Genomic DNA, 56,822 nt, shown 5'->3' on the forward strand with positions numbered 1-56,822 from the left:
CCTGCCCCTGAACCTCGACGGCAGCGAAAGCCCGCGCAGCCAGGCGAGCCGCGCCTTCGCCCGCAACATCGCGGATCTGGGCCGCCCGATCCTCTTCTGGGACGAACGCTGGTCGACGCAGGCGGTCACCCGCACCCTCCTCGAAGCCGACGCCAGCCGCGCCCGCCGCGACGAACTGGTCGACAAACTGGCCGCCAGCTACATCCTGCAAGGCGCGATCGACGGACTGATGGCGGGATTCTAGGAATGTGCGTTGAAGGCGGGTTTGGGCGGGAGTGGCATTTCCAGAAAACGGCCGAGACTGTTGAAAAAGTCGTTGGGTTGACGGCGGTGCTTGGCAGTGGAGCGACGATCGCCGATGCAATCGAGGGCTGTATTATCCAGTCATGCTTGCCGGTCTGGTGAGCAGACGGAGGTTCTGGGCCGATGCCGCCATCAAGAACTCCTCTGCCGCTCCGCTGAGCCCTTTCAACTTCAACCTTCGGATGCCCATGGTACGTTTGAGATGGCCGAAGAGCCGCTCGATACGCCTTCGCAATCGTCGGGATCGGGCATAGTCATCGGTCTGCGCGAGGGCCTGGGCGCGATCCCGCGCCTCCTGATCGAACGAACGGGTCAGCGTCCGCCGTGTCCCTGTAGTGCATTGCTCGCGAACGGGACAGGCTTTGCAGTCGCTGCCTTTCGGACGGTAGAAATGCACGCGATGCGCTCGATCGTCGCCACGATATGTCAGCGATCTTCCTCCGGGACAGGTGAAGCTGTCGTTCTGGGGGTCATAGGTGAAGTCATCCCGGCTGAAGATGCCCGGCACCTGGCGCTGGCGGTCGATGACCGGGATATGCGGCACAATCTCGCGATCGAACAGCCAAGCAAGCAGCAGGCCACTGCCATAGGCCTTGTCGGCGGCAATGCGTTTGGGCGTGATACCGAGACGCTGACCGACGCGCTCCACCATGACCCGCGTCGTCGCCACCTCCGCCGCGAAGCGTGCCGGACTGGCCTCGACATCGAGGATGCAGCCGGTCTCGGTGTCGATCATGGAGTTGGTGGCGTAGGCAAACCGGGCGCGGCCATGCTTTGACGACCACGCACTTTGTGGGTCGATCGGCGACACATGCTTGGGCGTGGATGGCTCCGGCTCATCCGGTGGCGTCGGCAGCGCCGCATCGAGGGCGGCGAGATATTCGCGCACCGCGCGGCTGCTGCGGTACTGGCCGCGCAGGGTATCGGGCGCTTCGCTCCCCGGCAGCTTATGCTCATAGTTGGCGTCGGCTTCGACCATGCTGGCGTCCACGGCGGTGTCGTGGCCGATCACGAGCCCCGCCTCGACACAGCGGCGGACGACCTCATCGAACAGCAACCGGTGCAACTCTCCGTCGCGGAAGCGGCCATAGCGGTTCTTGCTGAAGGTCGAATGGTCCGGCACGCGACCGTCCAGATCAAGGCGGCAGTACCAGCGATAGGCAAGGTTGAGATGCACTTCCTCGCATAGCCTGCGCTCGGACCGGATGCCGAAAAGATAGCCCACCAGCAGCATCCGCATCATCAGTTCGGGATCGATCGATGGTCGCCCCATCGCGCTGTAGCTGCTGGCGAGATGTTCGCGCACGAAGCCGAAATCCAGAACCGTATCAATCCGCCGCAGCAGATGATCCGCTGGCACATGATCGTTCAGCCGAAACTCGTAAAACAGCCGATCCTGCCCATCCAGCTTACCCATCATCGCCGCATCTCCCGACTACACTCGCGATGGAATCACTCCCCCAGCCGCAACTCAAGCGACTTTTTCAACAGTCTCGGCCCTTAAGCCGACAGGCAATTTTAGCGGCAGAACACTAAATGGGTGGATGCGAAAACCATCATGGCCAACCCGAATAAGCGATAAGGCCAGCGGCCTCCTCGCGGAATATAGGTTTCCAAGTCGCGAAGTTCTTCAAAATATCGTTCCGATGCACCGTTGCGTAATGCTAGCAGCCGCTCAGAATGGCGGCGCGCTGTGTGGGTTGAAAATCATTGCGGCACAACGAGGAGCGCGGTCGAGGCAACAATCAAGATAATCTGAAAAACTATTGGCATTCACTGCCCTGGCCGCCGCCGTTTTGCAATCTATCCCATACCGTCTCGCAAAGCCTGCATCGACCTGTCTCCGCGCAAGATATGGCGGCCAGCCGATCGGGCGCGCCTGCACTCGCCCCCAGGCAAGCGCAATGGGGCTTGCATCAGGCCACTTGCCATTTATTAAATCACGATTTAATAAATCCGCATGACGCGTCAGCCGCCCATTCAGACAATCCGGCCGCGGGGGCGCCCGCCGAGGGACCGCCTCGACCCCTCGCGGGACATTTCCCAGGCCGCGCTCGGGGTCTTCGCCTCCAAGGGCTATGAGGGTGCCACGCTCAAGGAGATAGCCGATGAGGCAGGGGTGGACCCTTCACTCATCTCTTACCAGTTCGGTTCCAAGCTCAATCTCTGGAAGGCCGTGATCGAAGGCCTCGGCCGGGAGTTGCAGAACCTTCTCGCGGACCTTGACGTTCCGGCACCTGACCACGATCCCGAAAGCTCGGTGCGATCCGCATTGAGCGAGATCACAAGATTCATGTGTGAGAACACGCAGATTCCGCATTTTGCCGCGCGCGACGTCTTTCGCGACGACGAGCGCACCGAATGGGTGAACGAAAATCTCTTCACGCCACTGGTCGAACATCTGGGCAGCCGTTTGGAGAAGGTGTGGGCGCGTGGCCGCTTACGGCCTGGCCCGCTCAACATGTTGATCCTCCAGTTCGGCTACGGCATGGCCATCAACATCGTTCGCCGCGAGCAACTGATCCGCTCCATGCCGGAACTGGCGGACGACGAGACTTTTCGTCGCGAACTGACCGCCATGCTGATCGGATCGGTCTTTCGCGATGGCTAACCGCGCGTCCGCTTCGGGAAGCCCAAACGCCGGCCATGTGTTCAAGCCGCACGAGCGGCCGTTCATGCCGGGTTCACCGGCAACTCCCGATCACCCCGCCGCGCGCAAGGTCGCCTATCTGCTGATCGGGCTGTATCTCGCTGTGGTCGGAGGACTTCAGAACGGACTTCTCATCGCGAACCTGACCTTCGTCCAGAGCAATCTCGCGCTGACGCCCGTCGAGGGAGGATGGGTAACGGTCGCGTTCAATCTGACCAACGCCTGCATGAGCATGCTGCTGTTCAAGGCGCGGCAGGAATTCGGCATACAGCGGTTCGTGCGGGTGGCAATGTCGGCGTTGCTGTTCGCCAATTTCGTGCAGTTGTTCGACGCCGGCTATCATGTCGAACTGCTCTCGCGCGGAATCGCCGGAATCGCCGGAAGCTGCATCAGCACGCTGGCTACCTTCTATCTCATTCAGGGAATGCCGGCCAAGGCGAAGATCGTGGCGGTTCTGATCGGCATCGGGCTCGGACAGATCGCGATCCCCCTGGCACGCGCGATCTCTCCCGCACTGCTTGCATCGGGGGACATCGATCACCTTTTCCAATTACAGTTCGGTCTTTCACTTGTCGCCGTGGGCCTGGTCAATATCCTTCACCTGCCGCCTGGCGAAACGGTGCGCTCGTTCGAAAAGCTGGATCTCATATCCTTCCCGCTGCTCACATCGGGGATCGGCCTGCTATGCGCCTTTCTCGTGCAGGGCCGCATCATCTGGTGGGACAAGCCCTGGCTGGGCGCCGCGCTGGCCGGCGCGATCCTGTTGATTGGACTGGCCTTCCTGATCGAGCATAACCGCGCCAACCCCATGTTGCACACTCGATGGATGACAAGTGGGAACATCCTCGCCTTCGCGCTGACCGGGGCGATGGTTCGTGTCCTGCTGTCCGAACAGAATTTCGGAGCAACCGGCCTTCTCTCGACGGTGGGCATGGTGAACGACCAGCTCGTGACCTATTACTGGATACTGACCCTGGCGGCCTTTCTCGGCTCAACGGTGTCCATCGTGCGGCTCGACCCGACCGATCTCACGCGTCCGATCATGGTCGCGATGGGCATTATCGCGGTCGCCGCCTTGCTCGATACGCGGTCCGGTGTACTGACCCGTCCGGCCAATCTGTACTGGACCCAGGCGCTGCTGGCCTTTGCGTCGGTCTATGTCATGGCGTCGCTGATGATGCAGGGCATTTTGCGCGCGTTGTCGCGCGGACCGGACTATATTATCAGCTTCATAGCCGTATTCGGCCTCTCGCAGACGATCGGCGGTCTCGCCGGCGTGGCCGCGCTTTCGGCCTTCCATACCATTCGCGTCAAGGCGCATCTGATGACGATGGGTCAAAGCCTGTCGCTATCCGACCCGGCGGTCGCACAGGCGATCGGACAACTTGCAGCCGGACAAAGCGCCACGCTGGGCGATGCGGCCCTGAGGCAGGCGACAGGGGCATCGCGACTGGTGCAGCAGGTGAACCAGCAGGCGGCGATCATGGCGTTCAACGATGTCTTCTTCGTCATCGGCTGCCTCGCAGGTGCCGCGTTCGCGATCACATTCGCCCGCTGGGCCTACCTGCGGCGCAAAGGCATCAACCCGCTGGCCGATGAGATGGCAGCCCTCCAGACAATGATGAGCCGCAATGCATGAATACAGAGATTAAAAGCGATCCAGGCAAGCAGCAGGTACCGGCCGCAACCGGCACTGCCAGTCAACCGACCGATCCCGAGTTCACCGACGCAGAGCAGCAGGGTAGCGGGTGGGCGCCTAACCGGTCACGCCGCGCCATCATCATCTTTGGCCTTGTCATCCTGGCCGGTGTGCTGACCGTCCTCTATGCCTGGGGCCTGCCGCCTTTCCGGTCCGGCAACGTGACCACGGACAATGCCTATGTGCGCGGGCAGACCACGATCATCAGTCCACAGGTCACGGGATATGTCACGGCCGTGAATGTCCGTGACTTCGCCGACGTGCGTAAAGGCGCCGTGCTGGTCACGATCGACGACCGCATCTATCGGGCCCGCGTGGCGCAGGGGGCAGCCAACATCGCCGCACAGACCGCAACGCTCGACAACGCCTTGCAGAACCAGCGATCGGGCGAGGCGCAGGTCCGGTTGCAGGATGCCGCCGTCGCCAATGCCCGGGCGCAGCTGGTCCGGGCGCGGGCGGACATGGCGCGCGTGGACGACCTTGTCAGTGAGGGATCGGTGTCGCGGCGCGAGCGGGACCAGACGCTGGCTGCCTTGCGCCAGGCGGAGACCGCCGTGCAGCAGGCGCAGGCGCAGCGCGCGATCGCTGTCGAACAGGTCCGCTCGGTCGATGTTGGACGCGGCGGCCTGCGCGCGCAGGTCGACAATGCCTCGGCAGCGCGCGATCTCGCGCGGGTCGACCTGGACAACACGATCATCAGAGCGCCGCGCGACGGCCGGCTGAGCGAGGTGGCGGTCCGCGTCGGCCAGCTTGTGTCTCCGGGCACGCAGCTCATGTATCTCGTCCCGACCGAACATTGGGTGGTCGCCAATTTCAAGGAAGCGCAGACCGCGGACATTCGGGTTGGCCAGAAGGCCACGTTGCAGGTCGATGCTTTCAAAGGCGCCAGTCTCACCGGGGTGGTTGAGCGGGTCTCGCCGGCGGCCGGCAGCGAATTCAGTGTGATCCGCCCCGATACGGGGGCCGGCAATTTCGTGAAGGTGCCCCAGCGCATCGCGGTGCGCATCCGTATCGATCCGAACCAGGAGCTTGCCAGGCGGCTCGGCCCAGGCATGTCGGTCGTTGCGACCGTCCACACGAGGAAGCAGTGATGCGGAACTGCCTCTTCAGGACAGTCGCGGCCGTCGCGCTTGCGGTGGGCCTCGCCGGCTGTGTTCCAAGCATTCCGGCACCACCCGACACCTCCGCAGTCGCTGCGCCGGAGAGTTGGCGCACCAAATTCACGGGCGGCGCGATAGCAGATGGCGAATGGTGGCAGGCATTTGGCGATCCCACGCTGGTGGCGTTGGTGGAGCAAGCGAGAGAAAACAACGCCGACATCGCGATTGCCCTCGCGAGGGTGCAGGAAGCTCGTGCCCAGGAGCGGGCGTCCCGCGCGCTGCTCTTGCCCGCTCTCAACGCCTCGATACCGGCCAGTCACGGCCGCTCGTTGACGGCGCTTGGCACGGCGGTGGAGACGACGGTTGCGCAGCCGCAGTTCCAGGCCAGCTACGAACTGGACCTTTTCGGCCGCAATCGCGCGCAGATCGATGCGGCGGCGGCCAATGCGCTGGCCAGCGACGCCGCCAGGCAGGCGACAGTCCTGTCGGTAACCTCGGCCACAGCTACCGGCTATGTCACATTGCTGGCGCTGGACGAACGGCTGCGCGTGCTGCGCGAGACCCTGACCTCCCGTGAAGCCGCGCTACGCATAGCCCGCAGCCGGGCAGACGCAGGCTATACATCCGATCTCGAACTGAGGCAGGCGGAAGCGGAGTACCACGCCACGCAGCAGCAGATCCCCGTGGTCGAGACCGCTCTCGCCCGGCAAGAAAACGCCCTGTCGTTGCTGACTGGAAATACGCCGGGTGACATAATGCGTGGTGGCCGGTTTGCGGCGCTTCGCCATCCAGCCGTTCCGGCACTGGTTCCGTCCGAGCTCACCGGTCGTCGGCCTGATATCGTGCAGGCGGAATATGCGCTGGCCGCCACGGATGCCCGGCTCCGGGCCGCGCAGCGGCAATTTCTCCCTCAAGTGCAGCTGAGCGCTACTGTGGGCGAGATCATCGGTTCGTCGCTGCGCGACAATGTCGATTTCTGGTCGATCGGCGGGTCGGTGCTGGCCCCGATCTTCGCGGGCGGGCGCCTCAGGGGACAGTTCGACGCGGCGGTCGCGCAGCGCGATCAGGCGGCCTTCGCCTATCAGCGGGCGGTCCTCCGCGCCTTTCGTGAGGTGGAGGACCAACTCGCGGTGATTACGCGGCTCGATGATCAGGAGAAGGCATTATCCGGCCAGCGTGACGCTGTGGCCAGCAGCCTGCGTCATGCAACCAACCGCTATCGCGTGGGATACTCCACCTATCTGGAACAGGTGGACGCACAGCGCGCCTTGCTATCGGTCGATCTGGCATTGATCCAGTTGCGCAACGATCGGCTGACGGCGCTGATAGCCCTGTATCAGGCCGTGGGCGGCTCACCTCGGCCGTGAAGGCGCTCGACCATCATAGCTGAGACTGTTCCTCCGGGAACGAGACTGGATCAGGCGAAGATGCGGAAGCCAAAGGAAATCTGTCAGTAAAACGGCCGATAAACGCCACGAAATGCCTGCGATCACAATCTAGAGGAATATCTTGTAGCCTATATCGACGGCTGCGGCTTGCGCGACGATCGCAAGGGGCCGCTGTTCCGCACGATCGCGCGCGGCACTATCCTCCAGCCCTTGCGCGGCTATTTTGCAACGTGGGGATGCGGGTATCGTCATGCTACGGGATGTCCGGCGAATGACGGCCGAGCCATTGTTCCTCAACCCGCGCGAGGTAGCCCTTTTGCAGCGGTGTGGTCTTCTGCCTTTGGATTCTCGATAAGGACCGCCATCTTTCCGCGATCTGGAAGGGTCCGTTCTCCATGCAGCCTTTCAGGCGACGACCTGATGAACGCCCAGTTCGGCCAGAAGACGAGTCCGCTTTTCGGCTACGGCCAGCTCGGTATGTAATCCTGGCATGGACTGATCATTATCGAGATCGAGCGAGATTCGCCCTTCTGTAAGTACCAGAATTCGGTCGGCCAGCACCAGGGCCTCATCCACATCGTGAGTGACGAGAATGACGGCGGGCTCATGCGCGCGGCACAGGCTCCGCAGCAATTCGTGCATCTTCAGCCGGGTCAGGGCGTCCAATGCCCCGAACGGCTCATCCAGCAATAGCAGATCCGGTTCGCGCACCATCGCCCGGGCAAGACCTACGCGCTGCGCCTCCCCGCCCGACAGTGTGAGGGGCCAAGACCTCTCGCGGCCAACGAGCCCGACTTCCTCGAGAGCTTCGCGCGCTCGGGTTTTCACGTTCGGCCCGCGCAGGCCCAGACAAACATTGGTCAAGACGCGCAGCCAAGGTTGCAGTCGCGGCTCCTGGAAGACGATCGAACGCCGGCTTGCGACTTGCAGTTCTCCATCGGCGTCTCCATCGAACCCACACAGGATACGCAGCAGGGTGCTCTTACCGGAACCGCTGCGGCCAAGCAGCGCGACGAACTCTCCCGCGCGGACGTCCAGATCGATGCCGGTCAGCACCGCACGACCGTCGAAACCGCGTTTCAGATTGCGTATCCGCACAGCCAGCGGATCAGCCATAAGCGCGGGGCGCCGATCGATTGGTAAAGATTGAATCGTCATACGCCGTTAAAACCCTTGCGCCAGGACAGCACTGTCCGCTCGATCAAGCGGATGCCTTGGTCTCCGACAAAGCCAAGCAAGCCGTAGATCACCAGACCGAGCACGATATAATCCGTGCGATTCCAGGATTGCGCCTGATTGATGAGATAGCCGAGCCCGCGATCCGCGTTGATCTGTTCGGAAAAGAATAGCAGCAACCAAGCGGCGCCCAGTGCCCAGCGAAGCCCCACCAGAAAGCCAGGCACTGCTCCCGGCAGGATCACGCGGCAAACTAGCCCCCAGCGATTGAGCCCGAAAGCTTGCCCGGCTTCGACCAGCTTCTGATCCACCCCGCGGATCGCCGCGAAGCTGTTCATATAGACGGGGAACGTCACGCCGATCACGATCAGCGCAATCTTTGCCGGCTCCCCGATTCCCATCCAGACGATTATCAGCGGAAGCAGTGCGATCACCGGCACCATACGAACCATGTTCATGGATGAATCGACGAGATGTTCCCCGGCGCGCGAAAGGCCAGCAAACAGGGCGAGCATCAAGCCGATCCCCACGCCAAGTGCCAGACCCCAGGCGACCCGCTGAAGCGATGCGAGGAAATGAAGCTGGAGATCACCCGACGTCCATAATGCGTCCGCCGCTTGCGCCACGGCCAAGGGCGAGGCAAGCGAGCGGGTATCGACGAGATGCAGTGTCGTTACGGCTTGCCAGGCGATCAGCAAGACAACCGGCCCGGCGATACGGAGCAGCCAGGAGGGTGCCCATCCTCGCCCCCTCCTGGCGTCGGGAAGTGAAACAGTTTCCAGGGCAATGGGCTGACGCACCGCCCGCGCGGATGCTGGCGTTTCCTCCGTCTCGTCAGTCGTGGACGCGACGGTGGCCGTCTGCACGATCAGAACGCTCATCCAATCGCCTCCTCTATTGCCTGGTTGAATTCCCGGTTGATACCGCCATCGAAAAGATCGGCGGCAATTGGTCCCGGTGGCAGCGCGCCCGCGCCGGACAGAAGCTTGGCCTGCCGCTCCAGATGCGTCCGCAGTTCGGCGGTAACGGTCTTGAAATATGGCCGGATCCCGACGCGCTTCAGCAGTGCTTGCGCGCCAGCTTCATCCTGATGTTGCACCCCGCGAAAATATTCCTCGCGCCAGATGTCGGGATGGGCCTTGAGCCATTCACCGGCGCGGGCGCCGCGTGCCACGAAATCAACCAGCGCGCTTCGTATCGTGGGATGCGCGAGCGAGCGACGCGCGGCCAGAATTACGTTGTACCCGCCATCCGGTGCGTCCAGCACTACTGCATCGGGCTGCTGGGCAAGGTAGCCTGGAATCATCGGGCCGCCGAGAACGGCCGCGTCCGCCGCTTCGGATTGAAGTGCGCGCATAAGCGCCACGAGCGGCACGTCGATGGGCGTGATGTCCGCTTGGCTTAGACCCGCATGTTCGAGCGCGAGAAGGAGGTAACCATGGAGCGCGGTCGATTTGGTGAACGCGATCCGTTTGCCCTTGAGGTCGGCTAAGGTCCGAATGCCGGTGTCTGGACGCGCGATGATCTGAAGATAGCTGTTGGGCGCTGTCGAGCCGGCCGCGATGATCACTACGTCGGCTCCGGCGGCCGACGCGAACAGGGCTGGCGTATCGCCCATGGTGCCCACGTCCAGCGCATCGGAAAGGAAGGCTGCATTCATGTTCGGACCGTCGGTGAACGTCATCCACTGGAAGGGTAGCGGCGGCCCTTCGACCTCGCCGGCCAGCTCGAAAGGAAGCTGCAAACTCTTGCTCTGGTCGCCGATGCGGAGCGTGCTACTGCCGCCATCACCGACCCCTGCACGACAGGCTGCCAGCATCAGCGGCGCGCCCATTAGCAGGGCGGAAAAAGAGCGGCGGTCGATCGCGAAAGGGGAACGAGCGTGTCGCACGAAGCAGCTATCCTCTTGACTGGTGGCAAGGACGGCCGGAAGCGGATTTGCTCCCGGCCGTTGCTGAGCGTCAGAGCGCGAGGAATTCCTTACCCGCGACCAGCTCTGATGGCTTGCCGTCAGGGCCGACCGGAATATCGCCCTCCAACGTCACGCGGTAGAGAACGCGATTACCGTTATCGAGGTGATCGAGATCTGAAGGCGCCAAGTGGGCCGTACTGCGGTTGTCCCAGAAGGCGATGCTTCCGGGTTCCCAGCGGAAACGTACCGTATATTGCGATTTGGTGATCTCGTCCCAGAACAGGTCCAGAACGCGTTCGCTCTGCTTGGGGCTGAGGCCGATGATCTCACGCGCGAAACGTGTGAAGGTCGGGCTGACATAGAGTGCCTTTTCGCCGGTTTCGGGGTGGACGCGCACCAGTGGATGGATCGCGATCAACGGATTGCTCGCGATCTTGCGGCCCCAATCGCTGTCAGGCGCGCCTAAAGGCGCGAAGCTATGCTTGGCGCGCAGGCTTTCGGCGAAGAGCTTCAGTTCCTCGGGCAGGTTTTCATAGGCCGCCACCAGATTTGTCCACTGCGTGTCGCCGCCATAGGCCGGTACTTCCTCGGCCCGCAGGATCGATGCGAAGGGGGGATTAATCACCGCAGTCACATCGGTGTGCCATCCATTATCGTAAGTCACCTTGCGCTTGCCGAACTTCGCTTCGTAACGACGGCTGTCGATCGGGAAGATTTCGGGGAAGCCTTGGGGCGGAGCATCTTCATGGGGATGCGCCGGAGTCAGTTTCCCGAAGCGCCGGGCAAAGGCGATCTGCTGCGCATGGTTGATGTGCTGCTCGCGGAAGAAAATCACCTTGTGGGTCAGCAGGGCCTGACGGATCGCCGCGACTGTTTCATCGTCGAGTTCCTGCCGAAGATCCACCCCGGATATGTCCGCGCCGATATAGCCGGCTACGGGTGAGATGGTCAGCTTGCTTGCGCCGGCGGATTGCGCAAGCGATGCGGGACGTTCCTTGGTAAGCGTGGTCATCGTTCTTCTCCTGTCAGACTATCGTGGTGGTTATTGCCCCCTGGCCCGGACGGGCGGACAGGAGGCGATCCAGGAAAGGCAGCTAGCGGTCATTCCGCTGCCTCAGCCCGAATGGCGTGATGGGGGTGTGTCGGATAAGGCAGGCCCAGATGCTCGCGCAGCGTGGTGCCGGCATAGGATTTACGAAATCGGCCCCGGCGCTGGAGTTCGGGAACGACATGACCGACGAAATCATCCAACCCACCGGGAAGGTAAGGCGGCATGATGTTGAAGCCGTCCGCACCATAGCCATCAAACCAGGCCTCCAGCCGGTCCACGATCGATGCCGCCGTCCCGTGGATCGTCCAGTGGCCCCGGGCGCCGGCCACGCGCAGATGGAGTTCGCGCGCGGTCAAGCCTTCGCGCCGGGCAAGCTCCAGCAGCAAAGCGGGCCGGCTCGCTCGGCCATCCACTTCCAGCCAGTCGGGAAGCGGCTCGTCGATGGGATGCTCGAGCAGTTCGGGCCTGTTGAACACCGACGCGAGAAAACGCAGAGCGACTTCCGGCAGGATCAGGCTTTGCAATTCTTCGTACTTCTCCAGCGCTTCCGCCTCGGTCGCGCCGACCACCGGGAATACGCCAGGCATGATCCTCAGATCCTCCGCCCTGCGGCCGAACGCCGGGAGGCGGCCCTTGATGTCGGCGTAGAAGGCTTGCGCGGATTCCAGTGTCTGGTGGGCCGTGAAGATCACTTCGGCCGTGCGGGCGGCGAGTGCGCGACCAGGTTCGGACGATCCCGCCTGCACGACCACCGGATGTCCCTGGGTCGAGCGCGGGACGTTGAGCGGCCCCGCCACCGAGAAATGCGCACCGCGATGGTTCAGAGGATGAATGCGGGCCGGATCGAAGAACACGCCGCTTGCCTTGTCCCGCGGGAAGGCATCGTCCTGCCAACTCTGCCACAGCCCTTTGGTGACATCGGCGAATTCCTCGGCCCTCGCATAACGCGCCTCGGGTTCGGGATGATGGTCCAGATTGAAATTTTGCGCTTCTTGACGAAGGGCGGACGTCACGAGATTCCACCCGGCGCGCCCGCCGCTTAATAAGTCGAGCGAGGCGAACAGGCGGGCCAGCAAATAGGGCTCGTAATAAGTCGTCGTCGCGGTCGCCACGAGACCGATATGCGATGTCCGCGAAGCGATGGCCGACAGGAGCGTGATCGGCTCGAACGTTGCGACCTGCGATACGAAACGACTGGCGGCAGGATCTTCTTGGTCCACCATGCTGCCTTGGCTGTCCGCCAGGAAGACCATGTCGAAGCCCGCGTCTTCCGCCGTCCGGGCGATCGCAACATAATGTTCCAGATCGGCGCCCGCATCCGCCTTCGCTCCCGGATGCCGCCATGCTGCGACATGGTGCCCCGTCGCCATCAGGAACGCGCCGAGCCGGATCTGATCGCTTCTCTGTGTCATGCTTGCATGTCCCTCCTTCAGAACCGATAGCGCGCGGTGGCGCCGAAGGTGCGCGGGTCGCCGACCGAACCGATCAAGCGGCCGCCCGCGTCCTGGATGCTTTTGCTATAGAAAGTGAGCTTGTTGAGTATGTTACGGCCCCAGACGGAGAGCTCCCATCCGCTGTCGCCCTGCTTGATGCCGATATGACCGTTGAGCAGGCCAAAACCGGCCACGCGTGAATATCGAGAGTTATTGTAGGTGCTGAAATAGCCCGACCGGTAGTTGTAGTCGGCGCCCGCAAAGGCTGTGAGCTTGTCGGTGATGGGCGTCTCATACGTCCCGCCGATCGACGCGGCATAGCGTGGGGCTGCTGGCAATTGCTGGCCACTGAGATCGCACACGGTCGGCTGGCCCGGCGCGCGAAGCTCGAACGGGCACTGAGCAGTCTTGTAACTGACATACTTCGCTGGATTGTACGTTCCCGATGCCGTCAGCATCAGACCGTCCGTCGGAGTTACCGCCAAATCCAGTTCGATGCCCTTGGAGCGGACCTTGCCGACATTGGCGATATAGAGCCGGGCCGGAGTAACGCTCTGATCCAGAATGTTGCTCTGGTAATCGCTCACATTGGTCAGGAAGAACGCGACGTTAGCCGTGACGCGTCGGTTGAACAGCTGGCTTTTCAGGCCGATCTCGAAGCTGTTCACCTTTTCAGGTTTGACCACCGCAAGTTCGAGCAGCAATTCCCCGTTGGCTCCGCGCGGCAGGTTCGAGAAATTGAGTCCCCCCGATTTGGCCCCGCGCGAATAGGTCCCATAGATCAGTGCATCCGGGCCGATCTTCTGCGACAGGGTGGCGAGGCCCGACAGGCTTTTCCAGCTCTTCTCCAGCTCATAATAGGGAACGAGCGGAGTAAAGCTGTTACGCAGGGCGATCTGCGCGGCGTTCAGGCCGGAGATATCGATCCGGCTGCCCCGCACCTGCTCGTAATTGCCGCTCTTGCGTTCATAGGTGAAGCGCAGACCGCCCGTGAAGCTCAGGCCTTCGGTAATATGCCAGGTAGCCTGCCCGAAAGCCGCGTAGCTATCGGTGCGCGATGTCGACAGGAAGTCGCCCCAGGCCCCGTAAAGCGCCGCCTGCCGCTGGACCGGAGTCAGCCCGGATGTGCCCGGTGCGATGTTGTAGATGCCGGCGTCGCGACCATATTCGATCAGCGTATGGCTTGGGAGGCGCTGGCGGAAGTAGTACAGGCCAACTACGTAATCGAGCTTGTTGTTTCCGTTCGATGCCAGGCGAAGTTCCTGGCTCCACTGCTTCTGCCGGTCGTACGCGTTGCCTTCCAGATCGATGTTGAGAGCGCTGTTGTCACCATCGTTGCGCGGCGACCAGTTCCAGAAACGGTAAGACGAAATGGAGGTCAGCGTAGTGCTGCCGAAATCCTTGTCGATACGCAGCGACACGCCGCCTTGGTTCATCCGGATCGGACCGAGCCAGTCGGAATCGGTCCGGCGGGCGCCAGGATCGATGGCCGGCGGAGTATAGCCAAGCTCGGCCGCCCGCTCGAGATAGGGACGAACGATCGGCGCGCCATTATCGTATTGCGTAGCGTAGCCCAGAATGGTGCTGATGCAGCAACTGGTCCGCTGGCGCGCATAGTCTCCGATCAGGCGAAGTGTGAGCGTGTCCGATGGCTCCCACAGAAGCTGGCCCCGCAGCGTGTAGTTGTCGAGATCATGGACGCTCCGCTTCTGGAAGGTGTCGTCGATGAAGCCGGAGCGCGTCGTCACCTCGGCGGACAGACGTCCAGCCAAATTGTTTGTGATGGGACCTGAAATGGAACCGCGTGCCTGGAAGAAATTGTAATTGCCCACCGAAACATCCGCGGTACCCTCGGTCTTAAAACTGGGAGCCTTCGTGGTCACACTGATCGCACCGGCAGTGGTGTTGCGGCCAAACAGGGTGCCCTGTGGTCCGCGGAGTATCTCGATGCGATCTATGTCGACCAGGTTGAAACCCGCCTGCCCGACGCGCGAATAGTAGACGTCGTCGATGTAGAAACCCACGCCGTTGTCGAGGCCATTATTGGTGAAGGCAATGTTCGAGCCCAGGCCACGGATATTGATCGTCACATTGCGCGGGTTGAAAGTGTAGACCGTGAGACTCGGTACTTCCTGGTAGAACTGCTGAAGATTGAAGGCAGCCTTGGATTCCAGTTGCTCTCCGCCCAACACGTCGATCGCCACGGGCACGTCTTGCACATTTTCCGAACGACGCCGCGCGGTTACGAGAATCTCGCCCGCACTGGCGCTAGCGTCGTCCGCTGCGTTGACGGCGGTTTCGGCTCTTGCTTCGGAAATCGGATAGCCACAAGCGACGAGCGCGAAGGCCAGCACGGCGTGCAGTTCATCAAGATTACCAACCCCTGTTACGCTTCTGCGCATGCAAACCCCTTTGGCGGTTACGAAAGATCATGGATCCTCTCCGCTGGCGGGGGTCGAGGGGATAAGGGAGCTCCCGCACGATTGGGTCGCCCACCACTCACTTTGAGTGAACTTGATTACTCTACTAATTTGATAGTGATTTACCCAAGATAGTTTTTCTTGTGCAGTGCAAAACGGCTTTTCTGCACGCTAATCATCCGACGTTGACTGAACGCAACTCATTAAATAGGAATGATTTTATCAGAGATAGAAATCGATCGCAGCTATGGCGACCCGCCTCGTCGACCTGCCCGGCCATCGGCAGGAAGACGATTTCCAGGAGTGCCGGAAGGCTATCGAGCAGGTCCGTCGCGTTCTTCCGGTATCGGAGCGGTGGACCTGCCGTGTTCTGGTGCAGCATCGATCAACGCAGCGACGTCGTCCAAAGGATGATGCCGAAGAGCAGCGTCTAACGGCTGACATCGTCGCGCTGGCCAAGGAAACTGATGCTCCTTGCTCTAAGCGTCTGGAAATCCATCTGGCAGTCTATGTCTGTAAATGGGTTGCCGATCTGCTGGACGGAATGACCACTTTAGGTCGGAAACCCAGTCATCCCCTGGAGAGGCATCACACCCCCCTCACCCCTCAAACGCCGCGATAATGGGACAAGGCCCTTCTTCCGACGCCGCGCATTGATGCGCCAGCCGCCGCAGCGATTTCCGCGCCGCTTCCAGTTCCGCGATCTTCGCGTCCAGCGCCGCCAGCCTTTCCGCCGCCAGTGCCCGCGCCCGCGCGCGGTCCTGCCCGGCATCCAGCGTCAGCAATTCCCCGATCTGCTCCAGCGTGAAGCCCGCCGCCTGCGCGCCCCGGATGAATCTCAGCCGCCGCGCGTGCTCCGCGTCATATCGCCGCACCCCGCCCTGCCGCTCGGGCAGGTTCAGCAATCCGCGCCGCTGGTAGAAGCGCACCGTCTCGACTCCCACGCCGCCTTCCCGCGCCAGTCCCGAAATCGTCATCATGCCCTTGACTCCGTACCATGGTACGGACTCTATATGGGTTGCATCCGCAGCACCACAAGGATCAGGATGACATGACCGACAGCCCCGCGAAGAAGGCGACGCTCTACCGCATGGTGATGCCGAACCACGTCTGCCCCTATGGCATCAAGGCGCGCTGGCTGCTCCGTCGCCGGGGCTATGCGGTCGAGGATCGCTGGCTCACCACGCGGGAGGAGACCGACGCCTTCAAGGCGAAGCATGACGTCAGGACAACGCCGCAGGTCGTCATCGACGGCCGGCGGATCGGCGGTCATGACGACCTGCGCCGCTATTTCGGCCTCAAGGTCCGCGATCCCGACGCGACCAGCTATGTTCCCGTGCTCGCGGTCTTCGCGGTCGCCGCCTTGCTGGCGCTGTCCGTCAACAGGCTCACCGCCACGCCGCTGGTCGGCATCATGCTGCTGGAGCGGTTCGTCGCCATCGCGATGATGCTGCTCGCCATGCTGAAATTGCAGGATGTGGACCGCTTCGCCACCATGTTCCTGAATTACGACCTGCTCGCCCGCCGCCTGCCGCCCTATGGCCGGGCCTATCCCTTCCTGGAACTGGGCGCGGGCGCGCTGATGCTCGGCCATGCGCTGAACTGGCTGTCGATCCCGGTCGCGCTCTTCATCGGCGGCATCGGCGCGGTGTCGGTGTTCAAGGCGGTGTATATCGACCGGCGCGAGCTCAAATGCGCCTGCGTCGGCGGCGGCAGCAACGTCCCGCTGGGCTTCGTCTCGCTCACCGAGAATGTCATGATGGTGGCGATGGCGCTCTGGATGGCGCTCGGCCTCACCTAGCTGCCGCCGTCCCGCTCATAGACGTCGGGCAGGAAGCTCACCCCTTCCTTGGCCGGCACCGCGGTCAGATAGGTGAGGTAGACCGGCACCGCCTGCGGCAGCGGCCGATGCTGTTCCGGCTTGTCCGAATCCGTCGCCAGCGCCTTGCCGAAGAACCATTTGCCCAGCCTCGGCGCATCCTCCAGCCGGACGCAGCCATTGCTGAACTGCCGCGCGGGCTTGGCGAACAGGTCGCGCGAAGGCGTATCGTGCAGGTAGATGCCCAGGTCGTTGGGGAACATGAACTTCATCCGCCCCATGGAATTGCCCCGCCCCGGCAGTTCGCGCACGCGCAATTCCTGCCGCCCGTCCGCCACCGCCTGCCAGTCGATGCTGCTCTGCCTGAGCTTCTGCGGGTTGGCGCTCCAGTCCGACAGCGCCTCATAATTCATCTTCTGGAGCGAAGCGCCATCCAATATCTTCGGCGCGATCTTCCGTTCGACCAGATCGGACGGCACGTTCCAATAAGGGTTCAGCGTCGCATAGCGGATCATGCCCGCCATCATCGGCGTCTGGCTTTCCTTCGCGCCGACCACGACCTTCATCGTGCCGTCCAGCTTGCCCTCGCCATAATACCAGAGCCGCGCCGACGCCGCGTCCACCACCACATGCCGCACCCATGGGCCGGGCAGCAGCCGCGTCCGCTCCATGTTGAGCGCCAGCGCGCGCAGATAATATCGCGGCCCGCGATTGAGCGCCGTCACCGTCTGCGTGCCCGCGATGCCGTCGGGCGTCAGGCCATGGTCGCCCTGGAACGCCTTCACCTTCGCGGCCAGCGCCTTGTCATAGCTTCCGCCCGGCGTCAGCCCCAGCCGCTCGCGCAGCGCGGCCACGCCCGGCCCCTTCGCCCCGGCTTTGAGCTTGAGGCCCGTGGGCACCCCCACATCGGGCAGGTCCGCCCATGTCTTGGCATAGCCCGCCCGCGCCTTGCGCAACTGCATGTAGAAGGGGCTCATCCAGCCCGCCTTCTCCACATAATCCGCGAAGGAGGATGTCACCGCCGCCGCGCGCAATATGTCCACCGGGCCGGGGTCGCGCGGCTCCACTTCCGGATCGAGGTAGCGCATCTTCACCGCCTTGGACGGCTTGCGCATGTCGGCCACCAGCTTCGCGAAGCTCTTCGAGAGCGCCAGTTCCGCGCTCGCCAGCGCCCTGGGATCGCCGCTGGCGTTCGCGTCCCCGATCGCCTTGCGCAACCCCCTGGGGTCGTAGCTGCCGGGTTTCAGCCCATCGGCTTCCGCGCCGTCGATCAGGTCCAGCAAGGCGTCAGCCTGCGGCCCGATGGCGTTCTTTTCGACCCAGATCGGCCAGAAACCGCGCGGCCCGTAGAAATCGCGCAGCTTGCCACCCACCTGCGCGCGGATTTCCGCCGCCACGCTGGATCGCGCGGGCGCTTCTTGAACGGCGGCGTCCTGCGCATGGGCGACCGGCGCGGCGCCAAGGCCCGCCATCAGTCCGGCAATGAGGATGGAAGCAAGGGAAGGGGCGCGGCGGATGTGCCGCGCCCGGAAAGACTGGGTGATCAGCCGCGTTCTCCCCGCCGCGAAGGCACGGGCGGCGGCGGCGGCCGGCAAGGCGGACCCTGGATCGCGTTATAGATGCCATCGGCGGTGTAATAACCGTCGATGATGCCGTCTCCATCGCGGTCCGCCGCGACCGTCCCGGCGATCGCGCCCGGCCCCAGCGGCGGCGCTGGCGCGACGGGTTCATCCTTGGTGGAGGCGCAGGCGCTCAAAGCGAGCATCCCTGCGGCGGCCAGAGCCATTTGCCGTATATTCATAGCATCTCCCTGTGGCGTCCGCGCGGAACGGCGGATGCCCTGCACTACTCAACGCTGCGGAAACGCAGCCGCTTCCTAACGTGCATCAGGGAAAAAGGATTCCATTACCCATTCGCAATGACGGCGAACGGAGCCTTAACCAAGGCCAGCCGTTGAACCTCAGCGCGCCACCCACTCCGCCGAAGCGATCCCCTGCGCATAGAGCAGCACGGACAGGTCGCCATGCACCACCTCCGCGTCCGCCGCTTCCCGCGTCCGGGGCTTGGCATGATAGGCGACGCCCAGCCCCGCCCCCTCGATCATCGGAATGTCGTTCGCCCCGTCGCCGACCGCCAGCGTCAGCGCCCGGTCGATCCCGCCCGCGACCGCCGCTTCCAGTTCCGCCCGCTTGCGCGCCGCATCCACGATGGGCACCGTCACCGTACCCAGCAAAGCCCCGTCCGCGATCTCCAGCACATTGGCGACCGCGCTGTCGAAGCCGATCTCCTCCGCCACCGGCCCGGTGAAGCGCGTGAAGCCGCCCGACACCAGCAGCGTCCTGGCGCCCCGCGCCTTCATCGTCCGCACCAGCGCCTTGGCCCCGCCCATGATGACGACGCGCTCTTCCCGGCAACGGTCGATGGCCGCATCCTCCAGCCCCTTGAGCAGCGCGACCCGCTCATGCAGCGCGCCCGCGAAATCCAGTTCGCCCCGCATCGCCCGCTCGGTGATCTCGGCGATCTGCGCCTTGATCCCGGCATAGTCGGCCAGTTCGTCGATGCATTCGACGGTAATCATGGTCGAATCCATGTCCGCGATCAGCAGCTTCTTCTCCCGCCCCGCGACCGGCTGGACGATCACGTCCACCGCGCCCAGATCAGCGAGGACCGCCCGCGCCGCCACCGGATCGCCGCCGAAGAAGATGTCCGCCGCCTTGCCCTCGTCCAGCCACCTGCTATCCACCGGCGCGCAGCCCGCCGTCGCGAGCCGTCCCACGGCTTCCGCAATATCCTCCTGACTCAAGGACGCACTTGCCACTAAGGTCGCGACGAACATGAACACTCCCGATCCCGATCAGGGCGAATCCCGCCCCCGCGTCGCGCTTATTGCCGGGCCCACGGCCAGCGGCAAGAGCGCGCTTGCCATCGCGCTGGCGCAGGCGGCGAACGGCACCGTCATCAACGCCGACGCCAGCCAGGTCTATGCCGACCTGCAAATCCTCTCCGCCCGCCCCGATGCGGAGGAAATGGCGCAGGCGCCCCATCGCCTCTTCGGCCATATCGACGGCGGGGAAGCCTGCACCGCCGCTCGCTGGGCCGCGCAAGCCCGCGCGGAAATCGACCGCGCCCATGGCGAAGCGCGCCTCCCCATCCTCACCGGCGGCACGGGCCTCTATCTTCGCACCCTGCTCGACGGCATCGCCCCGGTGCCGGACATAGACCCCGCCATCCGCGAAGCCGTCCGCGCCCTCCCGGTGGCGGACGCTCACGCCGCCCTGACCCGCGAAGACCCGGAGGCCGCCGCCCGCCTCGCCCCCGCCGACACCAGCCGCGTCGCCCGCGCGCTGGAGGTCGTCCGCGCCACCGGCCAGCCCCTCGCGGAATGGCAGCGCCACAAGAGCGGCGGCATCGCCCACCGCATCGGCCTCTCCCCCCTCATCCTGCTTCCCCCGCGCGACTGGCTGATCGCCCGCTGCGACCTGCGCTTCGGACGGATGGTGGAGACCGGCGCGGCCGAGGAAGTGGAAGCCCTCCTCGCCCGCAACCTCTCCCCCGACCTCCCGGTCATGCGCGCCATCGGCGTCCGCGAAATCGCCGCATGGCTCGGCGGTGGGATCGACCGCGACACCATGCTGGAACGCGGCCGCATCGCCACCCGCCAATATGCCAAACGTCAGTACACCTGGTTCTCGCGCCAGCCGCCCGCTGACTGGACTCGCGAAACGAGACAGATTGATGCGGAATTAATTGCAAAACTGGTAAGAAAATTACAACAATGACTGTTGACTTGCCATTTTCTATCCAATAGAGGCACCCACCTTGCCTTTGCCGCCGGTGCGGCGCAAAGGCATGGCCTGCACGCAAGGGAAGGATTTCATCGTGGCCGAAAAGAGCGGCGCGGACATATTGGTCGAATGCCTCATTGATCTGGGCGTCGAAGTCGTCTTCGGCTATCCCGGCGGCGCGGTGCTGCCCATCTATGACGCGCTCTTCGACCATCCGAAGATCCGCCACGTCCTCGTCCGCCATGAACAGGGCGCGACCCATATGGCGGAAGGCTATGCGCGTTCCACCGGCAAGCCGGGCGTCGTGCTCGTCACCTCCGGCCCCGGCGCGACCAACGCCGTCACCGGCATCACCGACGCGCTGATGGATTCGATCCCGCTGGTCGTCATCACCGGTCAGGTCGCGACGCAGCTGATCGGCACCGACGCCTTTCAGGAAGCCGACACCATCGGCATCACGCGGCACTGTTCCAAGCATAATTATCTGGTGAAGGACCCCGGCAAGCTGGCGGGCGTCATTCATGAGGCGTTCCATATCGCCACCACCGGCCGCCCCGGCCCGGTCGTCGTCGACATTCCCAAGAATGTCCAGGTCGCGACCGCGCCCTATAAAAGGCCCGAGGCGCTCGAACATGCGAGCTACCGCCCGCAGGTCAAGGCGGACGCAAAGGCCATCGACAGCGCGGTCGAGATGCTGGCGGCGGCGGAGCGCCCCATCCTCTACACCGGCGGCGGCGTCATCAATTCCGGGCCGGAAGCCACGCGCCTGCTGCGCGAGCTGGCGGACATCACCGGCGCGCCCGTCACCTCGACGCTGATGGGCCTCGGCGCCTTTCCCGCTTCCTCGCCGGCATGGTTGGGGATGCTGGGGATGCATGGCACCTATGAAGCCAATTGGGCGATGAACCAGGCGGACCTGATCCTCTGCATCGGCGCGCGCTTCGACGACCGCGTGACCGGCCGCCTCGACGCCTTCGCGCCCCATTCGAAGAAGATCCACATCGACATCGACCGCAGCTCGATCAACAAGACGGTGGAGGTCGACCTCCCCATCGTCGCGGACGTGGGCAGCGCCATGGCCGACATGATCGCGCTCTGGAAGTCGCGCAACCACCGCAAGGCGGACCTGTCCGCATGGTGGAGCCGCATCGACGGCTGGCGCGAGAAGAAGAGCCTGTCCTATCCCGACAGCGCCGCCGAAATCATGCCGCAGGAAGCCATCGCGCAGCTCTACAAGGCGACCCGCGGCGCGAAGGACGTCATCATCACCACCGAAGTCGGCCAGCACCAGATGTGGGCCGCCCAGCATTTCGGTTTCGACGCGCCGAACAAATGGCTGACCTCCGGGGGTCTGGGCACCATGGGCTACGGCTTCCCCGCCGCCATCGGCGCGCAGGTCGGCAACCCCGACAGCCTCGTCATCTGCGTGGCGGGCGACGCCTCGGTCCAGATGAACATCCAGGAAATGGGCACGGCCAGCCAGTATCGCACGCCGGTCAAGCTCTTCATCCTTAACAATGAATATATGGGCATGGTCCGCCAGTGGCAGGAACTGACCTATGAAAGCCGCTATTCCAACAGCTATTCCGACAGCCTGCCCGACTTCGTGAAGCTGGCCGAAGCCTATGGCTGGACCGGCATTCGCATCGAAGGGCCGCAGGAACTGGAGGCGGGCATTGCCCGAATGATCGACACGCCCGGCCCGGTGATCGTGGACTGCCGCGTGGCGAAGCTGTCCAACTGCTTCCCGATGATCCCGTCGGGCGCGGCCCATACCGACATGCTGCTCGACCCCAGCCAGGTGGAAGGCACGCTGTCGGACGAGGCGAAGGCGCTGGTGTGACGCAACATCTCAGGCTCCGCATCCATGTGAACGAACCCTGGGATTTCGAACGATCCGCGGGCACGGCGGAGCTGACCGGCTGGACCGTGGATCATGCCGATCCGGAAAATGAGGAATGGGAAGTGCATCTGGACGAAGGGTTCGATTTCCACGATCGCCGCATCGCCCGCCTTCTCGCCGGGCCGCGCTATGTGGGCGAGCATCTGACGCGGATGTTCGACGCGGTGACGGGCTTCCCCGTCCGCCTCGCCTATCGCGGCGACGGGGCCTGGCACTACGCCTTCGCGGGCATGATCTCGCAGCGCCATGAGCGCAAGGAAGAAGAACCGGACAACGGGGCAGCCATTTGATGCATATCCAGGAAGAACTCTCCGAGCGGCACGTCCTGTCGCTCACGGTCGCGAACGAGGCGGGCATATTGGCGCGCATCGCGGGCCTGTTCACCGCGCGCGGCTATAATATCGACAGCCTGACCGTGGCGGACATCACGACCGACCATGCGATCAGCCGCATCACCATCGTCACCGTCGGCCCGCCCAAGGTGATCGACCAGATCATTGCGCAGCTCGAACGGCTGGTCCCGGTCCACAAGGTCACCGACCTGACCGAAGCCGGCCCCTTCGTGGAGCGCGAGCTGGCGCTGGTGAAGGTCGCCGGCACGGGCGAGGACCGCATCGAAGCGCTGCGCCTTGCCGACGTGTTCCGCGCCAAGGTGGTCGACACCACCATCGGCAGCTTCATCTTCGAGATTACCGGCACGACGGAAAAGATCGACAATTTCGTCGCCCTCATGCGCCAGATCGGTCTTGTCGAAGTCGGCCGCACCGGCGTCGTCGGCCTCACGCGCGGCAGGGACGCCGCCTGAACCCACCTCATCCCATCACCGCCCCCTCACCGGAGCGAGCAAGACAGAAAGAAGGAACTTCCATGAAGGTTTATTACGATCGCGACGCGGACATCGGCCTCATCAAGGGCAAGAAGGTCGCCATCCTCGGCTACGGTTCGCAGGGCCATGCCCATGCCCAGAACCTGCGCGATTCGGGCGTCGCCGAAGTCGCCATCGCGCTCCGCCCCGGTTCCGCCAGCGCCAAGAAGGCCGAAGGCGCGGGCTTCAAGGTGCTGCCCAACGCCGAAGCCGCCGCCTGGGCCGACGTCCTCATGATCCTTGCCCCCGACGAGTTCCAGGCGGACATCTACGCCGCCGACATCCACGCGAACCTGAAGCCCGGCGCGGCGCTCGCCTTCGCGCACGGCCTCAACGTCCATTTCGGCCTGATCGAGCCGCGCGCCGATGTCGACGTCATCATGATCGCGCCCAAGGGCCCCGGCCACACCGTGCGCGGCGAATATGTGAAGGGCGGCGGCGTGCCCTGCCTCATCGCCATCTATCAGGATGCGACCGGCAACGCGCATGACATCGCGCTTTCCTACGCCTCGGCCGTGGGCGGCGGCCGCAGCGGCATCATCGAAACCAATTTCAAGGAAGAGTGCGAAACCGACCTCTTCGGCGAACAGGCGGTGCTGTGCGGCGGCCTCACCCACCTCATCATGGCGGGTTTCGAAACGCTGACGGAAGCGGGCTACGCCCCCGAAATGGCCTATTTCGAATGTCTTCACGAAGTGAAGCTGATCGTCGACCTGATGTATGAAGGCGGCATCGCCAACATGCGCTATTCGATCAGCAACACCGCCGAATATGGCGACTATCACACCGGCCCGCGCGTCATCACCGACGAGACCAAGGCGGAGATGAAGCGCGTCCTCAACGACATCCAGCAGGGCAAGTTCGTCCAGCGCTTCATGACCGACATCAAGACCGGCTATCCGGAAATGAAGGCGAAGCGCAAGCTCCAGGCCCAGCACCCGATCGAAAAGACCGGCGAGCAGCTGCGCGCCATGATGCCGTGGATCGGCGCGAACAAGCTGGTGGACAAGGACAAGAACTAAGTCCTTGCGGGAACGATCCGTTTCCGCTTTCCGGACTGGACTTGCAGGGGGCGTCGCTTATTCTGGCGGCGCCCCTTGAACGTTCTGGAGAATTTGCGAAATGCGGACATATCTCATCCCCGCCGCCGCCCTGCTCGCGCTGGCGGGAGGCACCGTCGTCGTCGCGCAGCAGATGCCCGCCGCCGCGCCCGGCACAAAAGACGTGTCGAAGGTCACCGGCGGCCGATATGCGATCGACCCCGATCACACGCAGATCGTCTTCGCCTATGACCATATGGGCTTTACCAACAATGTGGGCGTCATCGCCCAGTCCACCGGCACGCTGACGCTCGACCCGAAAAACCCCGCCGCCGCGAAGGTTTCGGTCGAAGTCCCGATCGCCAATCTCAAGACCGGCATCGCCGAACTCGATACCCATCTCATGAAGCCGGAATTTTTCGACAGCGCGAAATTCCCCAAGGCGACCTTCGTGTCGACGGGCGTGAAGGTCGACGGCGACGATGCCGAAATCACCGGCAACCTCACCATCAAGGGCATTACCAAGCCAGTGACGCTGGACGCCGATTTCTACGGCGCGGGCATGCACCCGATGACCAAGAAGGAAAATGTCGGCTTCAACGCCACGGCCACGATCAAGCGCAGCGATTTCGGCATGGGCTATGCCGTGCCGATGGTCGGCGATGCGGTCGAACTGCGCATCGTCGCCGCCTTCGAGAAACAATAAGCGACAGGCGGGGCGGCGGTTTCCCGCAACCGCCGCCCCCACCCAGACGCGCCAAGGCGGGTTTTGGCCAAAGGCGGACATTCTTTTTCCCTTTTCCTCCTGTGGGAGAAGGATAGGGAGCCTCGTCTCACGAAGTGAGGTTAGGCGCAGTTGGATGAGGGGGGAGAGGCGAAGTGACCACGCCCTTCTGACACCGCATCCCCCGCCACCCACGCCCCTGCAAAAATCGACTGGACGCGGCCGCCCGAATAGGGTTATGCCCTCTCCCATGATGCAGCGTCGGCTTCTTTCCCTGCTACGACTTACACGCCCTTAGGCGTGACTTTCATGCTGCCCGCCATTTGCAGGACGCAGCAATCCGCCTAAGGGCATTTCCAACCACAAGTCATTCCACCGGATGCGCGGCAACGCGCCCGTATGCAGAAAAGTAGCTTTTCCGATGATGCTGACCAATCCTTCCGCGAAATACCGCCCCTTCCCGCAGGTCGATCTGCCCGACCGCCAGTGGCCCAGCCGCGTCATCACCGCGCCGCCGCGCTGGCTCTCCACCGATCTGCGCGACGGCAACCAGTCGCTGATCGACCCCATGAACGCGGAAAAGAAGAACCGTTTCTTCGACCTGCTGGTCAAGATCGGCGTCAAGGAGATCGAGGTCGGCTTTCCCGCGGCGGGCGCGACCGAATTCGACTTCATCCAGGATCTGGTCCGTTCGGGCCGCATCCCGGCCGACGTCACGCCGCAGGTGCTGACGCAGGCGCGCGAAGACCTGATCGCCACCACCTTCGAATCCCTGCGCGGCGCGGACAAGGCCATCGTGCATGTCTACAACGCCATTTCGCCCGCATGGCGGCGCATCGTCTTCGGCATGGAACAGTCGGAAATCAAGGGCATCGCTGTCCACGCGGCCAAGCTGCTGCGCGACAATGCGGCGAAGCAGCCCGACACCGACTGGCATTTCGAATATTCGCCGGAAACCTTCTCCACCGCTGAGCTGGATTTCAGCCTGGAATGTTGCGAGGCAGTGATCGACATTCTCCAGCCGACGCCGGAAAAGCCGCTGATCCTGAACCTGCCCGCCACGGTGGAGGCGGCGACCCCCAATGTCTATGCCGACCAGATCGAATGGTTCTGCCGTCATATCTCGCGCCGGGACAGCGTGGCGATCTCGCTCCACACCCATAATGACCGGGGCACCGGCGTGGCGGCCGCTGAACTGGGCATCATGGCGGGCGCGGATCGCGTCGAAGGCTGCATGTTCGGCAATGGCGAGCGCACCGGCAATTGCGACATCGTGACCGTCGCGCTCAACATGTATTCGCAGGGGATCAATCCCGGCCTCGACTTCTCCGACATCGATGAAGTCATCCAGACGGTCGAATATTGCAACCAGCTGCCGGTTCACCCGCGCCATCCCTATGGCGGCGAACTGGTCTTCACGGCCTTTTCCGGCAGCCATCAGGACGCGATCAAAAAGGGGTTCGCCGCGCAGGAAGCGCGCAACGACGAAATCTGGGACGTGCCCTATCTGCCCATCGATCCCGCCGATCTGGGCCGCAATTACGAAGCGGTCATCCGCGTCAATTCTCAGTCGGGCAAGGGCGGCGTCGCCTGGGTGCTGCAACAGGACAAGGGGCTGAAGCTGCCCAAGCGGATGCAGGCCGACTTCTCCCGCGTCGTGCAGGCGCTCGCCGACCAGAGCAGCCGTGAACTCAACGCCGCCGACATCTGGGCCGCGTTCGAGGCGCATTACCGCCTGTCGGGCGACCAGCCCTATCGCCTGATCGACTATCAGGAAGGCGGCGCGGCGGGCGACCGCATCTTTACCGGCAAGATCGCCTTTGAGGGCGGCGAACGCTCCATCTCCGGGCGCGGCAACGGCCTGCTCTCCTCCGTGCTGGCCGCGCTGCGCGACGAGTTCGGCGTCGATCTCGACATCGCCGACTATAGCGAGCACGCCATCGGCGCGGGCACCGACGTGGCGGCGGCCGCCTATGTCGAATGCCGCACGGGGGACGGCCGCACCGTCTTCGGCATCGGCACCGACACCGACGTCGCCACCGCCTCGGTCCAGGCCGTCCTCTCCGCCGCCAACAGCGTCGCGGCGGCCCGCGCCTGATCGTTACGAACACGAAACAAGATGGCGAAGGGCGGGTCCTCAAAACCCTTTCCCCTCGCCATCTCGTTCATGGTTTCACCCGCCGGCGCCTTGAGGCATCACCTGGCAACACCTGATCGCCTTGCCCGTTGCGGCAAAGCGAAAAATCCCCCAGTGGAACCAACATGACTCATCAGGTGCACATCATCGGCGGCGGCCTCGCGGGATCGGAGGCGGCCTGGCAACTGGCGCAGGCGGGCGTGAAGGTGCGCCTCTCCGAAATGCGCGGCTCAGGCGACATGACCCCGGCGCATCAGACGGATGGCCTTGCGGAGCTGGTCTGCTCGAACAGTTTCCGCTCCGACGATGCGGACAAGAATGCCGTGGGCCTGCTGCATCAGGAAATGCGGCGGCTGAACTCGCTCATCATGGCGCAGGCCGATCTGGCCAAGGTGCCCGCCGGATCGGCGCTGGCGGTGGATCGCGACATCTTCTCCCAAGGCGTCACCCGCGCCCTGGCCGAACATCCCCATGTCGAAATCGCGCGCGAGCGGATTGACGCGCTCCCAGCGGAAGGCATGACCATCATCGCCACCGGCCCGCTCACCGCGCCCGCCCTTGCCTCCAGCATCGGCGCTGCAGCAGGCATGGATCATCTCGCCTTCTTCGACGCCATCGCGCCGGTCGTCCATTTCGACAGCATCGACATGGACAAATGCTGGATGGCCAACCGCTGGGACAAGATCGGCCCCGGCGGCGGCGAGGGCAAGGATTACATCAACTGCCCGATGAACAAGGAGCAATATCAGGCTTTCGTGCAGGGCCTGCTCGACGGCGAAAAGACCGACTTCAAGGAATGGGAGACGAACACCCCCTATTTCGAAGGCTGCATGCCGATCGAGGTGATGGCTTCGCGCGGCCCCGAAACGCTGCGCCATGGTCCGATGAAGCCCATGGGCCTCGACGATCCGCGCACCGGGCGATGGCCCTATGCGGTGGTACAGCTTCGTCAGGATAATGCGTCGGGCACGCTCTGGAACATGGTCGGCTTCCAGACCAAGCTCAAGCATGGCGCACAGATCGAATTGTTCCGCACCATCCCCGGCCTGGAACGAGCGGAGTTCGCGCGGCTGGGCGGGCTGCACCGCAACACCTTCATCCAGTCGCCCAGGCTGCTCGATGCGACACTGCGCCTCAAGAGCGCGCCGCACATCCGCTTCGCCGGACAGGTGACGGGCTGCGAAGGCTATGTCGAAAGCAGCGCCATCGGCTTGCTCGCCGGGCGTTTCGCCCTGGCGGAGCTGACGGGCCGCGCGCTCGCGTCCTTGCCTGCCGACACGGCGCTGGGCGCGCTGCTCGGCCATGTGACGGGCAATGTGGAGACGGCGGACTATCAGCCGATGAACGTCAATTTCGGCCTGTTCCCGCCGCTGGACGACGTGAAGAAAAAGCAGCGCAAGGAAGCCATGACCGCCCGCGCCCGCGCATCGCTGGGGCAATGGCTGGGCGAGGAACTCCAGCCCGCCTGAACCATCAGCATTTGCAATGCGGCTTGGGCGGCTTCTTCGGCGCGGTCGCGGCGAACTCGGCGGGGGTCAGCTTGCCGTCGCCATCGGCGTCCGCCTTGCCGAAGCGGTCCGATGTCGCCACCGCCCATTCCTCGAAGGACAGGAGGTTGTCGCCATCCTTGTCGAGCGCCTTGAACGCCTTCACGCGGCTGCCCATCATCTCGATCCGGGTGATGACCCCGTCGCGGTTGCGATCATAGCGGGCGAAGCGCTTCTGTTCACGGGTCTGGGGGCTGGCTTCGCCAGGCATGGGCGGCGCTTCGCCCACCGCATCGGGATCGCCCTCCGGCAATTCCTCGACCGCAGGGGGCGGAGGCGGCCCGACCAGCGCCTGCGGTACGGGTGCATTCCCTGCCTGCCCCTGCCACCAGAACAGCCCGCCAGCCACCAGCAGCAGCGCCGCCATCCCGCCCGCCAATAATCGCCCCATATTTCCGTCCCCTCAACGCCCGCGCAGGGCAATCGCCATCAGCCGCAAATAAAGGCCCGGCGTCAATATGGCAGGCGCGCGCCGTCCCTTCTCCACATCGCCCCGCGCCAGTCCGAAAGCGATCCGCAACGGCTTCCACGCCGCAGGCCAAGGCAGCCGTCCCTCCGGCAGATGCCGCCGCGCCAGCAGGATCGCCTCATCCGCCAGCGCCACGTCGCCACTATGCCCCGACAGATCCCATAGCGCCCAGACCGCGCCGGCCCGCGTCAGCCAATCCGGCCCTTCCTCCTGTCCGGCCAATGCGCGGAACAATCCACCGCCCCGGCCCGCGGCAAAAGCGGGCAGGTCCATATCTCCCAGCAACGCCTCCCATCCGCCCAGCCATTGCGAAAGCCCCGGAGGCGGCGCGATGCCCTTCGCCCGCATCGCATCGATCAGCGGTTCGCCCCTTCCCTTGGCGGCCGCCTCATCCTCCAGCGCTTCCCGCCACCAGGCCAGCCTGATCTGGCCGATCATCGGCTCGCTGGTGGTCGCAACCAGTTCCGCCATGCGCTCGTCCAGTGCCCAGAGCAGCCGGTGCCGCTCCCCATCACGCCCGGCATAGACGCTCAGCAGGCGAGCCAGGGCGGATATTCCGGGATCGAAGGACAGAGGCATGGAGAAGCCGCTTCAGGATCGGACGTTGGGAAGAAACGCTCTGGGCGCGCGACATGCATAAGGCAAGTGCCGCTTATCCAATCATAACCATTCGAAGAGCCATATTTCCCATATTATACGCATCCTTGCCGTCCCATGTTTCCGCCGTTCTCGGCCCGTTTGGCCGATTCTCCTTTATCCGTTCCTTAACTATCCATGCCGTATTTGCACATTTTCCCATCATCGCCTTGGGGGGCGGTGAGCGATGATCCGGCGCGTGCCGGACAAGCAGGTGATGTACGGTGATGAGCAAAAAAGCATTCCATTCCGCGAGCTTTCTTGGCCGGTTGCGGCGCGATGCGTCGGGCAATACGCTGGCGATCGTCGCGGCGGCGATCATTCCCCTGTCGGCCATGATCGGGGGCAGCATCGACATCAGCCGCCTCTACCTCACCAAGACGCGCCTGCAACAGGCTTGCGATGCAGGCGCGCTGGCGGGGCGCAAGGATATGTCGGGCATCACATGGACCGACGCGAACAAGACCGTCGCGGAGCAATTCTTCCGGCTCAATTTCCCTGAGGGCCGTTATGGGACGGGCACGTCCAGCATCGATTTCACGGCGTCCAGCGCGGGGGCCGTGACGGGCGCCGCAGTCGCCGACGTGCCCATGACGCTGATGTCGCTGTTCAACATGCCGACCCGCACGATCCACGCGGAATGCACGGCGGACCTGCAATTGCCGAACACCGACGTGATGTTCGTGCTCGACACCACGCTGTCGATGAACGACGCCAATCCAGGCGACAGCCAAAGCCGGATCGTGGCATTGCGCGAGGCCGTCAGCAGCTTCTACACCCAACTGCAACAGGTCAAGCCTGCGGGCAGCCATATCCGCTATGGGTTCGTCCCCTATTCCGGAACGGTCAATGTCGGCATGTTGCTGAAACGGGATTGGATTGTGGATAGCTGGACTTATGATTCCCGCGAGGCCAACGGCACCACACAAAGTGGAGGGGATGGAGTTGAGCCCGACACAACCACCAGTTCATCGACAAAAAAAATCAAAGGAAACACTACGTCGTCGACCGCTCCAGGCTTAGCTGAAAAATGTACGGGACCGACCCAATCAAATGACTATAGTGAAGGCAAATGGTCGGATTGGTCCGCTTGGACTCCATCCGACAATGCATTACCACGATCTCACTCTCGACAAAGAACCCGTGTCGGCACGACTTATTCCTATAAGCTTAACAATGGCGTATGCACGATAACATCTACGACATATAGTTCAGATTATGTCGAAGAACAGACAGAAACAATCAAAAAAAATCCAAATGCCGGAAAACCAAAAGGCACGACGACTAACTATAATTGGTCCTACAAGGCTATCTCCTATCCCCTGACATCCTTAAAAGGCACAGGGGATGGCAATGAACTGGTCAGTGGAGGCAGTTTCGAAGCCCAAGTGGAAGATAAGCACCAAATGCGCCCGATTACATGGACTGAAAGCAATGCCTGCATCGAGGAACGCAAGACTCGTCGAACCAGTGAGGGCGAGGATACTCCACGCAATGATATGGATGTTGACCTCGTTCCAGACAAAGACCACTCCGACACTCAATGGCGGCCTTTTCTGCCTGGATTGGTTTATGGTCGAAATAATACGAGTTTCACCGCGACAGGTTCATGGAAATATACGACTGATGCCCCAACTAATACGGCCACTAATTATCTGACCCCTTTCAAATCTCCCGATGAATATGGAGCTTGCCCTTCCCCAGCGCGAAAACTGGCGGAAATCGATGATGCGTCAACGCTCACGACCTATCTGAGCACACTTAAACCCAAGGGTTTCACCTATCATGACATCGGCTTCCTCTGGGGCTTGCGCCTGATGTCGCGCGATGGCATCTTTAGGGAAGAAAACCGGGCGGCCGAAGCTACCGGCAGAGTTGCACGCCATCTGATCTTCATGACAGACGGCGATACCGACACTCGCATCGGCGCCTATGACGCATGGGGCCTATCAGCGATAGACCGCCGCCGCACACCCATCGGATCGATCCCCACGAACATTGCGCAGAACGCCATCACCGAAGATCGGCTCCGAACGCTGTGCACGCTGGCGAAGAACGACAAGAACATCACCGTATGGGTCATCGCATTTGGCACCGATCTCACCACCCTGCTCAGCGATTGCGCCTCGCCCGGCCGCGCCTATCAGGCGGACAATGCCAGCCAGTTGACCGCAACCTTCTCGCAGATCGCGTCGCAGATCGCGCAGTTGCGGGTCACGAGATGATGGTGCATCGTCCGCTTCCTTCTTCCCGCCTGCGGACGGACGAACGGGGCGTCACGGCGCTGGAATTCGCCCTCGTCTCGCCCGTGCTGCTGATGATGCTGATGTTCCTGTTCGACACCGGCTATTATCTCTATGCCAAGGCGATCCTGGCGGGCGAAGTGAACGCGGCGGGCCGCGCTTCCACGCTGGAAACGGCGACGGACGAACTGCGCGACACGCTCGACGCGCAGGTCAGCACCGCGGTCGAGCGGCTGGTGCCCAACGGCCATATGGAATTCCAGCGCATGGCCTATAAATCCTACGGCCGGGCCCAGGCGAAAGCGGAGGACTTTGTCGACGCGAACAATAATGGCGTATGCGACAATGGCGAAAGCTTCGACGATGCCAACCGCAACGGCACGCGCGATCTAGACTCCGGCGTCAGCGGCGGCGGCGGGGCGAAGGATGTGACGGTCTATACGGCCACGCTCCGTTATGACCGCCTCTTCCCCCTCAATGGATTCCTGGGCGTGGGCAGAGAGGTCACCATGTCCTCCTCCACCCTGCTGCGCAACCAGCCTTTCGACAAGCAGGCTGAGCCGCTGATCGGTACATGCCCATGAGGACCGCCCCGATGCCAGTCCCATTTCGCGCCATCCATTCCGGCCCGGCCGGTTGGCTTCATCGCCAGGGAAACCGCCTGCGCGACAGGCTTCGCCGTCTCGGCCGCGACCGAAGCGGGCTGGCCCTGGTGGAGTTCGCCCTGTCGCTGCCGATCCTGCTGATCCTCACGTCATCCGGGCTGGAACTCGCCAATTACGTCATCACCACCAAGCGGATCGGCGAGATTGCCGTGCTGATCGCCGATAACGCCTCGCGCATGGGTGCGCAGAGCGCCATCAACAACCGCCCGATCAGCGAAGCGGAAATCAATGACGTGTTCATCGGCGCGGACATGCAGGGAAGCGGACTGAACCTCGCCACGCAGAGCCGGATCATCCTGTCCAGCCTCCAGCAGAATGAGGAAGGCGGCCAATGGATCAAATGGCAACGCTGTTTCGGCACTTTGCCGCATCCGTCATCCTATGGCGATGAGGACGAGGGCAGAACCGGCACCAGTTTTCTCGGCATGGGTCCCCCGAACAGCCGCGTGACGGCAGCGCCGAACAGCGCCGTGATGGTCGTGGAAATCAGCTATCGTTATCAGCGGATCATTCCGCTGATCGCTTTGCCGCTGAACGACATTTCCGAAGTGGCGGCTTTCAACGTGCGCGACAGCCGCGACCTGACGGAAATCTACAACACCGAAAATGTGACGCCGTCCACCTGCGGCACCCCCGCGGCAGAGCAGGAGGAGGCGGAAGAGGGGGAGGGATGACCCATCATGTCACCCCTCCCCCCGCCCGTCAGTTCCGGTAGCTCACTTTCTTCACCGCTTCGACCACGCGTTCCGCGTCGATCAGGGCAGCTTTTTCAAGGTTGGCGGCATAGGGTAGCGGAACATCCTCATTGGTGACGCGCAACACCGGCGCGTCGAGGTCGTCAAAGCCCTGTTCCATCACCACCGCCGCGATTTCCGATGCGATGGAGCAGACCGGCCAGCCTTCCTCGACCACCACCAGACGATTGGTCTTCTTCAGGCTTTCCAGAACCGTCGCGGTATCGAGCGGGCGCAGCGTCCGCAGGTCGATGACCTCCGCGTCGATGCCCTCTTGCGCCAGCGTCTCCGCCGCTTCCAGCGCGACCCCGACGCCGATGGAATAGCTCACCAGCGTCACGTCCTTGCCCGGCCGCACGATCCGCGCCTTGCCGATAGGCAGGACATAATCGTCCACCTTGGGCACGTCGAAGCTGCGGCCATAGACCAGTTCATTTTCCAGGAACACGACCGGATCGTCCGATCGGATCGCCGCTTTCAGCAGCCCCTTGGCATCCGCCGCGTCATAGGGCGCGATCACGATCAGCCCTGGCACCGCCGCATACCAGGGGCCATAATTCTGGCTGTGTTGCGCCGCCACCCGGCTCGCTGCGCCATTGGGACCGCGGAAGACGATGGGGCAGCGCATCTGGCCGCCGGACATGTAGTTGGTCTTCGCGGCCGAGTTGATGATGTGGTCGATGGCCTGCATGGCGAAGTTGAACGTCATAAACTCGACAATGGGCTTCAGTCCCCCCATCGCCGCGCCCGCGCCAACGCCCGCAAAACCATATTCGGTGATCGGCGTGTCGATGACCCGCTTGTCGCCAAATTCCTCCAGCAGGCCCTGCGTGACCTTGTAGGCGCCTTGATATTCGGCAACTTCCTCGCCCATCACGAAAACGCGCTCGTCGGCGCGCATTTCTTCCGCCATTGCGTCCCGCAGCGCCTCGCGCACGGTCGTCTTCACATATACCGTGCCTTCGGGCAGGTCGGGATCGGCGACGGTCGCCTTCGCTTCCGACGCCAGCTTGGCGGTGCCGCTTTCCGCCTTCTTCGGCGCTTCGGGAGTCGCTTCGGGCTTGGCGGGCGGCGCACCTTCCTCCGCCTTGGGAGCAGGCTCCGCGCTCTCGCCACCCTCGCCCGCCATCTCCGCGATCACGGTGCCGACCTTCACGCCCTCGGTCCCTTCAGCCACGACGATCTTGCCGATCTTGCCTTCGTCGACCGCTTCGAATTCCATCGTCGCCTTGTCCGTCTCGATCTCGGCCAATATGTCGCCGGATCGCACCTCGTCGCCTTCCTTCACCAGCCATTTGGCCAGCGTGCCTTCCTCCATGGTCGGCGACAGCGCCGGCATCTTGATTTCGATACCCATCAATATTGCTCCACCAGCACGTCGGTATAGAGTTCGGACAATTCCGGTTCGGGCGAGCTTTCCGCGAAGTCCGCCGCATCGCTGACGATCTTGCGGATGTCCTGATCGATCTTCTTGAGCTCCTCCTCGCTGATGCCGGCGGCTTCCAGATGCTTCTTCGCGCCCTCGATGGGATCGGACTTCTCGCGCATCTCCTGTACTTCCTCCCGCGAGCGATATTTGGCCGGGTCGGACATGGAGTGGCCACGATAGCGATAGGTCTTCATTTCCAGCAGGATCGGACCGTTGCCGTCCTTCACCCATTTGAGCGCCTCTTCGGTCGCGCCGCGCACGGCCAGCACGTCCATGCCGTTCACCTGAAGCCCCGGAATACGGAAGCTCTCGCCCCGCCGGTAAAGCTGGTCCTCGGCGGACGAGCGGTTGACGCTGGTGCCCATCGCATATTGATTGTTCTCGATCACGAAGATGATCGGCAGCTTCCACAGCTCGGCCATGTTGAAGCTTTCATAGACCTGCCCCTGATTGGCCGCGCCGTCGCCGAAATAGGCGACGCACACGCCGCCGTCGCCCTTATATTTATGCGCGAAGCCCAAGCCCGCGCCCAACGACACCTGCGCGCCGACGATGCCATGGCCGCCGTAGAATTTATGATCGACGCTGAACATGTGCATCGACCCGCCCTTGCCCCTGGAGATGCCCGCTTCGCGGCCGGTCAGTTCCGCCATGATCAGCTTGGGATCGATACCATAGGCAAGCATGTGACCATGGTCGCGATAGCCGGTGATGACGCTGTCCTTGCCTGGCTCCAGCGCCGACTGGATGCCGACGGCGACCGCTTCCTGCCCGATATAGAGGTGGCAGAAACCGCCGATGAACCCCAGCCCGTAAAGCTGGCCGGCCTTTTCCTCGAACCGGCGAATGAGGACCATCTGCCGATAGAATTCCAGCAATTCCTCCTGGCTCGCCTTGTAATCGGCGGGCGCTTCGGGTCGGAGCCGGTTATGATCAGCCCCAGCCGGGGCTACCGCTTTCTTCGTTCTGGCGCGGGCAGGACGCGGCGTTGTTGGTTTCGCCAAGGCTTATATCCTTTTGCGTGGGGGTATATGGAAGGAAGGCCCGATATAGCGGCAGGAAGCACCGGATTGCAACGGCGCAAGCTACAGGGAGAACGCAAATTAGTTCAGGGGAACGACCACTTCATCGTGGTGGATGACGCCCAACTGGCGGCGGATCAGTTCGTCACTCAGGTCCGGGTCGACGCGACGCGGATCGAGCAGGTCGACACGGTTGCGAAGCTCCTGCCGATGCGCCTCCACCTGCTTCAACTGGACACGCGCCTCACGCAACTGGCGGGTATAGTCACCCCACGCCAGAACGCCGTTGGACCCCAGCACGACATAGCCCGCGAACAGGATGAGCAGCAGCACCGCGATCGCCGGACCAAAGGCTGAAAAGAGGAGGAGACGAAGTTTCGCGATGTGCGCCATGATCCTGATGAATCACAGGAATCAGCGGGCCGCAAGCAAAAAAGAACGCGACTTGCGGCCAACCGAATAAAAGCGCCTCAGCGGAAGATGGACCGTCCCGCAAAGACCGCCACATCGCCCAGTTCCTCCTCGATGCGGATGAGCTGGTTATATTTGGCGAGCCGGTCGGAGCGCGCCAGCGAGCCGGTCTTGATCTGCCCGCAATTGGTGGCGACGGCGAGATCGGCGATGGTCGCGTCCTCCGTCTCGCCCGAACGGTGCGACATGACAGCGGTATAGCGCGCGCGGTGCGCCATATCGACGGCCGCCAGAGTCTCGGTCAGCGTGCCGATCTGGTTCACCTTCACCAGCAGAGAATTGGCGAGGCCCTTGCCGATGCCCATGGACAGGCGCGCGGGATTGGTGACGAACAGGTCGTCGCCGACCAGCTGGACCTTGGCGCCGATCTTGTCCGTCATGGCTTTCCAGCCTTCGAAATCGTCCTCGCTCATGCCATCCTCGATCGACTTGATCGGATAGTCGTTGCAGAGCGCGGCCAGATAGTCCGCCATTTCGACGGGGCTGAGGGACAGGCCCTCGCCCGAAATCTCATATTTGCCGTCCTTGAAGAACTCGGTCGCGGCGCAGTCCAGCGCCAGCACCACGTCATCGCCCGGCGTATAACCCGCCTTCTCGACCGACTGCATGATGAAATCGAGCGCATCGCGGGTCGAAGCGAGGTTCGGCGCGAAGCCGCCCTCGTCACCGACCGCCGTCGCCAGCCCCTTGTCATGCAGACCTTTCTTCAGCGTATGGAAGATCTCCGACCCGATCCGCACCGCATCGGCGATGCTTTCCGCGCCGACCGGCATCACCATGAACTCCTGGAAGTCGATGGGATTGTCGGCATGTTCACCGCCGTTGATGATGTTCATCATCGGCACCGGCAGGACATGCGCGCTGACGCCGCCGACATAGCGATAGAGCGGCAGCCCCCGCGCATCCGCCGCCGCCTTCGCCGTGGCGAGGCTGACGCCCAGGATCGCGTTCGCGCCCAGGCGGCTCTTGTTCTCCGTGCCGTCGAGCGCGATCATCGCTGCGTCGACCTCCGCCTGATCCTCCGCATCGAGACCGATGACCTGTTCGGCAATCTCGTCATTCACGGCGGCGACGGCGGCAAGCACGCCCTTGCCCAGATATTTGCTCTTGTCGCCGTCGCGCTTCTCGACCGCTTCATAAGCGCCCGTCGAAGCACCCGAAGGCACGGCGGCGCGGCCGAAGCTGCCATCTTCCAGCATCACGTCGACTTCAACGGTGGGATTGCCCCGGCTGTCGAGAATCTGGCGGGCGTGGATGTCGAGAATGGCGGTCATGGTCGCTCCTGAAATGCTGTGCGGCGGCTTTTCGCGCACCGCTTAGCCAGCGGCCGCCATCTTTGCAATGCGGGGGGTTGCAACGGCGGCAAAAATGCCGATGCTCGAAAAGGTAACGGCAACGGAACTACAGGCGGCCGCCGCGCATTAGCACGAAAACGGCATTTTCCGCCTGACGATCCGGACACGTCCAACAGCCTGATGCAAAGGGAGACAATCGACCATGGCCGACACCCCCGAAACGCCCGCCAAGACAAGCCCGAAAACCGCCGCCAAGTCCCCCAAGGCGAAACCGGTCAAGGCTCCGGGCGCCCGTGCGGCCACCGCCAAGGCCGCCGCGCCGGTCAAGAATGCCGCCACGCACAAGGCGCCCGCCGCCAAGGCCAAGAGCGGCACTTCAAAGGGCCTGAGCGGACAGATCGCACCTATCAAGGCGCAAGCGGAGAAAGCGGCGAAGAGCGCCAAGGACAAGCTGAACGCCGTGGATTGGAAAGCGCATATCGACCCGCTCAAGGAGCAAGCTGGCAAGACCGCCCGCTCTGCCGCGACCATGGCCAAGGACCAGACGGGATCGGCGATGCAGGGCCTTGCCAAGTTGATCTCCGAAACGGCCGGCACCGTGGATGCGAAGCTCGGCCCGCAATATGGCGACTATGCCCGGCAGGCCGCCGAATCGTTCGCCAGCGCCGCCAACACGCTCGACAGCAAGGATGTCGATCAACTCATGACCGAAGCGCGCGATTTCGTGCGCAAGAGTCCGGCGGTCGCGATCGGCGCGGCGGCGGTGGTGGGCTTCGTGCTGATGCGGCTTGCCAAGGGGTCGTCGGACGACGAGGCCTGAGCGGGGCCGTAACAGGGCGGAGAAGGCATTGACCCAGGAACCGGGGGAAACGGTGGAAACGCCGCAGACCGATGGGCGGGACGAGTCCGTCCGCGACAGCATCGCGCGCCTTTATGCCGATGGCCGCGCCTATGCCGAGGCGGAGGTCGAACGGCAGAAGCTGCGCGCAGGCCTCGCCGCAGCGGGTGTCCGGGACGCCGCCATATTGGGCGGCCTGGCGCTGATGTTGCTGTTTGGCGTGATCGTCGCCGGGCTCGTCGGCCTGATCTTCGGCCTTGCCCCGATGCTCGGCCCACTGGGCGCGACAGGCGCGGTGCTGGGCGGAACGCTGTTGGTCGTCCTGCTCCTGCTGCTGCTGGCGAAGGCGCGGATCGGGCGCATGAAAAGGGCGATGAAGCCATGAGCCACGAAACAGCCTATCGTGCCGCCGTCGAACAGGCCGAGGAAAAGAAGGCGCGGTTCTTCCTGTCCGCGCAAGCCGCAAAGGCCCGCGTCGCTCCTGCCCGCCTGAAACAGGATGCGAAGGATCAACTGACCTCATTTGCCATGGATGGGGTCGTCAAGGTGCGTCAGCATCCGGTCGCCGCAGGAGCTGGACTGGCGGCCTTCACGCTCTATCTCGCCCGGCGGCCGCTGGCGGCACTTTTCCGCCGCCTGCACGTTCGTCTGAGAAATCGCAACACGGAGAATGAAGATGGCTGATATCCGCGCTCAACTCACCCGCGTTCGCGAGGCGGCGAACGACATCGCCGAAAACGCGACCGACCGCCTGCGCGACACGCGTGACAGCGCCAGCGAAGTCTACGCGTCCTCGCGCGAACGGGCGGAGGCGGCTTATGCCGATGCCCGCGACCGTACGCAAAAGGCCGCCACCCGCGCCAATGAGATCATTCAGGACCATCCCGTCACCGCCGTCGCCGGAGCGGTCGCCGTCGGCGCGCTGGTGGCATGGATGTTCCCGAAAAGCCGCAAGATGATGAAGGCGCTTCCCGCCATGGCTGTCACCGTAGGGGAGCGTGTCCTGGAGGCTGCGGCCACCGCCCGCAACGCCGCGTCCGATAATGCGGACACCGCGAAGGAAAACGCGACCAGCGCCCTGCTGACAGCAAGGGACAACGCCAGCGAAGTCTTTCACACGGTGAAGGAAAATGCAGGCGAAGCGCTGCAAAGTGCTCGGGAAAACGCAGCGCAACTTGCCGCCCATGCGCGTGAAAGCGCCGCCGCGGCGGATTTGCCGGCGAAGGCGTCACGTCTCGCCGATGAGGCGATCGCCCTCATCGCCGCGAAGGCCGATGCCTTCAGCGAGGCGCTCAAGGCCCGATTGCCGAAACGGTAATCGCCTTGACCCGAAACGCAAGCGGCCGTCCCCGGCTTTCCCTTGGAGGCGATGGCGGCCGCTGCTAGGAACCCGCCCAAATCCCTAAGGAGAAAGTCATGAGCAAGCTGCACCTTGTGATGGGCGGTCGCGTCAAGAATCCCCAGACGCTGGAATTCGATGACCTCGGCGCCATTGATGTCGTCGGCGTGTTCCCCGATTACACCAGCGCCGAAAAGGCATGGCGCGGCGCGGCTCAGCGCACCGTCGATGACGCGGAAATGCGCTATGTGATCGTGCACCTGCACCGCCTGCTGGAACCGGAATTGCCCAAGATGCAATGAGGGCTTTACGAATAGCGGCTTTGGGCGGAACAGGGATAGTCCTTTTCGCCCCAAGCTTATAGAAGGACTATCTTCCTTCCGGCACCCTGCAAGGGAAACAAGCGGCTCGGATCATTCCGCCAGATGGCTTCCGAGATTCAACCCAGCTATCAATTCACGGCTTGAGGCCGTTTCCTGAACCGCCACCGCAACAGGGGCCGGGTAAGCGCCAAGCCCGCAAGGAAGCCTCCGATATGCGCGGCCACCGCGATCCGGCCCAGATCGCCGATCCCGCCCGCTGTCGCGACCCCGATCATCAGCTGGATCGCGATCCAGCCCGCCGCAAGCCACAGCACCCGCACCAGATTGGCCGATAGCGGTCCAATCCGCCGCACATTCTGCTGGCTGTAGAGCAGCGAATAGGTCGCTATGATGGCGGAGATCGCTCCACTCGCCCCGACCATCGGGGAGGTGGAGCCGGGATCGACCGCCCACTGCACCAGCGTCGCGCCATAGGCGCCGCCGACATAGAGGATCAGCGTTCCCCAGCGGCCCAGCACATGCTCCACCTGCCGCCCACAGAAAACCAGCATCAGCAGATTGAAGCCGATATGCAGCCATCCCGCATGAATCAGCGTGCAACTGAGCGGCGTCAATCCCGCCGGCACCGCCCACATACCGTCGAGAAGATGGGAATCGCCGATCCGGGCGGGGATAAAGCCGCCCATGATCGCGGCATTGTCCACCTGCTTCGTCAGGTACGACAGCAGGAATGCGGCGAAAGTGACCGCCGCAATTCCATCGGTCATGCGCCCGATCGGCAGTCTCACGGGATCAGACGAACGCGATCTTGTCGATCAGGTAGAATTTGTCGCCCGCCGGGACAGACACTTCCACCTCATCTCCGACTTCCCGGCCAATCAGTGCACGGCCCAGCGGGCTGTTATAGGAAATCATGCCCGCCTTGGCATCCGCCTCGGCCTGCCCCACGATCTGATACTGGACCGGCTTTTCGTCCTCGTCCAGCAGCGTCACCGTCGCGCCGAAGATCACCTTGTCCCCCGACAGGGTCTTGGGATCGATCACCTGCGCGCGGGACAGCTTGTCTTCCAGATCGGCGATGGTAGCTTCGACCTGGCCCTGCCGTTCCTTGGCCGCATGATATTCGGCATTTTCCGACAGGTCGCCATGCGCGCGCGCTTCTTCGATCGCATCCACGATCAGAGGCCGCTCAGCCTTCAACTCGCGAAGCTGCGCCGTGAGCTTGTCATAGCCCATTTGAAGCATCGGCATCTTCTCGACGGTCGCCATTATTGCAAATCCTTCGTCAAAACTTCCCTCTGGCGGCTCCATGGTCGAGGCCACCCGCAGCGTGTTCCTTCATGCAGGGGGTCAGGCTTGCGGCCTTGGATAATAGGACTGGAGCGACCGCACTTCAAGGGCATGGCCACGCAGCGCCTCGATTGCGTCCGCCGCCGCGACGCTCGCTGCCGCCGTGGTGAAGATCGCGACCTTTTGCCGCAGGGCGCTGGTGCGGATCGCCTTGCTGTCCTTCAGAGACTGCCAACCTTCGGTTGTGTTGAAGATCAGGTCCACGCCGCCATCGGTGATGCGGTCGACGATGTGGGGGCGGCCCTGCGCCACCTTGTTCACCGTTTCGACCGGGATGCCGTTTTCTTCCAAAAAGCGCGTGGTGCCGCCCGTGGCGATGATCCGGAACCCCATTTCCACCAGCTTGCGCGCCGCAGGCAGGATCACCGGCTTGTCACTGTCCTTCAAGGAAATGAACACCGTCCCTTGCATGGGCAGCACCGTGCCGCCGCCCAATTGCGACTTGGCGAAGGCGGTTGCGAAATCGCTATCGATTCCCATGACTTCGCCCGTGCTCTTCATTTCCGGTGAGAGCACCGGATCGACGCCGGGGAAACGCGCGAAGGGGAACACCGCTTCCTTGACCGCTATGTGAGAAATCGCATTGCGGTCGATCTTCGGCAGGTCTTTCAGCTTCTCGCCCGCCATCACGCGGCTGGCGATCTTGGCGATGGGCGTACCGATCGCCTTGGCGACGAAGGGCACCGTGCGGCTGGCGCGCGGGTTGACCTCGATCAGATAGACGGTTCCGTCCTTCACCGCGAACTGGATGTTCATGAGGCCCCGGACATGCAGCGCGCGGGCCAGCACATCGGCCTGTCGCTCGATCTCCGCGATGACGGCATCGGGCAGGCTGTAGGGCGGCAGCGAGCAGGCGCTGTCGCCCGAATGAACGCCCGCCTCCTCGATATGCTGGAGCACGCCCGCGACCACCACATCGTCGCCGTCGCACAGCGCATCCACGTCCACCTCCGTCGCGTCGCGCAGATACTGGTCGATCAGCACCGGCGAGTCGCCCGACACCTGAACGGCGGTGGTGATATATTCCTCCAACTGCGCCTGACCGTCGACGATCTCCATCGCCCGGCCGCCCAGCACATAGGAAGGCCGCATCAGCACCGGATAGCCGATGCGGTTGGCGACCGCGATGGCCTCTTCCCGGCTGCGGGCGATGCCGTTGGCGGGCTGCCTGAGCTTGAGCTTGTCGATCAGCGCCGCGAACCGCTCGCGGTCCTCGGCGAGGTCGATGGCGTCGGGCGAAGTGCCCAGGATCGGGATGCCCGCATCCTCCAGCGCCTGCGCGAGTTTCAGCGGCGTCTGGCCGCCGAACTGCACGATGACGCCGGCCAGCATCCCGTTCGACATCTCGACATTCAGGATTTCCAGCACGTCCTCAGCCGTCAGCGGCTCGAAATAGAGGCGGTCGGACGTGTCATAGTCGGTCGACACGGTTTCCGGATTGCAGTTGATCATGATCGTCTCATAACCCGCCTCCGACAGCGCGAAACAGGCATGGACACAGCAATAGTCGAACTCGATCCCCTGCCCGATCCGGTTCGGCCCGCCGCCCAGAATGACGACCTTCTTGCGGTCAGTCGGCTGCGCCTCATTCTCCGCCTCGCCGAAGATCGGCGCTTCATAGGTGGAATACATATAGGGCGTCTTCGCCTCGAACTCGGCGGCGCAGGTGTCGATCCGCTTGAAGACCGGACGCACCCCCAGCTTGTGGCGCAGGCCGCGCACTTCGTCCTCGGTGACGCCACCGGTCATGGCGACCACCGCATCATGGATCAGTCCGGAGCCGCGCGCGATGCCCCGCTCCATGCCGCGCAAATTCGCGGATTTGAGCGCCAGCCACGCCAGCCGCTTGTCGGAAAAGCCCATGGACTTGAGGCGCCGCATCCCGTCCGCATCCTGCGGCAGACCGTTTGCCAGCACTTCGGCTTCGGCGTCGATGATCTCCTTGATCCGTTCGAGAAACCACGGATCGAACTTGGCGATCGCATGGATTTCCGCGACGGTGAGGCCCTCCCGCAGGGCCTGCGCCGCGACCAGCAGCCGGTCGGGCGTCGGCTGGGCGAGCGCGGCGATGATGTCGTCCTTGGGCGCGCCTTCCAGATGTTCGACATCGTTGAAGCCGCAGAGGCCGGTTTCCAGCCCGCGCAGCGCCTTCTGCATGGACTCATGGATGTTGCGGCCAATGGCCATCACCTCGCCTACCGACTTCATCGCGGTGCCGAGCAGCGGTTCGCTCCCCTTGAACTTCTCGAAGGCGAAGCGCGGGATCTTGGTCACCACATAGTCGATGGTCGGCTCGAAGCTCGCGGGCGTCGCGCCGGTAATATCGTTCTCGATCTCGTCCAGCGTGTAGCCGACCGCCAGCTTCGCCGCGACCTTGGCGATGGGGAAACCCGTCGCCTTCGAGGCCAACGCGGAAGAACGTGACACGCGCGGGTTCATCTCAATGACGATCAGACGCCCGTCCTTGGGATTGACTGCGAACTGTACGTTGGAACCACCTGTTTCCACGCCGATTTCACGCAGGACCGCGATGCTCGCGTTCCGCATGATCTGATATTCCTTGTCGGTCAGCGTCAGCGCGGGCGCGACGGTGATGGAGTCGCCGGTATGGACGCCCATCGGATCGACATTCTCGATCGAACAGATGATGATGGCATTGTCGTTGCGATCCCGCACGACCTCCATCTCATATTCCTTCCAGCCGAGCAGCGATTCCTCGATCAGTACCTCGGTCGTGGGCGACGCGTCGAGGCCCGCCTCCACGATCTGCCTGAACTCATCCTTGTTATAGGCGACGCCGCCGCCCGTGCCGCCCAGCGTGAAGCTCGGCCGGATGATGGAAGGAAGCCCGGTGAACTCAAGAGCTTCCAGCGCCTCTTCCATCGTATGCGCGATGCGCGAACGGGCAGATTCGAGGCCGATCTTGTCCATCGCGTCGCGGAATTTCAGGCGGTCCTCCGCCTTGTCGATGGCCTCGGCATCCGCGCCGATCATCTTGACGCCATATTTTTCCAGCGTGCCGTCGTTGAACAGCGCCAGCGCGGTATTGAGCGCCGTCTGCCCGCCCATGGTGGGGAGCACCGCGTCGGGCCGTTCCTTCTCGATGATCTTCGCCACGATTTCGGGCGTGATCGGCTCGACATAGGTGGCGTCGGCGAACTCCGGGTCGGTCATGATCGTCGCCGGGTTGGAGTTCACCAGGATGATGCGATAGCCCTCTTCCTTGAGCGCCTTCACCGCCTGCGTGCCCGAATAGTCGAACTCGCACGCCTGACCAATGATGATCGGCCCCGCGCCGATGATGAGGATGGAGGAGATGTCGGTGCGTTTGGGCATTAGTTTGCGAGCTCTTCAATCAGAATCGCCCAGTCGTCGGGCAAAATTTGCGATGTTTGAAAGGCGAAATCAGCGCGAACCCTAAACAAGTTATTGAACGGCTGGCCATTCTTGAATGACGGCAATTTCGCCTTCGCTTGCTCAATCGTCATGCGAGCATGAGGGTTACCTAATGGTTTGATCCTGAAAGGAAGAACCCATTTTTCCGGCCAAATATGGGCCACTTCCGCGTTTTCGTCCGGCTTTGAGTGAACAATAAAAGGGACCGTAAGCGCTTTATCTTCGCTGCTGTATAAAATCCCCAACGCACCCACTGGCATTTTACGGGCTTTTGTTCTCCGTCCCTTTTCCTGCGGGCTACCGGCTTCCATCCTCGAAACCGCCCAAGTCTTTGAACCAACACCCGCCCAGATGTTAGTTAGAGTCGAAGAGGCAAAGACATAGATGTCCATCACCGCAACCCCTCCACAAACCGCTGGAACAGATAGAAGCTGTCCTGCGGCCCCGGTGAGGCTTCGGGGTGGTACTGAACCGAAAAGGCCTTTTTGTCCGTCAGTTCGATGCCGCAATTGCTACCGTCGAAGAGCGACACATGGGTCGGCTTCGCATTGGCGGGTAGCGTGTCGGTGTCGACCGCGAAGCCGTGGTTCATGCTGGTGATTTCGACAAGGCCGTCCTCCAGCCGCTTGACCGGATGGTTCGCGCCACGATGGCCCTGATGCATCTTGACCGTCTTCGCACCCACGGCCAGTCCCAGCAACTGATGGCCAAGACAGATGCCGAAGATCGGCAGGTCCGCCTCCAGCGCCTGCCGGATCACCGGCACCGCATATTCACCGGTCGCGGCGGGATCGCCCGGACCGTTGGAAAGGAACAGGCCGTCGGGCTTCTGCTCCATGAGCTGTTCGAAGCTCGCGGTGGCGGGCAGCACGGTGACGCGCGCGCCAGCCTTCACCAGATTGCGGAAGATGTTGTTCTTCGCGCCATAGTCGATGGCGACGACATGGGGCCGCTCGTCCCCCGCCTCGCCCACGCCATAGCCGAAGCCCAGACGCCAGATGCCATCCTTCCACAAGCGGCTTTCCTGGCCCGTCACTTCGACGGCGAGGTCCATGCCTTCGAGGCCCGGCCAGCTTGCCGCCTTCTCCGCGAGGGCGGCGAGATCGAACCGGCCTTCGGGATTATGGGCGATCACGACATTGGGGGCGCCCTTCAGCCGGATCATCCGCGTCAGCGCGCGGGTATCGACGCCCGCAAGGCCGATGCGGCCATTTTGCTTCATCCACTGGTCGAAGGGTTCGACGTTGCGGAAATTGCTGGGCTCGGTCACGTCCTGCCGCACGATGCAGCCCAGTGCATGGGGGCTGTCCGCCTCCACATCATCGAGGTTCGTGCCGACATTGCCGATATGGGGAAAGGTGAAATTGATGATCTGCCCGGCATAGCTGGGATCGGTCATGATCTCCTGATAGCCGGTGATGGAGGTGTTGAAGCAAAGCTCTCCCACCGCTTCGCCGACCGCGCCGAAGCCGCGTCCGAACACTGCGGAGCCATCGGCGAAAACCAATACCCCCGTCGCTCCGTTCGGGATGTAGCCTGATGATGACTTGCTCATCATCAGGCGGTCCGTTCCGAACTGCCAAAACCAATAACGCGCACGGTCAGGGATTTGGCGTCGGCCATGGCTTGCTGAGTCCTTCTTATGCTTTTGCGGGGTCCCGTCTGCGGCGGGTTAAACGGCCGGTCACCTATGCCGCCACGCCGTTGCGGTCAACTCCTGTTAAAAATCTCTTTTCGCATTATATCTGTCTCTTTCCCAAGAACAGGATTCATATCGCCATGATTCGCGAGCAGCTAAAGAGCGCCCAGGTCGAAGCCATGAAGGGCGGCGACAAGGAGCGCCTGGCCGCCGTGCGGCTGATCCTCGCCAAGCTCAAGGATCGCGACATCGAATTGCGGACCGCCAGCAATGTTCCCGACGACGACGCGGTGGTGGTCGAGGTGTTGCAGAAGATGGCCAAGCAGCGCCGCGAATCGATCGAGATGTTCAGGAATGGCGGCCGCGACGAACTGGCCGCGAAGGAAGAGGCCGAACTCGCCGTGATCGACAGCTTCCTTCCCGCGCAACTGAGCGAGGATGAGACGAAGGCCGCGATCGAGGGCATCAAGGCCGAAGTCGGCGCGTCGAGCGTCAAGGACATGGGGAAGGTGATGGCGGTGTTGAAGGAACGCCATGGCTCCGTGATCGACATGAGCAAGGCCAGCGGGCTGGTGAAGGCGGCTTTGGGGTAAGAGCGCAGAGAGCTACCACCCCCCGTTCGTTTCGAGCGAAGTCGAGAAACGCCCCGCATAGCCCCGATCCCATGACAATGCTCGACTCGAACCGGCGTTCAGGCATAATCCGCCCATGGCTTTCTGGACCTACATGTTGAGATGCTCCGATGGCCGCTATTATACCGGCCATATCGTTGACAACTGGTCGCTTGTTTCGCATTTTGCGAAGCCCCCGCGCGAGCGTTTCTCGACTTCGCTCGAAACGAACGGAGGTGGGGAGACAGAAACGGGGATGGATGGGGGTAGGACCATCTCCTCCCCCGCCCCCTCCCGCAAGCGGGAGGGGAGCCATTGAGCCTTACCCCCGCCTTTCTTGACGAACTTCGCGCGCGCACGTCGCTGTCGACGCTGATCGGCCGCACGGTAAAAGTGCAGAAGGCGGGCCGCGAATATAAGGCCTGCTGCCCTTTCCATAATGAAAAGACGCCCAGTTTCACGATCAATGACGAAAAGGGCTTCTACCATTGCTTCGGCTGTGGCGCGCATGGCGATGCGATCCGCTGGATGACGGATCAGCGCGGCCTGCCCTTCATGGAGGCGGTGAAGGAACTGGCGCAGGCGGCAGGCATGGAGGTCCCCGCCCCCGACCCCCGCGCCGCTCGCCGCGCCGAACAGGCCAAAGGGCTGCATGACGCCATGGCGGCGGCCCAGAGCTTCTTCGAGGAGCAACTCGGCGGCATCGACGGCGCGGAGGCCCGCGCCTATCTCCAGCGCCGGGGCATCACGGACGCGACCCGGCGCGCTTTCGGTTTCGGCTATTCCCCGGATTCGCGCGGCAGGCTCAAGACCGCGCTCAAGGATTTCGGCGATCCGATGCTGGTCGAGGCGGGGCTGCTGATCGACCCGGATGGCGAGCGGGAATCCTACGACCGTTTCCGGGGTCGCCTGATGCTCCCCATCCGTGACATTCGCGGCCGGGTGATCGCGTTCGGAGGCCGGATATTGGGTCAGGGCGAGCCCAAATATCTCAACTCCCCCGACACGCCGCTCTTCGACAAGGGCCGCACGCTCTACAATATCGACCGCGCTTCCCCCGCCAGCCGCCAGACGGGCCGCATCATCGTGGTCGAAGGCTATATGGATGTGATCGCGCTGGCGCAGGCCGGTTTCGCCGAAGCCGTCGCCCCCCTTGGCACCGCGCTTACAGAGTATCAGATCGAGCGATTGTGGAAGATGGCGGACGTGCCGGTCCTCTGCTTCGACGGCGACTCGGCGGGGCAGAAGGCGGCGATCCGCGCCGCCACCCGCGCCCTGCCCCTGCTGCGCCCGGGCATGAGCCTTGCCTTCGCGACCCTGCCTGTGGGGCAGGACCCGGACGACCTCATCCGCGCCGAAGGTTCCGCCGCCATGGAAGCGGTGCTGGAACGCGCGCAGCCGCTGGTGGAGCGCCTCTGGAGCCATGAACATGGCGCCGCCCCGCTCGACACGCCGGAACAGCGCGCCGCGCTCAAACAGCGCCTCTCCGCCCTCACCGACGCCATTACCCATCCCGATGTGCGCGCCCATTATGTGCAGGCGTTCCGTGAGCGTTACGATGCCCTGTTCTTCGCCCGCCGCCCGGCTTTCGCCGCCGGGCCGCGCCATAATCCGCGAGGCGCGGGCGGCAACTGGCAGCGCGACCGGCGCGGTAACTGGAAACCCCCGCTTCCACCCGCCGGAACCGAAGCCCGCGCCATCGGCGAAAGCGGCATGGAACAGCGCCTTCTGCGCGCGATCCTGGCCAGTTTGCTGCGTCATCCCGAACAGATCGCGTTCCACCGCGAAAGCCTTGCGAGCCTCCAGATCGCCGACTCCGCGCTCGCGCAATTGCTCGATGCGATGATCGCCGCGTCATTCCGCAAAGAAACAGTTGAAACGAAGGGCCTCCTTACCATATTGGGGCAAGGTGAAGTGTATAATATGGCGAAGGGGATGCTCCGGGCCGACACGTTCACATTCACCCCTCACAGAGTGACAGCCGACCCTGATCGCGTGGCGCGCGATCTGGACGAGGCGATTCGGGTGATGGCGCAGGGACCGGAGCTTGAGGCGGCGTTGGCGGAGGCCACGAAAAGGGCAAGGGAAGACCTGAGCGAGGAAACCTTTGCCGAGCAGCAACGGGTTCATCGTCTGAAGATGGACCATGATCGCCGCTTGGCGGAACTGGCGCAGTCCGAAGACATTATCTGATTTGGATCGGTTCCCCCGGAACCGATGGAGTTAAGGCGAGTAAATGGCGACCAAAGCGAACGGCAAGGCTTCAGGTGAGGATACGGATACGGGCGACGCGCCGCTGCTGGATCTGAACGAGGCATCGGTCAAGAAGCTGATCGCCCGCGCGAAGAAGCGCGGCTACATCACCTATGACGAACTGAACGACGCCCTGCCGCAGGACCAGATGTCCTCCGAGCAGATCGAGGACATCATGTCCGCGCTCAACGAAATGGGCGTCAACATCGTCGAGAACGAGGAAGCCGGGGAAGACGGCGACGACCAGCGCGACGATGACGGCGACGATAGCACCGATTCGAGCGAGGATGAGGATGGCGCGCCCCGGCTCGTCACCGAAAAGAAGAAGGAAACCGTCGATCGCACCGACGATCCGGTCCGCATGTACCTGCGCGAGATGGGCGCGGTGGAACTGCTCTCGCGCGAGGGCGAGATCGCCATCGCCAAGCGGATCGAGGCGGGCCGCGACACGATGATCCTGGGGCTTTGCGAAAGCCCCACGACCTTCAACGCGATCATCGAATGGTCGACTGCCCTCAACAATGGCGAGATGCAGCTTCGCGAGATTCTTGATCTCGACGCCATGCTGTCGAAGGACCCGGCTCCGGAAAATCTGGAGGAAGGGGCAGAGGACGATGACGGTGAAATCAGCGAGAAGACCGCTGGCCCCAGCTTCAAGGAAGAGGAAGAGCCGGAAGAGGAGCCCGCCGATTCCGACGAGGATGAGGACGGCCTGACCGAACGCCGATCCCGCCGGGTGGAAGAGGAAGAGGAGGAAGACAACACCCTCTCCCTCGCCCAGATGGAAGAGACTTTGAAGCCGATGGCGCTGGAGAAGTTCGCGACCATCACGGAGATTTTCCGCACCTTCTCCAACGCGCAGGCCGCGCGCATGACCGCGATGGCCAGCGGCGAAAGCCTCAGTCAGAAGGCGGAGGACAGCTATCAGGAATTGCGCGAGCAACTGACGGCCGAGGTCGAAAGCGTCCAGTTTCACCAGCAGAAGATCGAATATCTGGTCGACCAGCTCTATGCCTATAACCGGCGCCTCACCGCCCTGGGCGGGCAGATGCTGCGTCTGGCCGAGCGGCACAAGGTCAGCCGCAAGGATTTCCTCGATCGCTATGTCAATCATGAGCTGGATGACGGCTGGCTCGACAAGGTGAGCGGCCTCGATAAGAAATGGGCTGCCTTCGCGGCCGCCGAAGGGCGCGCGGTCGACCGCATCCGCAACGAGGTGGGCGAGATCGCGCAGGCGACCGGCATGTCTCTGAGCGAGTTCCGCCGCATCGTGAACATGGTGCAGAAGGGCGAGCGCGAAGCGCGCATCGCGAAGAAGGAAATGGTGGAGGCGAACCTGCGCCTCGTCATCTCCATCGCTAAAAAATATACGAACCGTGGCCTGCAATTCCTTGATCTTATTCAGGAAGGCAATATCGGCCTGATGAAAGCAGTCGATAAGTTCGAGTATCGCCGGGGCTACAAGTTCAGCACCTATGCGACTTGGTGGATCAGGCAGGCGATCACGCGTTCCATCGCGGATCAGGCCCGCACTATCCGCATCCCGGTCCATATGATCGAAACGATCAACAAGCTGGTCCGCACGTCCCGCCAGTTCCTGCACGAACAGGGCCGCGAGCCGACGCCGGAGGAAATGGCCGAACGCCTCTCCATGCCGCTGGAGAAAGTCCGCAAGGTCATGAAGATCGCGAAGGAGCCGATCTCCCTTGAAACGCCGATCGGCGACGAGGAGGATTCGCACCTGGGCGACTTCATCGAGGACAAGAACGCCATCATCCCGGTGGACGCCGCGATTCAGGCCAACCTCAAGGAAACCGTGACGCGGGTTCTGGCCTCGCTCACCCCGCGCGAGGAGCGCGTGCTGCGGATGCGCTTCGGCATCGGCATGAACACCGATCACACGCTGGAGGAAGTGGGCCAGCAGTTCAGCGTGACCCGTGAACGCATCCGCCAGATCGAGGCAAAGGCGCTGCGCAAGCTCAAGCACCCCTCGCGCTCGCGCAAGATGCGGAGTTTCCTCGACCAATAAACGGTCGTCCGGAACGGAATACGGAAAAGGCGGCCTAGATGGCCGCCTTTTCTTTGGATGCTGTTTGCCCCCCTATCAATGGTTAGCGGACTGTCTGCTTCCAACATGGCCCGTTCGGGCTGAGCTTGTCGAAGGGCCGCCTGAGCGAAGTCGAAGACTCTGCACCTCACTTCGTTCGGTAGAAGGCTTCGACAAGCTTAGTCCGAACGAAGTGGGGAGCGGTAATAGATACCCAAAACCCGCCATTACAGACCATGATATTACCCGCTCCATAAATCGCCTCACTCTCGGATATCTTTCCCACTGTCCCATCCCGCGCTAGACCCGCCGCATGACCCTTCCGACGGGCGCGACCCGCTTTGCGCGCATCCGCGCCCATCTCGAATCCGTCCGTGTCGCGGCGGGACCGCGCGCATGGATCTATGAGTTCCTGCTCTTTGGCTTCAAACAGGGCTGGGCCTGCCTGTTCGGCGGCCTCATGCTCGCGTTGCTGCTTGGCACGCATTTTTTCTATCCGGCCCATGCCTCCCTCCACCGCTATGACTTCCTGACGCTCGCCGCACTCGCCATTCAGATCGCGATGCTCGCCCTGCGCCTCGAAACCGTGCGGGAGGCACTGGTGATCTGCGCCTTCCACGTCGTCGGCACGATCATGGAATTGTTCAAGACCAACGCGGGATCGTGGATATACCCCGAACAGAGCTTCCTCCACATCGGCGCCGTGCCGCTTTTCTCCGGTTTCATGTACGCGGCAGTCGGCAGCTATATCGCCCGCATCTGGCGCATATTCGACTTCTCCTTCAGCCGCTATCCGCCCGTCTGGACCACGGCGCTGCTGGCGGGTGCGATCTATGTCAATTTCTTCGCCCATCACTGGCTGCCCGACATCCGCCTTGCCCTGTTCGCCTGCGCCATTCTGCTCTTCATCCGCACGACGATCTGGTTCACGCCATGGCATGAGCCGCGCAGGATGCCGCTGCTGCTGGGCTTCTTCCTCGTCGCGCTGTTCATCTGGTTCGCGGAGAATATCGGGACCTTCGCCAACGCCTGGACCTATCCCGACCAGCGCGATGGCTGGCAGATGGTCAGCATCGCCAAGCTCGGCTCCTGGTATCTGCTGATGATCATCTCCTTCGTGCTCGTCTCCCTCATCCACGGCGTCCGTCGCAGGCCCGGCTGAAAAGCCCGCTTGCATCCCGGCGCACGCTGCCCGACAAGCGCCCGATGCTGCTCAACTTCCTAGACGCCCTGCGCGCCGCCGGCATTCCCGCCAGCATCAAGGAACATCTTCTGCTTCTGGAAGCGCTGGACCGTGACGTCATCGAACGCCGTCCCGAAGACTTCTATTATCTCGCCCGCGCCACCTATGTGAAGGACGAGGGACTGCTCGACCGTTTCGATCAGGTTTTCGCCCAGGTGTTCAAGGGCGTTCTCGGCGCCAAAGGCGTCGAGGCGGAAATTCCGGAGGAATGGCTGCGCCTGGTCGCGGAGAAATTCCTGTCGCCCGAGGAGATGGAAAAGATCAAGTCGCTGGGCGACTGGGACGAAATCATGGAGACGCTCAAGAAGCGCCTCGAAGAACAGAAAGAGCGCCATCAGGGCGGCAACAAGTGGATCGGCACCGGCGGCACCTCTCCCTTCGGCCATGGCGGCTACAATCCCGAGGGCGTGCGGATCGGCGGGGAAAGCCGCCACAAGCGCGCCATCAAGGTCTGGGAAAAGCGCGAGTTTCAGAATCTCGACAACAGCAAGGAACTGGGCACGCGCAACATCAAGGTGGCGTTGCGCCGCCTGCGCCGCTTCGCCCGCGAAGGCGCGGCGGACGAACTGGACCTCGATGAAACCGTCCGCGGCACCGCGCGGCAGGGCTGGCTCGACATCCGCATGCGGCCGGAACGGCACAATGCGGTGAAGCTATTGCTTTTCCTCGACGTCGGCGGATCGATGGACCCCTATATCAAGCTCTGCGAGGAGCTGTTTTCCGCCGCGACCGGCGAATTCAAGAATATGGAGTTCTTCTACTTCCACAACTGCCTCTACGAATCGGTGTGGAAGAACAACCTGCGCCGTTTTACGGAGCGGACGCCCACATGGGACATCCTGCACAAATATGGGCATGATTATAAGGTGATCTTCGTCGGCGACGCAGCGATGAGTCCCTATGAAATCACCCATCCGGGCGGTTCGGTCGAACATATGAATGCGGAATCCGGAGCGGTGTGGATGCAGCGCGTCACCCACACCTATCCCGCCGCCGTCTGGCTTAACCCGATGGAGCGCAGCCATTGGGCCTATAATCAATCGACGAAGATCATGCGGCAATTGATGAACGACCGCATGTATCCCCTGACCATAGAGGGTATCGACGAAGCGATGCGCGAACTCACCCGCAAGCGTTAGGCGCGGGCCTGTTCCTCCATCGGGAAAGTCCCGATGATCGTCGGCGCGCGCCGTTTCCCACGAGCGGCTGCACGGAAAGGCGTCACCAGAGCCTGTCAGCCAGCCTGGAACAACATCCCGCCCGTCATGGGTTCCGGGGCGCCGGTGGTGCCGGGAAAGCTGATGGCCAGCGCCTTGACCGACCGCACGGCCATATAGGCAAAGCCCTGCGCCTCCAGCGCGTCGCCATCCCAGCCCAACTCATCGACGGGCCGCACGTCCACGCCCGTCCGCTGCGCCAGCATCGCCATCAGCGTCCTGTTATGCCGCCCGCCGCCCGCCACATAGATGCGTTGCGGGCGCGCCTCCAGATGCTCGAGCCCCCGCGCCACGGCAGCGGCGGAAAAAGCCGTCAAGGTGGCCGCCCCATCTTCCAGCGACAGCCCTCGCGCCGCTTCGATGGAGAAGGCTTCCCGGTCGATGCTCTTGGGCGGCGGCGCGGCGAACCATGGATCGGCCAGCATCGCCGCCAGCCGCGCGTCATCCACCCGCCCTTTCGCCGCCGTCGCACCGCCCGCGTCAAAGCCGCCCGCGCCATGGCTTTGCATCCAGTTGTCGATCAGCCCGCTCGCCATGCCGGTATCGAAGGCGACCAGCTCCCCTTCCGCTCCGATGGCCGTGATATTCGCCACGCCGCCCAGATTCAGCACCGCCACCGGCTTCGCCAGCCCATGCGCCAGCGCGCGATGATAAACCGGCAGCAAAGGCGCGCCCTGCCCGCCAGCCGCCACATCCGCGCTTCGCAAGTCCGCCACCACGTCGATGCCGAACGCCCCGGCCAGCGCCGCGCCGTCGCCGATCTGCCATGTCCATCTCCGCTCCGGCCGGTGCGCGACCGTATGCCCATGAAAGCCGATCACCCCGATGTCGCCCGCGATATGCCCGCTGCGTCCCAGCAAATCGGCCACCGCCTCCACATGCAATTCGGTCAGTTCCTCCTCGACCGACCGGATCAGCGGCTCGAACCCCGGCGCATCCATCGCCATCGCCCGCTGGCACGCTTCGGCCAGCCGCAACCGGAACCCCTCGCCATAAGGCATCGCATGGAAGGCGATGGGCCGCACCGTCCCTTCGCCGTCCGTCTCGATCAGCGCAGCGTCGATGCCGTCGCGCGACGTGCCCGACATCAATCCGATTGCAAGCATCATGCTACCCAAATGCCCATCCCCATGTTATGCGCGCCCCGATTTCCCGAGGCGACCTTTCAGACCAGACAGGCCATGACGACCTACACATCCGATCTTCTCCGTTTGCTCGACACGCGCGGCTACATCCATCAGCTCACCGATGCGGAAGGCCTTGACGCCCTCGCCGGAAAGCAGGTCGTTCCCGGCTATATCGGCTTCGATCCTACCGCGCCATCGCTGCATGTGGGCAGCCTGGTGCAGATCATGATGCTCCGGCGGATGCAGCAGGCCGGGCACAAGCCGATCGTCCTGATGGGCGGCGGCACCGGCAAGATCGGCGATCCGTCCCTGCGCGACGAAGCCCGGTCGCTGATGACGGTCGATAAGATCAAGGATAATGTCGCCAGCATCAAGCGCGTCTTCGAACGCTTCCTGACCTTCGGCGACGGGCCGAGCGACGCGGTGATGGTCGACAATGCCGACTGGCTTGATGCCCTCGAATATATCCCCTTCCTGCGCGACATCGGCCAGCATTTCTCGGTCAACCGGATGCTGAGCTTCGATTCGGTGAAGCTGCGGCTCGACCGCGAACAGTCGCTGAGTTTCCTCGAATTCAACTACATGATCCTGCAAGCCTACGACTTCCTGGAATTGTCGCGCCGGGCCGGGTGCCGCTTGCAGATGGGCGGCTCCGACCAGTGGGGCAATATCGTCAACGGCATCGAACTCGCCCGTCGCGTCGACGGCGCGCAAGTCTATGGTCTGACCTCCCCGCTCATCACCACGGCGGACGGCGGCAAGATGGGCAAGACCGCCAAGGGTGCGGTGTGGCTCAACGCCGATGCGCTGGCGCCTTATGATTACTGGCAGTTCTGGCGCAACACGCAGGACGCCGATGTCGGCCGCTTCATGCGCCTGTTCACCGACCTGCCCCTGGACGAGATCGCCCGGCTGGAGGCGCTGGAGGGCGCGGAAATCAACGAAGCGAAGAAAGTCCTCGCCGAAGCCGCCACCGCCCTTGCCCACGGCGCTGAAGCCGCCGCAGCCGCCGCCGAAACCGCCCGCAAGACCTTCGAGGAGGGCGCGTCCGACGCGAACCTCCCCACCGTCAGCCTCGGCGTGGAGGGTCTCACCATCGTTCAGGCGAACACGGCGCTGGGCTTCGCGTCCTCCAACAAGGAAGTGCGCCGCAAACTTGACGAAGGCGCGATCCGCGTCAACGGCGAGGTGGTGAAAGACCCGCATCTGGCGCTGAAACCCGGCGACAAGGTCAGCTTCGGCGCGAAAAAGCATGGGCTGATCGTCGCCTGAGGCTATCCGCCATTCTGATTGCTGACGTTGGGCTCAATGGCGGTTCGGGATAATATCAGGGCCGGGCCGGAAACATGCTCAGCGCGAAGATCGCTGAGGTGGATGATTTTCGGGCCCGATTTACGCCTTCCAGTCTCGGTTGGCAGAATATTGCGGACGACGGAAAGCGAGCGGCCTCGCCTCCCGCCGTCAGCGCATCAGAACACCACGGTCAGCGACGCCGCGATGGTCGTGCCGATCTTGTAGCGGTT

Annotated in this window: 52 protein-coding genes and 2 pseudogenes (2 of these 54 running past the window's edge); 30 read left to right on the plus strand and 24 right to left on the minus strand. The window is 63.1% G+C overall.

The features are described 5' to 3' along the window. Positions 1 to 244, plus strand: the 3' portion of a protein-coding gene (gene ruvX, locus SCLO_RS06060; protein WP_066521402.1) for a Holliday junction resolvase RuvX. Its footprint begins 233 nt before the window's first position; 244 of the gene's 477 nt are visible here — the last part of the coding sequence; its start codon lies off the left edge, out of view; it ends in the stop codon at positions 242 to 244. 132 nt (positions 245 to 376) lie between these two features. Here the strand turns inward: ruvX and SCLO_RS06065 are convergent, their stop codons facing one another. Next, entirely contained in the window at positions 377 to 1,723 is a 1,347-nt protein-coding gene (locus SCLO_RS06065) for an IS1182 family transposase (RefSeq protein ID WP_096362099.1), read from the minus strand. Positions 1,724 to 2,263: 540 nt separating this feature from the next. Between SCLO_RS06065 and SCLO_RS06070 the strand changes: the two genes are divergently transcribed. From SCLO_RS06070 to SCLO_RS24275, 5 genes and pseudogenes are all read left to right on the plus strand, one after another. Continuing rightward, entirely contained in the window at positions 2,264 to 2,914 is a 651-nt protein-coding gene (locus SCLO_RS06070) for a TetR/AcrR family transcriptional regulator (protein ID WP_066515703.1), read from the plus strand. A gap of 64 nt (positions 2,915 to 2,978) precedes the next feature. Then, positions 2,979 to 4,592, plus strand: a complete 1,614-nt coding sequence (locus tag SCLO_RS06075; protein ID WP_231923364.1) for an MFS transporter — start codon at positions 2,979 to 2,981, stop codon at positions 4,590 to 4,592. Further along, the gene (locus SCLO_RS06080; protein ID WP_066515697.1) at positions 4,589 to 5,743 is read left to right on the plus strand and encodes an HlyD family secretion protein; all 1,155 of its coding nucleotides are present in this window, start codon (positions 4,589 to 4,591) and stop codon (positions 5,741 to 5,743) included. Before SCLO_RS06075 ends, SCLO_RS06080 begins: the two co-directional genes overlap by 4 nt. After that, positions 5,743 to 7,119, plus strand: coding sequence for an efflux transporter outer membrane subunit (locus tag SCLO_RS06085; RefSeq protein ID WP_066515695.1), 1,377 nt, complete (start codon positions 5,743 to 5,745; stop codon positions 7,117 to 7,119). Before SCLO_RS06080 ends, SCLO_RS06085 begins: the two co-directional genes overlap by 1 nt. Before the next feature lie 100 nt (positions 7,120 to 7,219). Beyond that, positions 7,220 to 7,338: pseudogene (locus SCLO_RS24275) on the plus strand (tyrosine-type recombinase/integrase); the annotation flags it as partial. Between the two features lie 207 nt (positions 7,339 to 7,545). Here the strand turns inward: SCLO_RS24275 and SCLO_RS06095 are convergent. From SCLO_RS06095 to SCLO_RS06120, 6 genes are all read right to left on the minus strand, one after another. Then, entirely contained in the window at positions 7,546 to 8,256 is a 711-nt protein-coding gene (locus tag SCLO_RS06095) for an ABC transporter ATP-binding protein (RefSeq protein ID WP_231923365.1), read from the minus strand. A gap of 38 nt (positions 8,257 to 8,294) precedes the next feature. Further along, a complete protein-coding gene (locus tag SCLO_RS06100) occupies positions 8,295 to 9,197 on the minus strand; it encodes an ABC transporter permease (RefSeq protein ID WP_083949024.1) in 903 nt (300 codons plus the stop codon). Then, positions 9,194 to 10,150 carry a PhnD/SsuA/transferrin family substrate-binding protein gene (locus SCLO_RS06105; protein ID WP_066515690.1) on the minus strand — a complete coding sequence of 319 codons (957 nt, stop codon included), beginning with the start codon at positions 10,148 to 10,150 and terminating at the stop codon, positions 9,194 to 9,196. The genes SCLO_RS06100 and SCLO_RS06105 overlap by 4 nt, the downstream gene beginning before the upstream one ends. A gap of 127 nt (positions 10,151 to 10,277) precedes the next feature. Next, on the minus strand, positions 10,278 to 11,240 hold the full coding sequence (locus tag SCLO_RS06110) for a TauD/TfdA dioxygenase family protein (RefSeq protein WP_066515687.1): 963 nt from the start codon (positions 11,238 to 11,240) through the stop codon (positions 10,278 to 10,280). An 89-nt stretch (positions 11,241 to 11,329) separates the two neighbouring features. Continuing rightward, the gene (locus SCLO_RS06115; RefSeq protein ID WP_066515684.1) at positions 11,330 to 12,691 is read right to left on the minus strand and encodes an LLM class flavin-dependent oxidoreductase; all 1,362 of its coding nucleotides are present in this window, start codon (positions 12,689 to 12,691) and stop codon (positions 11,330 to 11,332) included. 17 nt (positions 12,692 to 12,708) lie between these two features. Continuing rightward, positions 12,709 to 15,114 carry a TonB-dependent receptor gene (locus SCLO_RS06120; protein WP_083949023.1) on the minus strand — a complete coding sequence of 802 codons (2,406 nt, stop codon included), beginning with the start codon at positions 15,112 to 15,114 and terminating at the stop codon, positions 12,709 to 12,711. Positions 15,115 to 15,439: 325 nt separating this feature from the next. On the opposite strand from SCLO_RS06120, the pseudogene SCLO_RS23805 reads away from it, so the two are divergent. Then, a pseudogene (locus SCLO_RS23805) lies at positions 15,440 to 15,595 on the plus strand (IS3 family transposase); the annotation flags it as partial. Between the two features lie 136 nt (positions 15,596 to 15,731). Here SCLO_RS23805 and SCLO_RS06125 read toward each other — a convergent pair. Then, positions 15,732 to 16,109, minus strand: a complete 378-nt coding sequence (locus SCLO_RS06125) for a MerR family transcriptional regulator (protein ID WP_066515756.1) — start codon at positions 16,107 to 16,109, stop codon at positions 15,732 to 15,734. Positions 16,110 to 16,183: 74 nt separating this feature from the next. Here SCLO_RS06125 and SCLO_RS06130 point away from each other — a divergent pair, with 74 nt between their 5' ends. Continuing rightward, positions 16,184 to 16,933 carry a glutaredoxin family protein gene (locus tag SCLO_RS06130; RefSeq protein ID WP_066515755.1) on the plus strand — a complete coding sequence of 250 codons (750 nt, stop codon included), beginning with the start codon at positions 16,184 to 16,186 and terminating at the stop codon, positions 16,931 to 16,933. Here the strand turns inward: SCLO_RS06130 and SCLO_RS06135 are convergent. The 3 genes from SCLO_RS06135 to serB all read right to left on the minus strand — a co-directional run bounded on the left by SCLO_RS06135 (position 16,930) and on the right by serB (position 19,787). Continuing rightward, entirely contained in the window at positions 16,930 to 18,546 is a 1,617-nt protein-coding gene (locus tag SCLO_RS06135; RefSeq protein ID WP_456154407.1) for a L,D-transpeptidase family protein, read from the minus strand. The two genes, SCLO_RS06130 and SCLO_RS06135, sit on opposite strands and share 4 nt — an antisense overlap. Continuing rightward, entirely contained in the window at positions 18,495 to 18,752 is a 258-nt protein-coding gene (locus SCLO_RS06140) for a hypothetical protein (RefSeq protein ID WP_066515674.1), read from the minus strand. Before SCLO_RS06140 ends, SCLO_RS06135 begins: the two co-directional genes overlap by 52 nt. Before the next feature lie 159 nt (positions 18,753 to 18,911). Next, a complete protein-coding gene (gene serB / locus SCLO_RS06145; RefSeq protein WP_066515670.1) occupies positions 18,912 to 19,787 on the minus strand; it encodes a phosphoserine phosphatase SerB in 876 nt (291 codons plus the stop codon). On the opposite strand from serB, the gene miaA reads away from it, so the two are divergent. From miaA to trmFO, 8 genes are all read left to right on the plus strand, one after another. Next, positions 19,786 to 20,730 (plus strand): tRNA (adenosine(37)-N6)-dimethylallyltransferase MiaA, encoded by a 945-nt coding sequence (miaA, locus tag SCLO_RS06150; RefSeq protein ID WP_066515666.1) that lies wholly within the window; start codon positions 19,786 to 19,788, stop codon positions 20,728 to 20,730. The two genes, serB and miaA, sit on opposite strands and share 2 nt — an antisense overlap. Positions 20,731 to 20,830: 100 nt before the next feature. Continuing rightward, positions 20,831 to 22,579 carry an acetolactate synthase 3 large subunit gene (locus SCLO_RS06155; protein ID WP_066515747.1) on the plus strand — a complete coding sequence of 583 codons (1,749 nt, stop codon included), beginning with the start codon at positions 20,831 to 20,833 and terminating at the stop codon, positions 22,577 to 22,579. Beyond that, positions 22,576 to 22,929: a hypothetical protein gene (locus SCLO_RS06160; RefSeq protein ID WP_066515665.1), complete on the plus strand. Its 354-nt coding sequence runs from the start codon at positions 22,576 to 22,578 to the stop codon at positions 22,927 to 22,929. Before SCLO_RS06155 ends, SCLO_RS06160 begins: the two co-directional genes overlap by 4 nt. Continuing rightward, a complete protein-coding gene (ilvN, locus tag SCLO_RS06165; protein WP_066515662.1) occupies positions 22,929 to 23,444 on the plus strand; it encodes an acetolactate synthase small subunit in 516 nt (171 codons plus the stop codon). The genes SCLO_RS06160 and ilvN overlap by 1 nt, the downstream gene beginning before the upstream one ends. A 62-nt stretch (positions 23,445 to 23,506) precedes the next feature. After that, entirely contained in the window at positions 23,507 to 24,526 is a 1,020-nt protein-coding gene (ilvC, locus tag SCLO_RS06170) for a ketol-acid reductoisomerase (protein ID WP_066515660.1), read from the plus strand. A 100-nt stretch (positions 24,527 to 24,626) separates the two neighbouring features. After that, a complete protein-coding gene (locus SCLO_RS06175) occupies positions 24,627 to 25,250 on the plus strand; it encodes a YceI family protein (protein WP_066515657.1) in 624 nt (207 codons plus the stop codon). Between the two features lie 439 nt (positions 25,251 to 25,689). After that, the gene (gene leuA / locus SCLO_RS06180) at positions 25,690 to 27,366 is read left to right on the plus strand and encodes a 2-isopropylmalate synthase (protein WP_066515653.1); all 1,677 of its coding nucleotides are present in this window, start codon (positions 25,690 to 25,692) and stop codon (positions 27,364 to 27,366) included. A 164-nt stretch (positions 27,367 to 27,530) separates the two neighbouring features. Next, a complete protein-coding gene (gene trmFO / locus SCLO_RS06185) occupies positions 27,531 to 28,874 on the plus strand; it encodes a methylenetetrahydrofolate--tRNA-(uracil(54)-C(5))-methyltransferase (FADH(2)-oxidizing) TrmFO (protein ID WP_066515650.1) in 1,344 nt (447 codons plus the stop codon). Between the two features lie 4 nt (positions 28,875 to 28,878). Here the strand turns inward: trmFO and SCLO_RS06190 are convergent, their stop codons facing one another. Beyond that, positions 28,879 to 29,343: an EF-hand domain-containing protein gene (locus tag SCLO_RS06190; RefSeq protein WP_066515644.1), complete on the minus strand. Its 465-nt coding sequence runs from the start codon at positions 29,341 to 29,343 to the stop codon at positions 28,879 to 28,881. 12 nt (positions 29,344 to 29,355) lie between these two features. Beyond that, a complete protein-coding gene (locus tag SCLO_RS06195) occupies positions 29,356 to 30,000 on the minus strand; it encodes a hypothetical protein (RefSeq protein WP_066515643.1) in 645 nt (214 codons plus the stop codon). Positions 30,001 to 30,284: 284 nt separating this feature from the next. Between SCLO_RS06195 and SCLO_RS06200 the strand changes: the two genes are divergently transcribed. From SCLO_RS06200 to SCLO_RS06210, 3 genes are read left to right on the plus strand one after another with little or no spacing between them, the layout of a single operon-like run. Beyond that, positions 30,285 to 32,282 carry a TadE/TadG family type IV pilus assembly protein gene (locus SCLO_RS06200; protein ID WP_066515642.1) on the plus strand — a complete coding sequence of 666 codons (1,998 nt, stop codon included), beginning with the start codon at positions 30,285 to 30,287 and terminating at the stop codon, positions 32,280 to 32,282. Then, positions 32,279 to 32,884 carry a TadE/TadG family type IV pilus assembly protein gene (locus SCLO_RS06205; protein ID WP_066515641.1) on the plus strand — a complete coding sequence of 202 codons (606 nt, stop codon included), beginning with the start codon at positions 32,279 to 32,281 and terminating at the stop codon, positions 32,882 to 32,884. Before SCLO_RS06200 ends, SCLO_RS06205 begins: the two co-directional genes overlap by 4 nt. 11 nt (positions 32,885 to 32,895) lie before the next feature. Further along, positions 32,896 to 33,639 (plus strand): TadE family protein, encoded by a 744-nt coding sequence (locus SCLO_RS06210; protein WP_123905454.1) that lies wholly within the window; start codon positions 32,896 to 32,898, stop codon positions 33,637 to 33,639. Positions 33,640 to 33,667: 28 nt separating this feature from the next. Here the strand turns inward: SCLO_RS06210 and SCLO_RS06215 are convergent, their stop codons facing one another. The 4 genes from SCLO_RS06215 to eno form a co-directional block, all read right to left on the minus strand. Next, positions 33,668 to 35,056: a pyruvate dehydrogenase complex E1 component subunit beta gene (locus SCLO_RS06215; protein WP_066515639.1), complete on the minus strand. Its 1,389-nt coding sequence runs from the start codon at positions 35,054 to 35,056 to the stop codon at positions 33,668 to 33,670. Beyond that, complete coding sequence (pdhA, locus tag SCLO_RS06220) at positions 35,056 to 36,132, minus strand: pyruvate dehydrogenase (acetyl-transferring) E1 component subunit alpha (protein WP_066515637.1); 1,077 nt, start codon at positions 36,130 to 36,132, stop codon at positions 35,056 to 35,058. Before pdhA ends, SCLO_RS06215 begins: the two co-directional genes overlap by 1 nt. A 99-nt stretch (positions 36,133 to 36,231) precedes the next feature. Beyond that, entirely contained in the window at positions 36,232 to 36,543 is a 312-nt protein-coding gene (locus tag SCLO_RS06225; protein WP_066515636.1) for an FtsB family cell division protein, read from the minus strand. Positions 36,544 to 36,620: 77 nt separating this feature from the next. Next, complete coding sequence (gene eno, locus SCLO_RS06230; protein ID WP_066515736.1) at positions 36,621 to 37,895, minus strand: phosphopyruvate hydratase; 1,275 nt, start codon at positions 37,893 to 37,895, stop codon at positions 36,621 to 36,623. Positions 37,896 to 38,118: 223 nt separating this feature from the next. On the opposite strand from eno, the gene SCLO_RS06235 reads away from it, so the two are divergent. The 5 genes from SCLO_RS06235 to SCLO_RS06255 all read left to right on the plus strand — a co-directional run bounded on the left by SCLO_RS06235 (position 38,119) and on the right by SCLO_RS06255 (position 40,395). Then, complete coding sequence (locus SCLO_RS06235) at positions 38,119 to 38,736, plus strand: hypothetical protein (RefSeq protein ID WP_066515635.1); 618 nt, start codon at positions 38,119 to 38,121, stop codon at positions 38,734 to 38,736. 28 nt (positions 38,737 to 38,764) lie between these two features. Next, complete coding sequence (locus SCLO_RS06240) at positions 38,765 to 39,139, plus strand: hypothetical protein (protein WP_066515633.1); 375 nt, start codon at positions 38,765 to 38,767, stop codon at positions 39,137 to 39,139. Beyond that, positions 39,136 to 39,438, plus strand: coding sequence for a hypothetical protein (locus SCLO_RS06245; RefSeq protein ID WP_066515631.1), 303 nt, complete (start codon positions 39,136 to 39,138; stop codon positions 39,436 to 39,438). The genes SCLO_RS06240 and SCLO_RS06245 overlap by 4 nt, the downstream gene beginning before the upstream one ends. Continuing rightward, positions 39,431 to 40,072, plus strand: a complete 642-nt coding sequence (locus tag SCLO_RS06250; protein ID WP_066515630.1) for a DUF883 family protein — start codon at positions 39,431 to 39,433, stop codon at positions 40,070 to 40,072. Before SCLO_RS06245 ends, SCLO_RS06250 begins: the two co-directional genes overlap by 8 nt. Positions 40,073 to 40,170: 98 nt before the next feature. Then, a complete protein-coding gene (locus SCLO_RS06255; RefSeq protein WP_066515628.1) occupies positions 40,171 to 40,395 on the plus strand; it encodes a DUF4170 domain-containing protein in 225 nt (74 codons plus the stop codon). Between the two features lie 149 nt (positions 40,396 to 40,544). Here the strand turns inward: SCLO_RS06255 and SCLO_RS06260 are convergent, their stop codons facing one another. The 5 genes from SCLO_RS06260 to carA form a co-directional block, all read right to left on the minus strand. Continuing rightward, positions 40,545 to 41,183, minus strand: a complete 639-nt coding sequence (locus SCLO_RS06260) for a rhomboid family intramembrane serine protease (protein ID WP_066515624.1) — start codon at positions 41,181 to 41,183, stop codon at positions 40,545 to 40,547. Between the two features lie 25 nt (positions 41,184 to 41,208). Continuing rightward, positions 41,209 to 41,685, minus strand: a complete 477-nt coding sequence (gene greA / locus SCLO_RS06265) for a transcription elongation factor GreA (RefSeq protein ID WP_066515622.1) — start codon at positions 41,683 to 41,685, stop codon at positions 41,209 to 41,211. Between the two features lie 81 nt (positions 41,686 to 41,766). Further along, entirely contained in the window at positions 41,767 to 45,102 is a 3,336-nt protein-coding gene (carB, locus tag SCLO_RS06270) for a carbamoyl-phosphate synthase large subunit (protein WP_066515617.1), read from the minus strand. Then, the gene (locus SCLO_RS22855; RefSeq protein ID WP_123905455.1) at positions 45,102 to 45,554 is read right to left on the minus strand and encodes a hypothetical protein; all 453 of its coding nucleotides are present in this window, start codon (positions 45,552 to 45,554) and stop codon (positions 45,102 to 45,104) included. The genes carB and SCLO_RS22855 overlap by 1 nt, the downstream gene beginning before the upstream one ends. Beyond that, the gene (gene carA, locus SCLO_RS06275) at positions 45,554 to 46,717 is read right to left on the minus strand and encodes a glutamine-hydrolyzing carbamoyl-phosphate synthase small subunit (protein ID WP_066515733.1); all 1,164 of its coding nucleotides are present in this window, start codon (positions 46,715 to 46,717) and stop codon (positions 45,554 to 45,556) included. Before carA ends, SCLO_RS22855 begins: the two co-directional genes overlap by 1 nt. Positions 46,718 to 46,941: 224 nt before the next feature. Here carA and SCLO_RS06280 point away from each other — a divergent pair, with 224 nt between their 5' ends. The 5 genes from SCLO_RS06280 to SCLO_RS06305 all read left to right on the plus strand — a co-directional run bounded on the left by SCLO_RS06280 (position 46,942) and on the right by SCLO_RS06305 (position 54,094). Further along, positions 46,942 to 47,394, plus strand: a complete 453-nt coding sequence (locus SCLO_RS06280) for a GatB/YqeY domain-containing protein (RefSeq protein WP_066515615.1) — start codon at positions 46,942 to 46,944, stop codon at positions 47,392 to 47,394. A 333-nt stretch (positions 47,395 to 47,727) separates the two neighbouring features. Then, positions 47,728 to 49,605: a DNA primase gene (dnaG, locus tag SCLO_RS06290; protein WP_066515614.1), complete on the plus strand. Its 1,878-nt coding sequence runs from the start codon at positions 47,728 to 47,730 to the stop codon at positions 49,603 to 49,605. Positions 49,606 to 49,648: 43 nt separating this feature from the next. Continuing rightward, on the plus strand, positions 49,649 to 51,694 hold the full coding sequence (gene rpoD, locus SCLO_RS06295) for an RNA polymerase sigma factor RpoD (protein WP_066515609.1): 2,046 nt from the start codon (positions 49,649 to 49,651) through the stop codon (positions 51,692 to 51,694). Between the two features lie 331 nt (positions 51,695 to 52,025). After that, positions 52,026 to 52,874, plus strand: coding sequence for a DUF817 domain-containing protein (locus SCLO_RS06300; protein ID WP_066515607.1), 849 nt, complete (start codon positions 52,026 to 52,028; stop codon positions 52,872 to 52,874). A gap of 44 nt (positions 52,875 to 52,918) precedes the next feature. Next, positions 52,919 to 54,094, plus strand: coding sequence for a vWA domain-containing protein (locus tag SCLO_RS06305; RefSeq protein ID WP_066515606.1), 1,176 nt, complete (start codon positions 52,919 to 52,921; stop codon positions 54,092 to 54,094). A gap of 95 nt (positions 54,095 to 54,189) precedes the next feature. Here the strand turns inward: SCLO_RS06305 and SCLO_RS06310 are convergent, their stop codons facing one another. After that, a complete protein-coding gene (locus SCLO_RS06310; protein WP_066515730.1) occupies positions 54,190 to 55,278 on the minus strand; it encodes an anhydro-N-acetylmuramic acid kinase in 1,089 nt (362 codons plus the stop codon). A 75-nt stretch (positions 55,279 to 55,353) separates the two neighbouring features. On the opposite strand from SCLO_RS06310, the gene tyrS reads away from it, so the two are divergent. After that, a complete protein-coding gene (tyrS, locus tag SCLO_RS06315; protein ID WP_066515727.1) occupies positions 55,354 to 56,571 on the plus strand; it encodes a tyrosine--tRNA ligase in 1,218 nt (405 codons plus the stop codon). A 197-nt stretch (positions 56,572 to 56,768) separates the two neighbouring features. Here the strand turns inward: tyrS and SCLO_RS06320 are convergent, their stop codons facing one another. Then, a protein-coding gene (locus SCLO_RS06320; RefSeq protein ID WP_066515605.1) for a TonB-dependent receptor domain-containing protein crosses the window boundary here: on the minus strand, positions 56,769 to 56,822 show its final stretch. Its footprint extends 2,637 nt past the window's final position; only the last 54 of its 2,691 coding nucleotides appear in the window; its start codon lies off the right edge, out of view; it ends in the stop codon at positions 56,769 to 56,771.

It is taken from the genome of Sphingobium cloacae (assembly GCF_002355855.1).
Lineage (GTDB): Bacteria > Pseudomonadota > Alphaproteobacteria > Sphingomonadales > Sphingomonadaceae > Sphingobium > Sphingobium cloacae.

Excerpts from the sequence above, each read along its gene's own strand:
- SCLO_RS06065 (WP_096362099.1), bottom strand. The coding sequence starts at position 1,723 with ATGATGGGTAAGCTGGATGGGCAGGATCGGCTGTTTTACGAGTTTCGG.
- SCLO_RS06070 (WP_066515703.1), top strand. The coding sequence starts at position 2,264 with ATGACGCGTCAGCCGCCCATTCAGACAATCCGGCCGCGGGGGCGCCCG.
- SCLO_RS06075 (WP_231923364.1), top strand. The coding sequence starts at position 2,979 with ATGCCGGGTTCACCGGCAACTCCCGATCACCCCGCCGCGCGCAAGGTC.
- SCLO_RS06080 (WP_066515697.1), top strand. The coding sequence starts at position 4,589 with ATGAATACAGAGATTAAAAGCGATCCAGGCAAGCAGCAGGTACCGGCC.
- SCLO_RS06085 (WP_066515695.1), top strand. The coding sequence starts at position 5,743 with ATGCGGAACTGCCTCTTCAGGACAGTCGCGGCCGTCGCGCTTGCGGTG.
- SCLO_RS06095 (WP_231923365.1), bottom strand. The coding sequence starts at position 8,256 with ATGGCTGATCCGCTGGCTGTGCGGATACGCAATCTGAAACGCGGTTTC.
- SCLO_RS06100 (WP_083949024.1), bottom strand. The coding sequence starts at position 9,197 with ATGAGCGTTCTGATCGTGCAGACGGCCACCGTCGCGTCCACGACTGAC.
- SCLO_RS06105 (WP_066515690.1), bottom strand. The coding sequence starts at position 10,150 with ATGGGCGCGCCGCTGATGCTGGCAGCCTGTCGTGCAGGGGTCGGTGAT.
- SCLO_RS06110 (WP_066515687.1), bottom strand. The coding sequence starts at position 11,240 with ATGACCACGCTTACCAAGGAACGTCCCGCATCGCTTGCGCAATCCGCC.
- SCLO_RS06115 (WP_066515684.1), bottom strand. The coding sequence starts at position 12,691 with ATGACACAGAGAAGCGATCAGATCCGGCTCGGCGCGTTCCTGATGGCG.
- SCLO_RS06120 (WP_083949023.1), bottom strand. The coding sequence starts at position 15,114 with ATGCGCAGAAGCGTAACAGGGGTTGGTAATCTTGATGAACTGCACGCC.
- SCLO_RS06125 (WP_066515756.1), bottom strand. The coding sequence starts at position 16,109 with ATGACGATTTCGGGACTGGCGCGGGAAGGCGGCGTGGGAGTCGAGACG.
- SCLO_RS06130 (WP_066515755.1), top strand. The coding sequence starts at position 16,184 with ATGACCGACAGCCCCGCGAAGAAGGCGACGCTCTACCGCATGGTGATG.
- SCLO_RS06140 (WP_066515674.1), bottom strand. The coding sequence starts at position 18,752 with ATGAATATACGGCAAATGGCTCTGGCCGCCGCAGGGATGCTCGCTTTG.
- miaA (WP_066515666.1), top strand. The coding sequence starts at position 19,786 with ATGAACACTCCCGATCCCGATCAGGGCGAATCCCGCCCCCGCGTCGCG.
- serB (WP_066515670.1), bottom strand. The coding sequence starts at position 19,787 with ATGTTCGTCGCGACCTTAGTGGCAAGTGCGTCCTTGAGTCAGGAGGAT.
- ilvN (WP_066515662.1), top strand. The coding sequence starts at position 22,929 with ATGCATATCCAGGAAGAACTCTCCGAGCGGCACGTCCTGTCGCTCACG.
- ilvC (WP_066515660.1), top strand. The coding sequence starts at position 23,507 with ATGAAGGTTTATTACGATCGCGACGCGGACATCGGCCTCATCAAGGGC.
- SCLO_RS06175 (WP_066515657.1), top strand. The coding sequence starts at position 24,627 with ATGCGGACATATCTCATCCCCGCCGCCGCCCTGCTCGCGCTGGCGGGA.
- leuA (WP_066515653.1), top strand. The coding sequence starts at position 25,690 with ATGATGCTGACCAATCCTTCCGCGAAATACCGCCCCTTCCCGCAGGTC.
- trmFO (WP_066515650.1), top strand. The coding sequence starts at position 27,531 with ATGACTCATCAGGTGCACATCATCGGCGGCGGCCTCGCGGGATCGGAG.
- SCLO_RS06190 (WP_066515644.1), bottom strand. The coding sequence starts at position 29,343 with ATGGGGCGATTATTGGCGGGCGGGATGGCGGCGCTGCTGCTGGTGGCT.
- SCLO_RS06195 (WP_066515643.1), bottom strand. The coding sequence starts at position 30,000 with ATGCCTCTGTCCTTCGATCCCGGAATATCCGCCCTGGCTCGCCTGCTG.
- SCLO_RS06200 (WP_066515642.1), top strand. The coding sequence starts at position 30,285 with ATGAGCAAAAAAGCATTCCATTCCGCGAGCTTTCTTGGCCGGTTGCGG.
- SCLO_RS06205 (WP_066515641.1), top strand. The coding sequence starts at position 32,279 with ATGATGGTGCATCGTCCGCTTCCTTCTTCCCGCCTGCGGACGGACGAA.
- SCLO_RS06210 (WP_123905454.1), top strand. The coding sequence starts at position 32,896 with ATGCCAGTCCCATTTCGCGCCATCCATTCCGGCCCGGCCGGTTGGCTT.
- SCLO_RS06215 (WP_066515639.1), bottom strand. The coding sequence starts at position 35,056 with ATGGGTATCGAAATCAAGATGCCGGCGCTGTCGCCGACCATGGAGGAA.
- SCLO_RS06225 (WP_066515636.1), bottom strand. The coding sequence starts at position 36,543 with ATGGCGCACATCGCGAAACTTCGTCTCCTCCTCTTTTCAGCCTTTGGT.
- eno (WP_066515736.1), bottom strand. The coding sequence starts at position 37,895 with ATGACCGCCATTCTCGACATCCACGCCCGCCAGATTCTCGACAGCCGG.
- SCLO_RS06235 (WP_066515635.1), top strand. The coding sequence starts at position 38,119 with ATGGCCGACACCCCCGAAACGCCCGCCAAGACAAGCCCGAAAACCGCC.
- SCLO_RS06245 (WP_066515631.1), top strand. The coding sequence starts at position 39,136 with ATGAGCCACGAAACAGCCTATCGTGCCGCCGTCGAACAGGCCGAGGAA.
- SCLO_RS06250 (WP_066515630.1), top strand. The coding sequence starts at position 39,431 with ATGGCTGATATCCGCGCTCAACTCACCCGCGTTCGCGAGGCGGCGAAC.
- SCLO_RS06255 (WP_066515628.1), top strand. The coding sequence starts at position 40,171 with ATGAGCAAGCTGCACCTTGTGATGGGCGGTCGCGTCAAGAATCCCCAG.
- SCLO_RS06260 (WP_066515624.1), bottom strand. The coding sequence starts at position 41,183 with ATGACCGATGGAATTGCGGCGGTCACTTTCGCCGCATTCCTGCTGTCG.
- greA (WP_066515622.1), bottom strand. The coding sequence starts at position 41,685 with ATGGCGACCGTCGAGAAGATGCCGATGCTTCAAATGGGCTATGACAAG.
- carB (WP_066515617.1), bottom strand. The coding sequence starts at position 45,102 with ATGCCCAAACGCACCGACATCTCCTCCATCCTCATCATCGGCGCGGGG.
- SCLO_RS22855 (WP_123905455.1), bottom strand. The coding sequence starts at position 45,554 with ATGGACATCTATGTCTTTGCCTCTTCGACTCTAACTAACATCTGGGCG.
- carA (WP_066515733.1), bottom strand. The coding sequence starts at position 46,717 with ATGAGCAAGTCATCATCAGGCTACATCCCGAACGGAGCGACGGGGGTA.
- SCLO_RS06280 (WP_066515615.1), top strand. The coding sequence starts at position 46,942 with ATGATTCGCGAGCAGCTAAAGAGCGCCCAGGTCGAAGCCATGAAGGGC.
- rpoD (WP_066515609.1), top strand. The coding sequence starts at position 49,649 with ATGGCGACCAAAGCGAACGGCAAGGCTTCAGGTGAGGATACGGATACG.
- SCLO_RS06300 (WP_066515607.1), top strand. The coding sequence starts at position 52,026 with ATGACCCTTCCGACGGGCGCGACCCGCTTTGCGCGCATCCGCGCCCAT.
- SCLO_RS06305 (WP_066515606.1), top strand. The coding sequence starts at position 52,919 with ATGCTGCTCAACTTCCTAGACGCCCTGCGCGCCGCCGGCATTCCCGCC.
- SCLO_RS06310 (WP_066515730.1), bottom strand. The coding sequence starts at position 55,278 with ATGCTTGCAATCGGATTGATGTCGGGCACGTCGCGCGACGGCATCGAC.
- tyrS (WP_066515727.1), top strand. The coding sequence starts at position 55,354 with ATGACGACCTACACATCCGATCTTCTCCGTTTGCTCGACACGCGCGGC.